We start from the raw sequence: 55,194 nt of genomic DNA, 5'->3' as shown, positions 1-55,194 counted from the left end.
CGGCTGGATCGACGCCCTGCTCGGTGGAGCCCACGGCCGGCACGTTCCGGAGGCATCCGCGGTCAAAGCAGCCCCCGACGGACAACTTGCGGCCGCCATCATCGTCACCGAGCCGGCCCCGGGCAGCGAGGGCGACTGGGACAGCGAGATCGCCGAACTCTTTACCCACCCCGACCATCGCCGGCAGGGTCTGGCGGAGGAACTGCTTGGCCACTGCCTGCACACCCTGCATGCCTTGGGCCGCACCCGGGTGGCGGTCACGGTGGACAGCGGAAATTCGGCGGCGCTGGCGCTCTACCTGTCCAGGGATTTCCGCCGGCTGTCCAACGACGACGGAGACTGAGGGCCCCGCCGGGTTCCTTCCCCGCCGGATGAAGGTGGTGCTAGCTTGTCCGGATGGACGTCCTCGACTGGCTGCTCGATTCCGACCCCGCCATCCGCTGGCAGGCCCTGCGCGACTTGACGGGCGCGGGCGCGGACGAACTGTCCGCCGAGCGGGCCCGCGTCGCTGCGCAGGGGTGGGGCGCCCGCCTGCTCGGGCTGCAGGCCGACGACGGGCAGTGGGACGGCGGCGCGTACTTCCCGGCGCCATTCGATGAATCCGAGCCGGGCCAGCCCTGGACCGCGACGACCTACAGCCTGCTGCTGCTCCGCGAGTTCGGGCTCGACCCCGGCAGCGAGGCAGCGCGCAACGCCGTCGCGCGTGTCCGGCAGAACAGCCGCTGGGAGGAAGCCGGCCAGCCGTTCTTCGAGGGCGAAGTGGAGCCCTGCATCAATGGGATGACCGTCGCGCTCGGTGCCTACTTCGGCGAGGACGTCGATGGCGTCGTGACGCGGTTGCTGGGGGAACAGCTCGACGACGGCGGCTGGAACTGTGAGGCGGAACGCGGGTCCACGCGATCCTCCTTCGACACCACCATCAACGTCCTGGAAGGGCTGCTGGAGTACGGGCATGCAACCGGCGGCACTCCCGAAGTCACCGCGGCGCGGCGGCGCGGCGAGGAATACCTGCTCGAACGCGGCCTCCTCCGCCGCAAGAGCACCGGCGGGTTGATCGACCCGGCGTGGCTGCAGTTCTCCCACCCGGTCCGTTGGCACTACGACGTGCTCCGCGGCCTGGACTACTTCCGGGCCGCCGGGGCTGCCGTGGATGAGCGGACGGCCGAGGCAGTGGGCGTGGTGCGGTCCAAGCGGCAGCCCGACGGGACCTGGCACCTGGAGAACAGCCATCCGGGGCGGATCCACTTTCCGCTGGACGAGGGTGACGGCCGCCCGAGCCGCTGGAACACCCTGCGGGCCATGCGGGTCCTGGACTGGGCCGAACGCTCCTAAGGTGTTTGTAACTTCGATGGAATTATGGCTAAATTTGGATGTAGGTATCGGAGTTTTTTTGGGGGAAGCATGAACAAAGCGCAACGACGCGCTCATATGGAGCCGCCCTGCCCGGCGTGCGGTTCACGGGTGGTTCCGATCTGGAAAGACGTACGTCCCGTGGCGGCGCGCCAGCCGGACTGGCAGGTCAACGCGAGGCAGTGCAGCAGCCAGGGCTGCAGCATGAACGATCCACAGAACTGGTAGCTGGGCGCCAGGGCCCCACTACTGGCCGATGATTTCCTCGGCGTTTTCCTGCACCCAGCCAAAGAGCGGCAGCAGGTGGTCGGTGAGTTCCCGGCCCCGCTGCGTCAGGCTGTAGTCCACCCGCGGCGGAATGGTCGGCCGGGCCTCGCGGTACACCAGGCCGTCGCGCTCCAGCGTCTTCAGCGTCTGCGCCAGCATCTTTTCGCTGATGCCCTCGGCCCGGCGGCGCAATTCGCTCCAGCGCTGCTGCCCGTCGGCCAATGCGATCAGAATCAGCACCCCCCACTTGCTCGTCACGTGGTCGAGCAGGGTCCGGCTTGCGCAACCGGCCGGAAATACGGGGCTCTCCGAACGCTGCGGGGACCGGGATGATTCATAACTAACCGTCACGTATGTACCTTACCTGAAAGTGCGTACTCTCTTCCGGGAAGTTTTGCCGCTGCGGGCCGGTTGTCCACTCCGGAAGAGCAAACACGTGAAAGGAATTTCCCATGAGCATCGTCGTCACCGGCGCCACCGGACAACTTGGCCGCCTTGTAATCGAATCCTTGCTGCAGCGCGGCGTCCCCGCAGGGCAGATCGTCGCCACCGGACGTGCCGTCGAACGGCTGGCGGAGTTCGCCGGCCGGGGCCTCCAGGTTAGGGCCATGGACTACGACGACGCCGCCACGGTCACCGACGCCCTTAAGGGCGCCACGAAGGTGCTGCTGATTTCCGGGAGTGAAGTCGGCCGGCGGGTGCGACAGCACCGCGCTGTGATCGATGCCGCCGTCGCCGAGAGCGTCGGACTGATCGCCTACACCAGCATCGCCAATGCGGACAGCACGGGCATGAAGCTGGCCGCCGAGCACCAGGCGACGGAGGCCCTGCTCGCGCAATCCGGACTCCCCTACGTGCTCCTGCGCAACGGCTGGTACCTGGAGAACTACACCGAGCAGCTTCAGGGGACGCTCGCACAGGGCGTGTTCGCCGGAAGCGCCGGCGACGGCAAGGTTAGCGCCGCGGCGCGCGCCGACTATGCCGAGGCAGCGGCTGCGGCCCTGCTGGCCGAGGACCAGGCCGGGAAAGTCTACGAACTCGGCGGCGACGACGCCTTCTCTATGGCGGAACTGGCCGGCGAGATCGCCGAGGCCAGCGGGCAGCCGATCGCATATCAGGACCTGCCCGCGGCCGACTACGCCGCCATGCTGACAGGATTCGGCGTGCCGTTGGACTTCGCCGATATCCTTGCGGACTCCGACCTGGGGATCGCTCGAGGAGACCTTCACGTCACTACGACTCAGCTACGCACGTTGATCGGCCGGCCCACAACACCCATGTCCGAGGCGGTCCGGTCGGCGGTATCCGCGCTTTAGGGGGCTCCAACCTCCCCTGGCAACCGGGCCGCGGCAGCCATGCCTCCACGGTTCCGGGCCCGACCGCGCTTGCCTTCGCACCGCGCGTCCGAAGATAGTCCGGAACCCGCCCGTGGACTGGAGGCCGCATGAGCGTTCTGAGTGCCGGCCTGCTGCTGTACCGGCGGGGTCCGCAGTCGCGGCTGGAAGTCTGGATCGGACACATGGGCGGGCCGTTCTGGGCGCGGAAGGATGCCGCGGCCTGGTCCATCCCCAAGGGCGAATACACCGAAGACGAAGACGCCCTGGCGGCCGCGCGCCGCGAGTTCGCGGAGGAAATCGGCACCGCCCCGCCCGACGTCGATTACTTCCCGCTGGGCAGCTTCCGGCAGGCTTCGGGCAAGATTGTCACCGTCTTCGCCGCCGAATGTGACTTCCGGCCCGAAAGGATCGTGAGCAACACCTTCTCGCTGGAGTGGCCAAGGGGATCGGGCATCGTCCGCAGCTACCCGGAGATCGACGACGCCGCGTGGTTCAGCGAGTCCGAGGCCCGCACGAAGCTGGTGCGCGGCCAGCTTCCGGTCCTGGACGCGCTCCTGGCGCACCTGCGGGAGGCAGGCTAGCCGCGGCCGCCAGCCACCGGCGTGACAGGATGCTGCATTGAATGTCACAACGGGCGAAGGTAGTGTGACAGAAACTGTCAGTTCACACGACGCTAGCCCGGGAGCAGCCATGCAACATGTAGGACGTCGACTGTCCGCCGTCACCGCGGCACTGGCCCTGAGCGTGGCGGGCGGCGCCGTCGCCGGCCCCGCCTCCGCGGCACCGCGCGAGACTGAAAAGACCGCGACGGCCATCGGCTACGGCGGCGCGGTGAGCACGGTGGACCCGGAGGCCTCGGCCGCCGCGATCGAGGTGCTCCGCAAGGGCGGCAACGCGGCAGACGCCGCCGTCGCCGCAGCCGCGACCCTGGGCGTGACCGAGCCGTACAGCGCCGGCATCGGCGGCGGCGGCTACTTCGTCTACTACGACGCAAAGACCGGCAAGGTCGGCACAGTTGACGGACGCGAGACTGCTCCGGCCGGGATGCCGCACGATGCGTTCATTGACCCGGCGACGGGCCTGCCCTATCGCTTCACCCCCGAGCTCGTCACCAGCGGCGTCGCCGTCGGCGTCCCTGGCACCCCCGCGACCTGGGAACGGGCACTCGAGCGCTGGGGCAGCCTGGGGCTTGGCGAGGCCCTCAAACCGGCCATCAAGGTGGCCACCCGAGGCTTCGTCGTGGACGGAACGTTCCGGCAGCAGACCCTCGACAACAAGGCCCGCTTCGCCGCATTCCCCGCGACCAGCAACCTCTACCTGCCCGGCGGGGACGCTCCCGCCGTCGGCAGCATTTTCCAAAACCACGACCTGGCCGCGACTTACCGGCTCCTCGCGAAGCAGGGCACGCGCGGCTTCTACAGCGGGCCGCTCGCTGCGGAAATCGCGGCCACCGTCCAGGCTCCGGCGAAGGCCGCCGGCACCAAGCTCCCCGTCCCGGCCGGATTCATGACAACGGCGGATCTCGCCGCCTACCGTGCGCTGGACCAGGATCCCACCCACGTGGACTACCGCGGCCTGGACGTCTACGGCATGGCGCCCTCCAGCAGCGGCGGTACCACGGTCGGCGAGGCGCTGAACATCCTGGACCCGTCCAATCTCTCCGGGATGTCCCGGGCCGGCGCCCTGCACCACTACCTGGAAGCCAGTGCCCTGGCGTTCGCCGACCGCGGCAAGTACGTCGGCGACCCGGCGCAGGTCGACGTGCCCACAGCCGCTCTCACCGACCCGCTCTTCGGCAAGGAACGCGCCTGCCGGATCGACCCGCAGCATGCCGCGGCCAAGCCGGTCGCACCGGGAAATGTGTCAGCGTACGACGGCGTGTGCCCGGCCGCCGCAGTGGCCCCCGCGGTCGAGTTGGACACCGAGAACATCTCGACGACGAATCTGACGGTCGCGGACAAGTGGGGCAACGTGGCGGAGTACACCCTCACGATCGAGCAGACCGGCGGATCCGGCATGGTGGTGCCCGGCCGCGGGTTCCTGCTCAACAACGAAATGACCGACTTCTCCACCGTGTACGACCCCAAGGATCCGAACCGGATCGAGCCGGGGAAGCGTCCGCGCTCCTCGATGGCGCCGACCATCATCCTGAAGGACGGGGCGCCGTTCCTCGCGCTCGGCTCCCCCGGCGGATCGACCATCATTACGACAGTGCTGCAGACCATCCTGAACCGGGTGGATCTGGGCATGACGATCTCCGAGGCGATTGCGGCACCGCGTGCGTCACAGCGGAACACGGCCAAGGTCACGGCCGAGCCGTCGTTCATCGCCGCGTACGGCACCGGGCTGGCGCCGTACGGCCATCAGTTCACACCGTCCGGGGATGCGTTCACCTCGGCGGCGGAGATCGGCGCGGCAACCGCGATCGAGTTCGGTCCGGGCGGGCGCCTGGTCGCGGCCGCCGAGCCGGTCCGACGTGGCGGCGGTTCGGCGATGGTGCTCAACCGGTCTCGGTAACGGCGCCTTTCACGTACGCGGCCTGTCCCGCGTGCTGGAGGCAATCGGCGAGAATGCTGACCAGCCGTACCCCGAGCGTGACCGGTGGCTTCCAGCGGGTGTCCACGACGCGGTCGAGCTCCTCGTCGCTGAGGGATTCCAGGAACCCGACCGTCTGCCGGTGGACGGCGTCGTAATAGTCCCGCAGCAACTCAGGCGGGGCCTGAACCGCGTCGACCTGCTCGGACGTGTGCCCGTAGCCGGTGTCCTGGACGGGCAGTGACAGGCCAAAACGTCCGGCGAAGCCCTGCGACGTCCACACCTGCTCCAAGCCGGCGGCGGGGGCGATTTGGGCATCCTCCCCGCGGCTGAGGTGCCAGACCAGCCACGCAATCGGGTTAGCCTGGTCCGCCACCCGCCGGACCAGCAGCTCCGGGTCTATGTCTTCGAGGGTGGCGGCCACGATCTCGTGGATCCTGCCAAACCCGTCAAGCAGCAGTTCGTTGGCCTTCATTGCAGTCCCCTCCCGGCGCACTGTCGCTGAGCCCCCATGCTGGCACGGCCGGAACCGGTTGCGCTATCACTTTTGGTTGTTCCGGGTGCGGCAGAGGGACCATAAGGGAAAGAGCATCTCCTACGCCTTCCGGTGGATCGACTTGTAGCTGAGGTAGGCGTTGAGGCCCTCGACGCCATATTCGGTGCCGAGGCCGGAATCGTGCCGGCCGCCAAAGGGCGCCGCATGGTTGGAGGCGAAGAAGTTGATGCCCACCGAACCGGTGTCCATCCGTTCCGCCACCGCCATCGCCGTCCCGGGGTCGGAGCCGAACACCAGCCCGCCCAGGCCGAACTCGGTGTTGTTGGCCAACGCGACCGCTGCATCGGCGCTGCCTCCCGCGTCGTCGTACTTCAGGATGCAGATGACCGGTCCAAAGATCTCCTCGCGCGAGATCCGCATGTCGGGGGTGACGTCGGCGAACACGGTCGGCTCGACAAAGTAGCCGCCTTCGAGCCCGCCGCCGAGCGACGCGGCGCGGCCGCCGGTCGTGGCACGGGCGCCTTCGGCCAGGCCGGACTCCACGTATTCCAGTACGGTCCGGTACTGGGACTCCGTGGCGCACGGGCCAAACACGGTGTCAGGCTCCAGCGGGTCGCCCTGCTTGGCTGCCGCGATCGTGGCGGTGACCATGTCCACCACTTCCTCGTACCTGCTGGCGGGTGCCAGGATCCGGGTCGAGATGTAGCAGGTCTGCCCGGTGTTGCGCAGGCAGGAGCGGATCAGCACCTTGGACATGGCGTCCAGGTCCGCGTCCGGCAGCACAACCGCACTGGATTTTCCGCCGAGTTCGAGGGTGACAGGGCGCAACAGTTCGCCGCATGCCGCTGCGATCTTTCGGCCCACCGGCGTGGAACCCGTGAACGCCACCTTGTCGACGCCGGGGTGCTTCACCAGCTGATCCCCCAGCCGGCCGGATCCGGTGACAAGGTTGACGACGCCGGCCGGGACACCGGCCGCGGCCACCGCGTCAATGACCACCCGGAGGGACAACGGGGTGGGAGACGCCGGCTTGATCACCACGGTGCAGCCGGCCAACAGCGCCGGGGCCAGCTTGATGACCACGAGGTTGATCGGAAAGTTCCACGGTGCGATCAGGGCGCACACGCCCACCGGATCGCGCCGGACAACAGATTCCCCGCTGCCCTTCGGGAAGGCCCGAACGTCCTCGCGCTCCAGGTACTCGGCCAGGGTGGCGAAGTAGCGGAGGATCCCCGCGGCGTTGGCGGCGGCCCCGGCGGATTCGGATACCGGCGAGCCGTTCTCGCGGGTGTTCGTCAGGGACAGCTCCCCGGCCCGCTTCTCCACTTCCTCGGCGATGCGCAGCAGGTACGCGGCGCGGACCGACGGCGCCAGCCGCGGCCACTCGCCGGCGTCGAAAGCACGGCGTGCGGAGGCGACGGCGGCGTCGACGTCTTCGGCGGTACCGTCCGGCACGGAGCCCCAGGCTTCGCCGGTGGCGGGGTCCGTGACCGGGTTGCGGCCGGTACCGCGTGCCGGGATCCAGGCGCCGTCGATGAAGAGGTCGTCGACGTGGGTGTAGGGCAGTTTGAGCGCGGCGCGGGCGGCCACGGCGGGGGCCTCGTGCGTGGCGGCGGTCATCGGATGACCGCCGTCTTGAGCAGGGCGGTGGAGCGGTCCAGGTCCGCGATGGCCATGTCGAACGCGGCCTGGGTGATGAGCTCGGGCACGATTTCCGAGGTCAGCCGCTCGGTGTAGGTCGCGGGGTCCATCTTGAACCAGGAGGAGGCCAGGGCGATCCCAGCCTGGTCGAAGCGCCACAGCCGGTCGGCGTCGCGCATCAGTGCGTCCTCCAGCGAATAGGCCACCGGGCGGGTGTCATGCCCGTCAATGATCGCGCAGACGCGCTCGATGAATTCGGCGTCGTAGCCCAGGTCCGGTAGCACCCGGCGGCCGACGTCGCAGCCTTGCTTTTCGTGTTCATACCGGATGGCGGCCTTGCGCCAGTCCCCGGCGAAGCCCTCGGAGATGATCCGGGATTCGTCCACGTGGGCCCAGCCGGTGTCGTGCAGCACGGTGGCCACCCGGACCAATTCGGCGTCGGCATCCGGATAGGCCCGGCAGAGCCGCTCCGCGTAGGCGAGCGAGATCGGCAGGTGAATGTCGTTGCCTCGGGTGCGGGTCTCGTGCACTACTGCCCGCCAGAGCCCGTCCAGTTCTCCTAGGGCCGCGGGGGTAGTGGCGATCGGGGCCGTGTCCACCGGTCCCGGCGCCGGAATCGGCCGGACCGGATAAGCGGCGGCGAAGTCCGCGGCCGCGGGGTGGGCAGGGGCGACAGCAGTAGTCCCGGCTGTGGCAGTGCCGGCGTCGGCAACCGGCGTCTTGGGGGTGGTCATAGTGCTCCTTCGGGTGGGGCTGGCCGGAGGCGGCTAGCTGTCCGTGGTGATCGTCTTGAGGGGTGTAGCCGGGTCCGCGGCGGCGTCGGCGGGGATGTTCTGGCCTTTGGCGAGGGCGTTCTTGACCGCCATGAAGTCCAGCGGCGCGTTGACGCAGTCCGCGGCGATGATGCGGCCCTGCCGGTAGTAGAGGACGCTGAACTTGCCCCGTTCCTGGTCCTGCCGCAGCACCGTCTGGTCGTAGCCGCTGCAGAGTCCGGCGATCTGGAGCTTGAGGTCGGCCTGGTTGGACCAGAACCAAGGGATGCCGGCATATTCCTCGCGCCGCCCGGTGAGCGAATAGGCGGCCACCTTGGCGTGCTCGATCGCGTTGTTGACACTCTCGAGCCGGATCCGCTCCCCCGGTTCCGAGCCGGGGACCGGGTTGGGCATGTTGGCACAGTCGCCGATGGCCACCGTGGTCCCGTCCGAGGCCAGCGCGAAGCGGTCCACGACGATCCCGTTGTCCACGGCCAGGCCAAGCTGTTCGGCCAGCTGGGTGTTCGGGATGACGCCGATGCCGACCAGCACGATCTGCGCGGGCAGCACCGTGCCGTCCTGGAGTTCGACGCCGGCGACCCTGCGGCCGTCGCCCGGGGCGTTGTCACCGGCGCCGGCTGCGGTGAAGCGCTTGGCGCTCGTGTTCAGCCGGATGTCCAAGCCCCGGGCACGGTGGGCCTGCAGGAAGTACTCGGCGGTTTCCTCGCCGACGGCGCGGCCCACCAGCCGCGGACCGAATTCGAGCACGGTGACGTTCTTGCCCATCTTTTGCAGGCTGGACGCGGCTTCGAGGCCGATGAATCCGCCGCCGATCACCACCACGTCGGTGGCATCCTCCACCCGGGCCTTGAGCGCCAGGGCGTCGTCGGCGTTGCGCAGGTAGAGGACGCCGTCGAGGTCCCCGCCCTCAATCTCCAGTTTTCGGGCGCGGGCGCCCACGGTGAGGGCGAGCCGCGTGAAGGGGAACTGCCGCCCGGAGGAGGAATGCGCCACCCCGGACCCGTCGGCTTCCTTCTCGATCCGGACGATGTATTCGCCCTTGACCAGCTCCACGTTGTGCTCGGCCCAGTACTCGTTGGAGCGGAAGATCAGGGATTCGCTCTCCACCGTGCCCTGCAGGAACTCCTTGGACAGGGCCGGGCGCTGGTAGGGCCGGTGGTCCTCGTCGCCAAGCAGGGTGATGTGCTCGTCGAAGCCGAGCGCCCGCAGCGACACCGCGAGCTGGACGCCGGACTGGCTGGCGCCGATGATCAGCAGGCCGGTGCGGGTGTGGCTTGCAGTTTCGGGACCGGCTGCGCCGGCCGTTTCGGCGGACGTCTGCTGCGCCGCGGCAACGTGGGTTTCCACGGCTACACCTGGGTTTCCGGGGTGGTGACGAACAGTTCGATCTCGTCCGTCAGGCGCAGCTGGCAGGACAGCCGCGAGTTGTCCTCGCGGTCCACGGCCGTGCCGTAGAGCATCTCGTCCTCCATGTCCTCCATCGGTGGAAGCTCCGCGAGGCAGTCCTCGCGGACAAAGACGTGGCAGGTGGCGCAGGACAGCGAGCCGCCGCATTCGGCCACGATGCCGGGGACGCCGTTGCGCACCGCGGTCTCCATGACGGAATCCCCGGGGTTGCCCTGCACGTCGCGGACGGCGCCATCGGCGTCGGTGAAATGAACCGTTGGCATTGGTCCTCCTTGAGTAGAAAGTCGCTTGGAAAGTTGGAGCCGGCGCTCAGATGAACTGGCGGCCGCCGTCGACCACCATGGTCTGGCCGGTGTAGTAGGAACTGTCCGGGCCGGCCAGGAAAAGCGCCGCACCCACGATGTCTTCCGGCTGGCTGGCCCGCTTGATGGCACCCCGGTCCACGCCGTAGTTCTCGGCGTTCTCCATCAGCCCATAGCTGGCTTCGGTGAGGGTGAAGCCGGGGGCGATCGCGTTGACGGTAATCCCCCGCCGGCCCAGTTCCTTGGCCAGCACCCGGGTCAGGGCCACCACACCGCCTTTCGAGGCGACGTAGTGCAGCCACTGCTCCGAGCCGCTGAAGATCGTGGCGCTGGAGAGGTTGATGACGCGCCCGCCCTCGGGCAGGAACGGGCTCGCCGCCCGGGTGACGAGCCAGGGGCCCTTGAGGTTGACGTTCATCACCAGGTCCCATTCGGCCGGGTCAATGTCCTCGAACGGGCTGCGGGTCACCCCGGCGTACACCGCCGCGTTGTTGAGCACGACGTCGATGCTTCCGCTACCGAAGTCCGCGCAGTCTTTTGCGAGGGCCTCGGTGGAGTCGACGCTGGTGACGTCGGCGTAGAAGGCGGCCGCCTCGGCCCCGGTATCCAGGACCAGTTTGGCTGTTTCCTCAGCGCCCGCCAGGTTCACGTCCGCCACCGCCACGCGGTAGCCGCGGCGGGCGAAGCCGAGCGCGAACGCGCGGCCCAGCCCGCCGGCGGCACCGGTGATCAGGACGGTGCGGGCCGGCTGGTCCGTGCGCCCGTCTTCTGCGGGGTTCATCGTCGCATCAGACATGGCTGTGGCTGTGCGCCCCGGGTCCGGTGACCGCCAGTTCGTCTTCGGCGTCGAGGATCTGCACGGTCCCCTTGGTGCCGTCCACCCGCAGCCGCTGTCCGGTCTTGATCGTGGTGGACGCGGAGCCGGTCCCGGTCACGGCCGGGAGCCCGTATTCCCGGCAGACGATCGCCGCGTGGCTCATCATGCCGCCGATGTCCGTGACCGTTGCCTTGATCTTGCCGAAGATCGGGCCCCAGGACGGTGCCGTGACGGTCGCGACGAGGATTTCGCCCTGCTGCACTTCGGAGAGCTGGTCGGCGTCGGTGACGACGCGGGCCAGGCCCTCGACGACGCCGGGTGAGGCCGCCATGCCGCGCAGGCCGCCGCCCTCCACCGCTTCGCCGGCACCCAGCCACTGCTGGACCTGCTCGGTGGTGATGCCCCAGAGCATCCGGGTGAACGGTTCGGTGATGATTTCCGGCGGGGTGTTCAGCGCGGGCGCCGGCCGCGCCGTCTTCAGTGCGTCTACGATCCCGCGGCGGCGTTCGATCTCCTCCGGCCAGTAGTCCGGGCCGATCGGCTTCGCGCCGACGCCCCAGCCGGTGACGAGGTCGAAGAGCGCGTCGCGGACCTCGTTGCGGCCCAGGTAGAGCAGGTCGTCCGGCTCGGTCCAGAAGCCTTCGCCCTGCATCATGCGGCTGAGCTCGCGGATTTTGCGCCAGAAGACGCCCATGGTCCAGTGCTCGATGTAGAAGTTGTGGTTCTCCACGTACGGGTAGGCGGTCGCGGCGAGCCCGCGCTTGGCGTCGAACAGTGCCTGGTTTTCGCCTTCCAGCAGCTCCCGGTATTCCTCGATGATGCGGTCGCGTTCGAGGATCAGGGCCTCGACCGGGCGCATGATTTCCTGGCCCTCGTCCACGCGGCGGATGTAGTCCGCGATGTAGCCGAGCGGGATTTCCTGGTGTTCGTTCCAGTACTTGTCGTGGCCGTAGAAGCCATTGCCCACGGTGAAGTTGAACCACGGGTCCTTGGCGGCCTCATACTGGGCAATCCAGCGGTCCCCGCCGGGGGCGGCCGCGATCGCAGCGAGGGTGGCCTCGACGTCGTCGGGGTTGCCGAAGCGGGATTGCAGCCCGAGTTCGACGGCGAGCTTGGCGAGCTGCTTGAGCTCGTCATCCGGACGGAACAGCTCCATGTCCACGCCCTGCACCATGGTGGCGATCGACTGGTCCGGGATGTTGGGGAAGACCTGCTTGCAGAAGTTGAAGAAGTCCAGGTAGGCGATGTAGCCGAGGTTGAGGAACTCGAAGTGGTATTGCCAGTTCTGGTAGGCCAGCTGGATGAGCCGGTCGTAGCTTTCCAGCAGCTTCTCGGAGCCGTCCTTGCCCTTGCCGGAGAGGATATCCTCCATCGGGACCACGTCCGGGAGCTTGGGGAAGGAGATGGTTTCCATCTCGTCGATGGTGCCCTTGACCTTGACGTGCCACTGCTTGAGGAGCTGGTCCCAGTTCTGGAAGTAGTGGCCGACGCGCTGCTCGAACAGGGGGACCCGCGCGGCGATCTGGTCCTCGGGGACCGGGATGGGCGACATGTACAGGTAGCCCAGGTGCACCCTGAATTCGATGCCGTTGGCGTTCGGGATCATCAGATGCCGGGCGTTGTACTGGCCCAGGCACTTGACCGCGAATTCGCCGCCGATGGTCTCGAAGGGCTTGAAGACTGTGGGCCAGTGCTGGCTGTCGCAGAACCAGAACTTGGCGTCCTCCTGCTCCTTGAGCTTGTCCTGGAAGACCAGGTAATACGGGTAGATCTTTTCCCAGCCCTCGGCGCCGGCGGGGACCGCGAGCTCGGAGGGTTTGGGGAAGGACTTCAGGGACATGGCGGTCCTTTCAAGGCGGGCTCATCGTTGAGCCGTGGTGGGAGGGCGGAACGGGGGCAACAGCGGGTACTAGGCGGACGCCTTGGGCGTCCAGGCGCTGAATCCGCTGAAGAAGCCTCCAGCGACCACCGGTTGCGGGGCCGTGACGACGGCGGGCTTGGAGGAGTGGACGGTTTCCGGGCGGGACTGCAGCAGGAGCAGGTTCGCGCCGTCCGGCAGGTCCGTGTCAAGGGCCCACTCGATGTCCTGCGGGCACTTGTAGTGTTTCTCCGCGCGCTTGGCCATCAGCGCCACGGCGCTGAGTTCAGCGTCGCTGAGGCTGCGCCGACCGCGGCGTTCGGCGTCGACTTCCCGCTCCACCAGGCGGCCGGCAACGGCGTCCGGGACGAGTTCGGCGTGCTTGTCGCCGAGGTGTTCGGAGATGACGGCCAGGGTGACTTTGTCCAGCATGATGTTGTCCGGGGTGACCTGGCCTGAGACCACCATCTCGCCGACGCCGTAAGAGGAGTCGATGGTGATCTTGGAGCGGTCGCCGTTGGTGGGGTCCATGGTGATCGCGACGCCGGAGACGCGGGCGTTGACCATCTTCTGCACCACGACGGCCATCGAGAGGCCCTCGTTGGGGATGCTGTTCTTCAGCCGGTAAATGATGGCGCGGGAGGTGAACAGCGATGCCCAGCACTGCCGGATGTGATCGGTGACGGCCTTGACGCCGTGCAGCCAGAGATAGGTGTCCTGCTGACCGGCGAAGGAGGCGTCCGGGAGGTCCTCGGCGGTGGCGCTGGAGCGCACGGCCACCGGCACGGGCGCCTCGAAGCGTGACATCAGGGCCTCGTAGGCGCCGACGGTGAGCTCGCGCAGCGCTTGCGGCACCGGACGGGAGCAGATGTCCTCGCGGATGGCGGCCGAGACCTTATCCACCTGGCCCATGTCCTCGGGGTCGAGATCGGCCAGGAGCTGGTGAATATGCCGGGTGATGCCGGCTTCCTGCATAAAGGCGTCAAACTGCGCGGTGGTGACCACGAAGCCTGGCGGGACGGGCATGCCGGCGGAAGTCATGGTGACCAGGGACGCGCCCTTGCCGCCAAGGTTGTCGAGCTTCGGTTCGATGCCGCCGTCGAAGAACTGGATGTACTCGTTGCTTTGCATTTTCCTTAGGCCTTCCAGCTGACGGGGACGGTCTCGGGGACGCGGAAGGACAGGTTTTCGCGGAAGGTGATGGCTTCCGGGTTCTCCAGCTGCAGTTCCGGGGCGAGCCGGGCCACTTCCTCAAGGGCAATCTTGGCCTGGAGCTTGGCGAGCATGTTGCCCAGGCAGTAGTGGATGCCGAACCCGAAGGAGAGGTGCTCGCGGGCGTTGGGACGGCTGATGTCGAAGTCCTCGCCGGCGTCGAACTTGTTCTCGTCACGGTTGGCAGAACCCATCAGGAGCAGCAGCTGCGCGCCTTCCTCGATGGGGACGCCGCCGACTTCGGTGTCTGTGAGCGCCTTGCGCCGCCAGCCGACGATCGAGCCGGCGTAGCGGAGCACCTCGTCGATTGCGGCGGGGATCTTCTTGGGGTCCTCGACCAGCTGCTTCCACTGGCCGGGGCGGGCCAGGAGCTCGCGGAGGGCGTTGGAGATCAGCGTGGTGGTGGTCTCGTGGCCGGCGAAAAGCAGGCTGTACAGGACCGAGGCGATCTCATGGTCGGAGATCTCGGCACCCTCCTGCTGCGCCTTCACCAGGTCCGCGGTGAGGTTGTCGCCGCCCTCCTCATGGGCCACCTTGACCAGGCGGAGGCATTCCTGCCAGTACTCCACCAGGTTGTGGGCGTGCGGAATCTGTTCCTCGTCGCTGAGGTCGCCCCAGGTCATCGCCGCGCGGGAATCGCTCCAGCGCTTGAAGGTGTCCACCTGGGAGACATCCGCGCCGATCAGGGTGAGGATGGTGATGGTGGGGACGTCGTAGGCGAGATCCTTGACCATGTCGCCGCGGTGTTCCGGGTGGGCCAGCATCTTCTCCAGCAGGTCGACGACGTTCTGCCGGATGAACGGTTCCAGCGCCTTGTAGCGGCGCGGCGTGAAGGCTTTCTGGACCACGGCGCGGATGCGGGTGTGCTCCGGCGGGCGCCGCGCCGACAGGCCCGAGTAGGCGGTGAACCCGCCCTCTTCCATGATCTTCTTCGCCGCAGCGCCGCGCTCGCGGACCGGGGCCTGGGCATTTTCGCTGGAGAAGGTCTCCCAGTCCTCAAAGACGGCCTTGATGTCGTCATAGCGGGAGACGACGTAGAGGCCCACCCGCTCGTCGAACATCACGGGCTGCTCGGCCCGGAGTTCAGCATAGGCGGGAAACGGATCCTTCATCTGGAACGGCTCATAGCCGTGGTGCCCTGCGGGGGCTTCGGCGCCGTGTCCAAAGGGACAGCGGCCGGCCGTTTCCGTCGAGGGTGACATCTAAGCTCCTAGGTTTTCGGTCCCGCCGGCAGCGCCAGTGCATGCCGGGGTTCTTATCTCCCAGTGTGGCCCCGGTCACTCCCCGCGGATAGCGTGTGCTTCCACTGGGTGGAAAGGACTTGTTCCAGGGCCGGGCCCGGCCGTTCCCCCTGGACAGCGTCGGGCCGGGGGTGCGGGGGGCGGCCCGCGGTGCGGGGGCACTTCGACGCGGCCACGCCGCCAACACAGCGGCCGACGTCGAAGATTGCCGTCAGAGTGCTTGCCGTCAAAGTGCCCCCGGACGGACCCTCCGGCGCCGGGAGCAGACAGCACTCGGGGCGTGCCCGGCTCAGTCCGTGCCGGCGACGTGGCTGCCCAGCAGCGTCTCCAGCGGGATCCTCGCGGTGGCACGCTCAATCTGGGCTGCGATGCCCCGCAGGACGGGCAGGTGCCGGGTCATTGTGGCGGCCTGGCTGGTGGGAAGCACCAGGCCGATGGAGGCGCCGATCCTGCCGGTGTGGAAGACCGGGACCGCGATCGAACAGGAGCCCAGCCGCACTTCCTCCAGCGTGGTGGCGTACCCCTGCTCCCGGATCTGGACCAGTTCCGCGGCCAGCTTTTTGGGGTCCACATGGGTGTGGGCGGTGTGCCGCTCCAGCTGCCGGTTCAGGTACGCGTCCCGGACCCAGTCCTGCTCGTAAGCCAGGATCACCTTGCCGACGGCGGTCGCGTGCATGGGCAGCCGGCCGCCGACCCGGGAGGCCCGCGGCACCCGTTTTGAACCGTAAACGCGGTCGATGTAGAGCACCTCGTGGCCGGCCCGGACCGCAAGGTGCGCGGTTTCCCCCGTGAGCGAGAACAAATCCTGCACGTAGGGCCTGGCCGCGTCACGCAGCTGCCTCCCCGTGTTCTGCGCCAGCTCCCACAGCCGGATGCCCAGCTGGTAGCGCCCGTTCGGTTCCCGGGACAGGAATCCCCACGCGGTGAGTTCGGTGACCAGCCGGTGGGCAGTACTCAGCGGCAGCCCGGATTTCTCGGCGATCCCGGTCAGGCTGAGGGCACCACGGGATGTTTCGAAGGCTTCCAGGATGGCGAGGACCTTCGAGGTAACGGTCCTGCCGGGTTCGCTGCTGCCGCCAGCCATCCTGACCTCCTTGTCGAGGGCTCATCCCGCCCTTCTGTTCAAAAAGCTCCAGTCCCTTTTCGAGCAACATCCTGCGGGTCATCTGCTTCTGAACTTCTCGGATGCTTGCTACTCCCCAGATTAGTGCCGTCAGGCTACCCCGCCGCCGCGTCCGCACCGGCCGGCAGGGCGACCGGCGCGCTCCAGCCCGGTTTTCGGCTGAAACAACAACGCCGGGTCGGAGACACGCCGGAGTGTTCCGCGCGTCGGAGCTAACAACCGGGCAGGAGCGCGGCCTCGGCTCCCGGCCCGGATCGGATAGCCGCGGTTGTGCTAGATTTCGGCCCATGACCTCGCACCCGCCAAGCCACCATGCCGACGCGCCCGCCGCCGCCGCTATCGGGCTGTTGGCGAGGCAGGGCTATGACGCAACGTCCGTAGAAGACCTTGCGGACGCCGCGGGCATGAGCCGCAGCACCTTCTTTCGGAAGTTCGGCTCCAAGGAGGATGTGGTCTTCGCGGACCACGAGCGGATCCTGCGGCAGGTGACGGACAGCCTGGCGGAAACGATGCAGGAACCACTGGCAGCGATCGGGGACGCGGCGCTGCTGGTTTTCAACCACCACTTGCGGAACGGGGAAACGTCCCGGGCGCGTTATGAACTGATGCAGGCCGTCCCCGCGCTGCGGGACCGGGAGCTGGTCACCTCGCACCGGTACGAGAGGGCGTTCCTCCAGCACCTGCTGGACAAGCTGCCCGACGCCGAGCACCGCGAGTACAAGGCCGTCTCCTTCGCCGCGGCCGTCGTCGCGGTCCACAACGCCTTCCTCCGGCGCTGGCTTCGCAGCGGGGCGGCCCAGGAAACCGAGTCGGCCGCCCGGGACAGGGCAACGGCGCTCGCGAACGAGCTTCAGGCCCTCTCCGAGATCTTCCGGCCGGTCTTACTGGGCTCCGGACCGGCGCACCCGGCCCCCGCCGTCGTCGTGACTGTCCTCGCGGCAGGCGCAGACAAGGACGCGATAGTGCAGGCCGTCCGCGATGCCCTGCCCTAGGCTCGACACGCCACTTCTGGCACTGAGTTTCTTGACGTGAGACTCCGTTTCAATGCATCCTTAGTCGGTGTGGCCTGAACCACACTACGCGGGGCGGAGAAACCCCGCGCCCCAGACAGAGGACTTACCCATGACGACGACGTCGCCCGGTTCCGGGCTCACCGCCACAGCGGCCACGGACGAATTTCCGCTCGGCACGGTCGAACCCGACTACGTGCTCACCGAAGCCCTGGGCACGGATCCCGCCTCCGTGTTCGCCATGATCGGCGACGAGGACCGCGGCTACTGGGAACGTGCCCGCAACTTCGTCCAGGCTGAGGTACTTCCAGTCATAGACAGTTACTGGGAGCGCGCCGAGTATCCGCTGCACCTCCTACGCCGCCTCGGCGAGCTGGACCTGCTGCGCGACGGCGTCCCCGTGGAAGGGTTCCCCGCGATGACCAGCATGGCCGCCGGCCTGGTGAACATGGAGATCAGCCGAGGCGACGGCTCCGTGGCGACCATGATCGCGGTCCAGGGCGGGCTCGCCCTGCGGTCCGTAGCGGAGTGCGGGTCTGCCGAGCAGAAGGAACGCTGGCTGCCGGCGATCGCCGCCGGCACGGAATACGCCGCGTTTGCGCTGACGGAACCGACCCACGGCTCGGATTCGGTGGCCCTTGAATCCACGGCCACCAGCACGGAGGGCGGCTTCCTTCTCAACGGCGAAAAGAAATGGATCGGCAACGGCTCCGTCGGCGGCGTCAGCGTGGTGTGGGCCAGGGGTGAGGACGGCCAGGTTCACGGCTATCTGGTACCGCAGGACTCCCCCGGCTACTCCGCTACAAGGATCGAAGGCAAGCTGGCCTTGCGTGCCATCTGGCAGGCCCACATCCGGCTCGAAAACGTCTTCGTCCCGCAGGAGAACGTGCTGCCGGGGGCGCGGACCTTCAAGGACACGGCCCGCGTCCTGCTGGCGACCCGGCTCGGCGTCGCCTGGTCCGCCGTCGGACATGCCACCGCCTGCTACGAAACCGCGGTTCAGTACGCCACGCAGCGCGTGCAGTTCGGCCGGCCGCTGGCTGCTTCCCAGATCGTGCAGGAAAGACTGGCCCGGATGCTCAGCGAACTGGCCACCATGCAGCTGATGGTCGTCCAGATGACCCGCCTCGACGAAGAAGGGTCGCTCACCCCCGAGCAAGCCTCACTGGCCAAATACACCTGCACCCGCACAGCCCGCGGCATTGCCTCCAACGCCCGGGATCTCCTCGGCGGCAACGGCATCCTGCTGGCCAACCGCGTCGCCCGGCATTTGGCCGATATCGAAGCCATCCACACCTACGAGGGCACCGAGACCATGCAGGCGCTCATCATCGGCCGCGGAATCACCGGCACCTCAGCCTTCGCCTGACCAACGTTGTTCCTCCGAAAGGACTTCCCATGAACCAGAATGCCAACATCCCCGTCATCCTCGGCGGCGCCCGGACACCTTTCGGTCGCTTCCGCGGCGGCCTGACACCCTTCTCGTCCAGCGAGCTGGGCGCCCACGCCATCCGCGCCGCGCTGGAGCGCACCGGTGTCTCCCCGGAACAGGTCGGCGCGGTCATCGTCGGACAGGTCATCCAGGCCGGAGCAGGCCAGGGCCCAGCGCGCCAGGCCAGCCTGGCCGCCGGCATCGGCTGGGACGTGCCCACCGTGACAATTAACAAGCTCTGCCTCTCCGGGCTCACGGCCGTCATCGACGCCGCCAGGATGATCCGGGCCGGGGAGGCCGACTTCATCGTCGCCGCAGGCCAGGAATCCATGACCAACGCCCCGCACCTGGTCCCGGGGCTGCGCGCAGGTGTCGTCATCGGTGACGCACCCATGCTCGACTCCCTGAACCACGACGGCCTGCAGGACCCGGTCAGTGGCAAGCTGATGGGCGAAGCCACCGACGCAGGAAACGCCGAGCGGGGCATCAGCCGGGCCGAGCAGGACGCCGTCGCGGCCCGCTCCCACCAGCGCGCCGAGGCGGCACGCGCCGCCGGGGTGCTTGCGGAGGAAATTGCGCCCATCCAGGTGCCGCAGCGCAAGGGGCCCGCCCTGACGCTGGAACACGACGAGGGAATCCGGCCGGAGACCACCGCCGAATCCCTGGCCCAGCTCCGGCCCGCCTTCTCGAAAGACGAAGCGGCAACCATCACCGCCGGTTCGGCCTCGCCGCTTTCCGATGGCGCCGCCGCGCTGGTGATTGCCAGCAAGGCCGCGGCCATCGCCGCCGGCCTGGACTGGATCGCCGAAATCGGCGCCCACGGCCAGACCGCGGGACCGGACGGATCCCTGCACTCCCAGCCGGCCCGTGCCATTGAACGCGCCTTGTCTCAGGAGGGGCTCACCGCCGGGGACCTCGACCTGGTCGAAATCAACGAAGCCTTCGCCTCGGTCCTCATCCAGTCAGCCAACGACCTCGGCATCGAGACCGACGTCGTCAACGCCGACGGCGGTGCAATCGCCCTCGGCCACCCGGTGGGGGCTTCGGGCGCCCGCCTGGTCCTGCACCAGGCGCTGGCGCTGAAGCGCCGCGGCGGAGGCACCGGCGTCGTCGCCCTCTGCGGCGGCGGCGGCCAGGGCGATGCCCTGATCCTCAAAGCTTAATCAACCCTACGAAGAAGCAGGCCATGACCAACACCACCACCGGCGACGGCTTCGCCACCATTTCCGTTGCGGCGATCCTGGCGGAATCCGCCAAGCGGACGCCGGACAGCGTCGCCCTCATCGTCGGTGTCGACGAAACCAGCTACGGAGATCTGTGGCGTGAGACGCGCGCCTACGCCGGGGCGCTCCGGGCGCGCGGCGTCGGCCCGGGAGACGCCGTCGCCGTCCTGATCCCCAACGTCCCGGATTTCGCCCGCGTCTACTACGCCGTCCTGTCGCTGGGAGCCATTGTGGTTCCGGTGCACGCCCTGCTCAAGGCACGCGAAATCGAATACGTCCTCCAGGACAGCGGCGCCAGAATGTTGATCTGCGCCGCCGCGCTGCTCGAGGAAGGTGCCGCCGGCGCCGCCAGCACCGGCGTCGATGTCCTGACGGTCATGGCGCCCGACGACGACGGACTGCCGCGGCTCGAGGCCGAGGCCGCCGCGGCCGAGCCCATCCGCAGCTACGTCCCGTGCCGTCCCTCGGACACCGCCACCATCCTCTATACCTCCGGCACCACCGGCAAACCGAAGGGCGCCCTGGGCACGCACTTCGCCCTGGTGGAACAGACGTCCGTGATCCTGACCAGCGTCATGGACTTCAAGCGGGGCGACGTTCTCTTCGGCGGCCTGCCGCTCTTCCACACCTTCGGCCAGACGGTTGTCCTCAACGCCGGTCTCCGCGCGGGTGCCACGATCGTGATGATGCCCCGCTTCAGCGGCGAGGGCGCCCTGGCGCTGCTGGACCGGCACAAGGTCAATATCTTTGTCGGGGTACCGACGATGTACGTGGCGCTTCTGGAAGCGGCCAAGACGACGGCGGCCCGCCCGGCCGCTCTCCGTTACGGCGTCTCGGGCGGGGCGTCGTTGCCGCTTGCGGTGATGGACAAGTTCCGCGACGTCTTTGGGGTGGAGATCCACGAAGGGTACGGCCTGACCGAAACGTCCCCCGTCGCCGCGTTCAACCACGTAGGCACGGCACCGAGGCCCGGCACCATCGGGATCCCGATCTGGGGCGTCGACATTGAAATCGCGCGCGCCGAAACTGTCGAAAGCATCGAACTGCTGCCGACCGGCGAACTCGGCGAGCTCGTCGTCCGCGGCCACCTGCTGATGAAGGGGTACTTGAACCGACCCGAGGCCACCGCCGAGGCCGTCGTGGACGGCTGGTTCCGGACCGGGGATCTTGGCACCAAGGACGAGGATGGCTACCTCACCATCGTGGACCGCAAGAAGGACATGATCATCCGGAACGGCTACAACGTCTACCCCCGTGAGGTCGAGGAAATTCTCCTCTCCCACCCCCAGGTTGTCAGCGCCGCCGTCTATGGAATCCCGCACGATGTCCACGGCCAGGAAATTGCGGCCGCGATCGTGCTCGATGCGGGGGCCGCCACCACCGAGACCGAGCTGATCGACTTCGCAAGCGCCCAGCTGGCTGCATACAAGTATCCGCGCGTCATCAGGCTGCTCACGGAACTCCCGCTCGGCCCCAGCGGGAAGATCCTCAAGCGAAGCCTGGCCGCCGAGTCCCCCGGGGCCTGAGGCCCGTTGCGGCGACGGCGGGCAGGCCGGGTGGCATTGACGCTTATCGATATACTGACGGTAAGTGTCTTACTCAAGTCGGCGCGCCCCCGCCGGGGACCGTCCCGGTGTGAGCCAGCCAAGGAGAACTTCATGTCTGCTGCCCGAAGCCTTGAGCCGGCCGGACGCTGCGGCGGCTCGACAAGCTGCTGTGAGGTTCTGGCGTGAAATTTCTCGAGAATGCTCCGCGGTTCGTCTTCTTCACCGGCAAGGGTGGCGTAGGGAAAACGTCCATAGCGTGCGCAACAGCGCTAAGCCTCGCGAGGACCGGCCAGAGGGTCTTGTTGGTCAGCACCGACCCGGCCTCCAACGTCGGGCAGGTCTTCGGCCTGAGCATCGGGAACACGGTCACCCCCATCCCGGGCGCGCCGGGTCTCTCTGCCTTGGAAATTGACCCGGAGCAGGCCGTCGCGGCCTACCGGGAACGGATCCTCGCGCCCGTCCGGGGGCTCCTGCCCCAGTCGGAACTGGCCGGCATCGCCGAGAGCCTCTCAGGTTCGTGCACCACGGAGATCGCCTCCTTCGACGAGTTCACCAACCTACTCGCCGACGACAGCTCCTACGGGGAATATGACCACATCATCTTCGATACCGCCCCGACGGGCCACACGCTCCGCCTGCTGCAACTGCCCGGCTCGTGGACCGATTTCCTGGCGGCCGGCAAGGGCGACCCGTCCTGCCTGGGCCCGCTGTCAGGACTCGAGAAGCACAAACAGGTGTACGCCACGGCAGTCCGGGCCCTCACCGATCCGACGAGGACCCGGCTTGTCCTGGTCACGCGTGCGCAGACTTCGTCCCTGAGCGAGATCGAGCGGACATATCTCGAACTCAACCAGATCGGAATCGGGGGCGGTTACGTCGTCGTCAACGGCCTCCTGCCGGAAGCCGCAGGCGAGGAGGAACTGGCGCGGGCCCTGAGGGCCCGCGAGTCCGCAGCCCTGGCCGCCATACCGGACGCGGTCGCCGGGCTGCCCCGCGATGTCCTGGAGCTGAAGCCGGGCAACATGGTCGGCATTCCGGCACTTGAGTCCCTGTTCGTGGCCACTTCCGACGCCGGAATCACGGCGGATGCGGCCCGGGTGACGGAAGTCCACGACGCCCCGCTGGCCGCCCTGGTGAACGAGTTGGAATCCGACGGCCACGGCCTCGTGCTGTGCATGGGCAAGGGCGGAGTCGGGAAGACCACCGTCGCTGCCGCCATCGCCGTCGCGCTGGCCAAAAGGGGCCATGTGGTCCACCTCACCACGACCGACCCCGCAGCCCATCTGACCGAAACACTCCACGGTTCCGTGAAGGGCCTGACGGTCTCGCGCATCGATCCGGAGGCGGCCATCCAGGAGTACCGCAGCCACGTCATGGCGACCAAAGGCCGGACCCTGGACGAGGAAGGACGTGCGGCGCTGGCCGAGGACCTGCTGTCCCCGTGCACCGACGAGGTGGCCGTGTTCCGCCAGTTCTCCCGGGTGGTGCAGGAGTCCCGCCGGCACTTTGTTGTCATCGACACCGCGCCCACCGGCCACACCCTGCTGCTCCTGGACGCCACGGGCTCCTACCACCGCGAAATTGCCCGCCAGGTCGGCGACACCATGGGGTTTGTAACGCCGCTCATGCGGTTACAGGACCCGGCACAGACCAAGGTTGTTCTCGTCACCCTGGCCGAACCGACGCCGGTGCTCGAAGCAGAGGAACTGCAGGCTGACCTGGAAAGGGCAGGGATTCATCCCTGGGCCTGGGTGGTCAACAACTCGATCGCCGCCGCGCACCCGGAAACGCCGTTCCTGCAGGCCCGCGCCGCGAGCGAAGTCGAACAGATTTCCAAGGTGAGGACCCTGACGGGCCGGGTAGCCCTCATTCCGTTGCTGCCCGACGAGCCCATCGGCGAAGACAAACTATCGGCCCTGACCGCCCTCAGCTCCCTGCCCGCCTGAGCTGGATCCGGGCCCGGCCTTCGCCGCAGCCCGGCTAGCCCGCCGGGCCGCGGTCCAGCAGCGCCTCGAGGTCCCGGGCCGTGGCATCCAGCCTGGCGATCGTGTCCCGCTGGATCGACCGCAGGTACTCGGCATCTGACTCGCCGTCCTGTACCCAGTCCTCATCTCCCGGTGCATCCATGGCCCGGCGCGTGTCGGCGGTCGCGATCCTGACGTTGTCCAGCATCGCGCGCAAGCGGTCCTCAGTGCTGGGGGTCTCGGTCTTCATGTGTCCTCCTTGCCTTTGGTCCTGTTGCCAGGTCCCAGGGACTACCTTCCCCGTCGGCGCGTCGGCAGCACAAGAACTAAAAGACCCGGGTGCGCCGTTCAATCAGGACGGTGTCCTGCCACTGACCCGCGGCGGGACCATAAGCCATCCGGGCAATCTTTTCCCGCCGGCCGACCACCCTGAATCCGTGGGCAAGGTGCAGGTTCAGGCTCTGCTCGTTTTCAGGGAAGACGCTCGCCTGGATGGTCCAGATGCCGTCCCGTTCCGTCGAAGCGATCAAGGACCGGAGGAGGACGGATCCAATCCGCCTGCCGCGTGCCGCCTCGGATACGTAAATGGAATGTTCCACCACGCCGGAGTAAACCGGGCGGCCGGATACGGCGGAGACGGCCGCCCAGCCGAGGATTCCGGCGTCGGGCGCCTCCGCCACCAGGCGGTGGGACGCAAGCCGCGAACCGTCAAAACGGGACCAGTCCGGCGCCTCGGCCTCGAACGTCGCCTGCCCGGTCGCGATTCCCTCGCTGTAGATCCGCCGGACGTCGGGCCAGTCCGATTCCCGCATCGGCCGGACAGTGACGTCGGGCGCGGCGGCCGCGCTCACAGGGAAGCCAGCAGGCCGGCCGTCTGCTCAAGGGCCCCGGGAACCAGCGAGTAATAAGCCCAGGTGCCGCGCTTCTCACGGTGCAGCAGGCCGGCGTCGACCAGAATCTTAAGGTGGTGCGACACGGTGGGCTGGCCCAGGTCAAGCGGTTCGGTGAGATCGCAGACGCACGCTTCCCCGTCGCCGGTGCCCTTGACGATGGAGAGCAGCCGGAGCCTGTTGGGGTCCGACAGGGCCTTGAAGACGAGGGCCTTTCGCTGGGCATCCTCTGCACTCAGGACCGGCTGGCCGGACGGTGCACAGCAGGCCTCGTCAAGGGCCGGTTCAAGGGTTTGCAGAGAGTTCATGCCTCTATTATGCACACTGATTGACATTCATCGATATAGTTGGCAATACTTCATATCGACAAGCATCAATTTATCGTAGCGCTGCACAGATAGCCCTGCACCAAAACGGCCGCGCCAGCGGGGCCACAAGCAGAACCGCGCCAGCGCAGCATAGGAGTTCCGTGAGCATCCAGACCGACCAGTCGCCCGCCCCTGAAGATGAGGCTGCCGTCGCCGGCAAACTCTCCACCGTGGACCGTTTCCTCCCGGTGTGGATCATTGCCGCCATGGTCCTCGGACTGCTTCTGGGCAGCTTCATCCCGGGCCTGAACACGGCGCTGGAGGCGGTCAAGGTCGGCGAAGTATCGCTGCCGATCGCCGTCGGCCTGCTGGTGATGATGTACCCGGTGCTCGCGAAGGTCCGCTACGACCAGACGCACCGCTTCATCGGCGACCGCAAACTGATGATTACCTCACTGGTCCTGAACTGGGTGCTGGCCCCGGCGTTCATGTTCGCCCTGGCCTGGCTCTTCATCCCGGACCTGCCCGAGTACCGCACCGGGCTGATCATTGTCGGCCTGGCCCGCTGCATCGCGATGGTCATGATCTGGAACGACCTTGCCTGCGGCGACCGGGAAGCCGCCGCCGTGCTGGTAGCCATCAACTCCGTCTTCCAGGTCATCGCCTTCGGCGCGCTGGGCTGGTTCTACCTTCAGCTCCTGCCGTCCTTGCTTGGGCTGCCGACCACCAGCGCGGACTTCTCCTTCTGGTCCATCACCGCCTCCGTGCTGGTGTTCCTGGGGGTCCCGTTGCTGGCCGGCTTCCTGACCCGCACCATCGGCGAGAAAGCCAAGGGCCGCGACTGGTATGAAGGCACCTTGCTCCCCCGGCTCGGCCCGTGGGCGCTGTACGGTCTGCTTTTCACCATCACCTTGCTCTTCGCCCTGCAGGGCGGGACCATCACGTCCCGGCCCGTGGACGTCGCCCGGATCGCCTTGCCGCTGCTGGTCTACTTCCTGGTCGTGTTCGGCGCCGGGATGCTGGTCGGCAAGCGGCTGGACCTCGGCTACGCGAAGACCACCACGTTGGCGTTCACGGCTGCCGGCAACAACTTCGAACTCGCCATCGCCGTGGCGATCGGTACCTTCGGCGTCACCTCGGGACAAGCCCTGGCCGGCGTCGTCGGGCCCTTGATCGAAGTCCCAGTCCTCGTTGCACTGGTTTACGTGGCCCTCTGGGCCCGCAAGCGCTACTTTAGCCCCCACCCCCTTTCCGCCTAACCCCACAAACTTCAGGAGAACACCATGAGCACCGACACCGCCAAGAAGCCCTCCGTCCTTTTCGTTTGCGTCCACAATGCCGGCCGCTCCCAGATGGCCGCCGCCTTCCTCACCACCCTCGGCAAAGGCCGGATCGAGGTCCGCTCCGCCGGCTCGCAGCCCGCGGAGAAGGTGAACCCCGCCGCCGTCGAAGCCATGGCCGAACTCGGCATCGACATGTCCGCCGAGATCCCCAAGGTCCTCACCACCGAGGCCGTGAAAGAGTCCGACGTCGTCATCACCATGGGCTGCGGCGACACCTGCCCGATCTTCCCCGGCAAGCGCTACGAGGACTGGGAACTCGAGGATCCGGCGGGCCAGGGCGTCGACGCCGTCCGGCCCATCCGCGACGAAATCAAGTCCCGCATCGAGGGCCTCATCGCTTCCCTCACCCCCGCCGCCAAGTAGCCCCAACCGGAAGAAACAGAGGAAACCATGGCTGTAACCACAACCCTTCCCGTAGCTGTCATCGGAGCCGGGCCGATCGGCCTCGCCGCGGCAGCCCACCTGCTCGAGCGAGGCCTCGAGCCGCTCATTCTTGAGGCCGGCCCGACCCCGGCAGCCGCCATCGAGCAGTGGCGCCACATCCGGCTGTTCTCGCCGTGGCAGTACAACACCGACGCCGCCGCCGTCCGCCTGCTTGCCGCTACCGGCTGGGTAGCTCCTGAGCCGACGGCGCTGCCCACCGGCGGCGACCTCATCGACCGGTACCTCACCCCGCTGGCTTCACTCCCGGCGATCGCGTCCCGCCTGCACACCGGCGCCCACGTCGTCGCGGTAACCCGTCTGGGAATGGACAAGACCCACAGCCGGAACCGTGACACCACCCCCTTCGTGGTCCGGGTTGAACACGCCGACGGCGAAGTCCGCGACTACCGGGCCGCCGCTGTCATTGACGCCTCCGGCACCTGGTCCATCCGCAACCCGCTCGGAACCTCGGGATTGCCCGCCGTCGGCGAAGCCGCCGCTGCCGGCCACATCTCCTCTCCCCTGCCGGACGTGCTGGCACGCGACCGTGGGGCTTTTGCCGGCCGCACCGCCGTCGTGGTCGGCGCGGGACACTCCGCCGCCAACACCCTGATCTACCTCTCCGAGCTCGCAAGCGAGGAGCCCGGGACGAAGATCGTCTGGGCGATCCGCGGCGCTTCGGCAGCCAAGGTCTACGGCGGCGGCGACGCCGACGGTCTCGCCGCCCGCGGCCAGCTCGGCAGCCGGCTCCGCGCCCTGGTGGAGGACGGCACCGTTGAGCTGCACACCGGCTTTGGTATCGCGGGCCTCGCCGCGGACGACGCCGCCGTCACCCTGACCGCCGCCGACGGCCGCACCCTCGTCGCCGACGTCGTCGTTCCGGCCACCGGGTTCCGCCCGAACCTCGACATGCTCCGGGAACTCCGGCTGGAGCTGGACCCCGGCGTCGAGGCACCGCGGGAACTCGGCCCGCTGATCGACCCCGAGTTCCACTCCTGCGGCACCGTGGAACCGCACGGCGCCAAGATGCTGGCCCACCCGGAGCAGGATTTCTACATCGTGGGCATGAAGTCCTACGGCCGGGCGCCGACTTTCCTGCTGGCCACCGGCTACGAACAGGTCCGCTCCGTCGCGGCCGCCCTGGCCGGGGACCGTGAAGCCGCCGACACCGTCCAGCTCGAACTGCCGGAGACCGGGGTCTGCTCCTCGGACATCGGCACCAGTTGCGACGTCCCGGCCGCGGCAACGGGTTTCGTGGCGGAAACCTCCGGCGGCTGCTGCGGGGCGCCCGAGCCCGTACTCGTCGGGTTCCCCACCGGCCTGGCGCACGGCCGCTCCGGCGATAGCTGACCACCCGACCGGGACCTCCCGTTGCCAACGCACGCTCCCACCCGGACCCTCGTCGCGGAGGGCGCACCGCGTGGCGGCCTCGCCGCACTGTGCATCACCCAGACGACCGGGTGGGGCGTGCTCTATTACGCGCTAATCGCCGCGGTCCGGCCCATCAGCGGGGACACCGGCTGGGATCCCGCCGCGGTCACGGGAGCCTTTTCCGCAGGACTGCTGGTCTCCGCGGTGGCCGGCATCTTTGTGGGCAGGATCCTTGACCGAACCGGACCGCGCGCGTTGATGGTTGGCGGGTCCCTGATTGGCACAGTGGCTATGCTTCTCGTGGCTGCGGCGCCGAGCCTGCCGGTGTTTCTTGCCGCGTGGCTGCTTGCCGGTACCGCGCAAGCCGCAGTGCTGTATCAGCCGGCATTCACAGTGATCAGCCGCTGGTACGGACCCGCACGCATCAGGCCCCTGACCGTCTTGACCCTCGTGGCCGGATTCGCGTCCACGATCTTCGCCCCTGCCACCGCCGCCCTGACCGCCCTATTCGGCTGGCGGGCCGCCTTTGTCATCCTCGCCGGGAGCATGGCGATCATCACGGTTCCGCTGCATGCCCGATTCCTCAACCACAGCTGGTCCCCGGCGGCCGCCAACACGAACGCCGGGGACCGCCGTGCGCTGGCGCGGGATGTCCGGCGAAGCCCGGAATTCCTCGGCCTGCAGGCCCTCATGGCCCTCCTGTGCCTCGGGCTCTACACCGTGACCCTGAACATCATCCCGCTGTTGCTGGAAAAGGGCGCCGACTACGCCACGGCCGCTCTGGGCCTTGGCCTGGTGGGCGGCGGGCAGGTGGCTGGCCGGCTGTTGTTCGCCGCCATCCCGGCCGGCGCCCGGCTGCCCGGCATCACCGGCACGGCGGCGGGTGCCATCCTCCTCCTGGCGGCGCTGCCCGGCCCGGTGCCGGTACTGATCGCGGCCGGGATGGTCGCCGGCGCGGTCCGCGGGTGCCAGACCCTGCTGCAGGCCACGATCGTGGGGGACCGCTGGGGCACCCGGAGCCTGGGCACGCTGCAGGGGATCTTCTCGGCCCCGCTGACAGCAGTTACCGCCATCGCTCCGGCGGCGGGACCCATGCTGGCGGCCGGACTGGGCACGTACACGGGCATGACGTACGCCATGGCCGGTGCGGCCGGCACGGCAGCCGTCCTCGCCGCCGTCGTGAGCCAGCGCAAAGTCCGGCCGCACGCAATCAGCTGAGAAGCGTCGGGGTCCGGTCCCGCCTTCAGGCGCCATACTGAGGCCATGGGCCCGGAATCCCTCCGTACCGCGATCCGGGACCGCGGGCCCCTCGGAGGGCCGGGGAACTGAGGCAAGGGAGCGCAGACCATGGATCCGACGAAAGACGGGATCACAACCGGGTACCGCCACGCCATCCACGACCTCGCCGCCTGGCTGGGGAGCGCCACGCCCGCGGAACTTCGCCGGAAGAGCGCCGGCACCCGGTGGACCAACGAGGAACTCCTGTTCCACATGGTGTTCGGCTACATGGTCGTCCGTGCCCTGCTTCCCCTCGTCCGGGTGGTCAGCCGGCTCCCCAGGCCGGCAGCCACTGCCTTCGCCACAGCACTGAACGCCGCCACGGGACCCTTCGATGTGGTGAACTACTGGGGCTCGCGCGCCGCCGCCCTCGTCTACAACAGGCGCCGGATGGCCAGGAAACTTGAAAAAACTGTCACCGCGCTGATACGGCAACTGGAACGTGAGAACCCTGCCTCGCTCGCCAGGACCATGCCGTTTCCGGACCGGTGGGACCCGTTCTTCAAGCCGGTCATGACCCTCAACGACATCTACGCCTACCCCACCCTTCACTTCGATTTCCACGCCAGGCAACTGAGCCTCCGCCCGCCGGACAGAGCAGGGAAGCGCTGACGGCGTGGGCCGACCCAACCCGTCCCGGACCGAGGCGTGAGGCCACGATCCCCCGCATCGTGTGCGACGCTGGTTGCATGGACCTCGAGGTGTCGCCCGCGCTCACGATTCCCTCGTCCGAACTCCGCTGGCGGTTCTCGCGTTCCTCCGGGCCGGGAGGCCAGCACGTCAACACTTCGGACAGCCGCGTTGAACTCTCCTGGAACATCGCCGCCTCGGCAGCGCTCACGGACGACCAACGCGTGCTGCTGCTCGAACGGCTCGGACGACGGCGCCTCATCGGCGGGGTGGTGACCGTGACCGCATCGGAGCAACGGTCCCAGTTGCGCAATCGCGAGATCGCGCTGGCGAAGCTGTCCGAGCTCGTGGCTGCCGGCCTTGCCCCGGAAGCTGCTCCCCGCCGGCCGACCAAACCCACGCGGGGCTCGAACCGCCGCCGCCTCGCCGCAAAGGAACAACGGGCAGCGACAAAACGCCAGCGAAGGCGGCCTTCGGCGGAGTAGCGCGGCAGGCCGTCCGCAGCCGGCGCCCCCTGTCGCCGCAGGCGGGCATTGGCTAAAATCAGGGTCCCCGGTCAATCGACCCGGGACCCCGGCGGTTCGGCCCGGCCGAAAGCCCGCCGGGCTGAGCAGAGAGGCCAGCCATGGACTTCGCCCCGGCCAATGAGCATCCTCTGGATCCCTTCCCTTATTACCAACGCATGCGGGAAGCAGCGCCCGTCTTTCACGACGAGCAGTCGGGCAGCTGGCATGTCTTCCGGTACGACGACGTGCAGCGGGTGCTCTCCGAACACGCCACGTTTTCCTCGCGGATGCGTGGCGACGATCCTTCCGAGGCAGGACACCTGTTCGAGTCCAGCCTCATCACCACCGACCCTCCCCGGCACCGGCAGTTGCGCTCCCTGGTGACGCAGGCGTTCACGCCGAAAGCCGTGGACGCGCTTGCACCCCGCATCACGCAGCTCACCACCGAACTCCTCGACGGGATCGCTTCACTCGGGACGGCGGACCTGATCCAGGCACTGGCGGTTCCGCTGCCGGTGATCGTGATCTCGGAACTGATGGGCGTGCCCGCCGAAGACCGTGACCGGTTCAAGCAGTGGTCCGACGTTATTGTCAGCCAAACGCGGACCGGCGCGATGAATGAGGACCACCGGGCCACCAATCTTGAGATGACGGCGTACTTCCTGGACCTGATCGAACAGCGTCGCAGCCGGCCCGGCAATGATTTGATCAGCAACCTGCTCTCCGCCGAGATCGACGGGCAGAAACTTAGCGTGGTCGAACTGCTGGGTTTCTGCAGTCTGCTGCTGGTCGCCGGCAATGAAACAACCACCAACCTGATCGGCAACGCCGTGCTCTGCTTCACTGAAGCGCCCGGCACCATCGATCGGCTGCTGCAGGAACCGGCGCTGCTCCCCCAGGCCATAGAAGAGGTACTCCGCTTTCGGTCGCCGGTGCAGTCCATGTACCGGATTGCTGTCGCCGACACCACCCTCGGCGAAGTTCAGATTCCGGCCGGCGCCCCGCTCGTGGCCTGGATCGGTTCCGCGAACCGCGACGAGCGGCAATTCCAGCGGGCGGCCGAATTCGACGTCGACCGGGGCCAGCTCCGGCATCTGGCGTTCGGCCACGGCGTTCACTTTTGTCTCGGCGCCCCGCTGGCCAGGTTGGAGGCAAGGATCGCGCTGGAGGGCATCCTGTCCCGGCTGCCCGGCCTGACGCTGGCCCCGGGAGCGAGCCTGGAACGGATGGACAGCAGCATCGTCTATGGGCTGAAGGCGCTGCCGGCCAGCTGGCAGGCAGCCTGAACGCAGGGGCGTGCAGTTCCGGGGTGCAAGGCCTAGCCTTTATCCCGGCTTTCGAACTCCTCGTCCATCTCGAAACCCCGGAACTCTGTCTCCGGGTTCGGCTCGCCCTCAGCCACCACCTCGTGGTCCAGTTGACGCTGGATTTGGCTGTCCAGGATCTGCAGTTCCTGGTCGGACACCTTGTCCAAGTGCTCCGGAAATGGTTCTTCCGGGGTCAAGTGAAGATCTTCTGCTGCCATGCCCACTCCACTTCTACGTCGAAATCCGGACCCGTTCCCTGGTAGGGGCGGCGGCGGATAGGGACAAGTATAGACGCGACCCGGCTCCGCTTGTCGCTCATGAGTACACCCCATCCACGCACTCGACATCTGCGCCGACCCCTGATGCGCACCCTGCTGGGCCGGAGCATACTGGGGGCATGAGTGAGCGTGACGACTTCCTTGCCTGGGTCAAGACCGCGCTGTACCAAGCGGAACTGGCGCTCCACAATGGCGACTCTGCTCCCCGCCGGGCGCTCTGGTCCCGCAACGAACCTGTGAGCGTCCTAGGGGCATGGCGCAACGCGCTCGGGCAGCATCAACTGGATGAGCTGTTCGCGGGGCTCGCGGAGAGCTTTTCCGACTGCACGTCCTACGCCTTCGAACTTCAGGCGTATGACGTGGTGGGCGACATGGCCTACACCGCCGGTTTGGAACACACCTCTGCCTCCGTCGACGGTGAGCCGCGGACCTACACCCTGCGGGCCACCCAGGTGTACCGACGCGAAGATGGCGAGTGGAAAGTCGCGCATCGGCATGGCGACACCGTGAGCGGGGACTAACCCCGCCCTATCTAGCCTGGGGATACGATTCCAGCTCGTACGGGTCGTCGTAGACGGACCAGCGGATCGGTGGCCTGAGATCGAGGTTGCCGGCCTCCAAAAGCCCGTTGTGAATGTCCTGGCGCCCGTGCTTCTGATAATCGCCCCAGGCTTTCAGGATCTTTACCCGGTCCTTGACCACGGCTGCGAGGTACTTGGACTCGTCCCCGCCCTGGGCCGGAGGGCGTTCGGCCTTACGGGCTGCGGCCAGGATGCCGCCGAAAGACTCGTCGTCGTCCCCGGGACCATGGTTGACCGAGACGTCGTAGTAGATCGCAAGCCCCAGCGGCCCGACGCCGTCCCGGACGGCCTCTTCAAAGGCCGGCTGCCAGTACACCCGGTCCCGTTCCTCCTGCTGGGCCAACTGGAAGGCCGGGTCACTCGCGGCCCTCTTCCAGTCGGCCGTGAAGCCAGGATCGAGTAGTCGATGACTCAAGGCAGGGCGTTCCTTGTAGGGCGCTTCCATGATCTGCTCCAACTGCGGCAGGTAGCGCGCCAGCGGATTCCCCGGGGCGGCATTTTCGTAGGCACGGACCAGCTCGAGCATATCGCCGGTGCCACTGCACCAGCCCACCAGCCCACCGGTGTAGCCACGTCCGTCGTCGATGTCCTCGATGTAGCCGAAGGAAGTGGTCCAGTCAGGAGTGGAGTTCTCGGCGGTGGAGGTGAGCTGGAGCGCTATCTCCTTGTACACCGGGTTGGCGATATCGGCCCGGGGTTGGGTCTCGGTATTTACCTGCTGGTCTTTTCGTCCCCAAAGTCGCTCAAACATCAGACCTCCCGAAGTTGTCTTGGCGCCGAGCCTAGCAGCCGGCCAGCCGGCGTAACAGGGCCTGTCCGGCCCTGTGCAACGTGGCCAAGACCCGCCTTTGCTGTTCCATTCGGGCGGCACGTGTTTTGGGTATCGTCCACGCCTTGCGGCGGTCCGCCGCGTTTGTAGACTGAACCGGGATCCACCTATTCGGTTGGCAGGGTACGGGAGTGAACATGGCTACTTTTCGGGAACTTCACCACGGCGCGACGCCGCTCTTGCTGCCCAATGCGTGGGACGTCGGATCCGCCTTGGCCTTTGCGACAGCGGGATTCCCGGCCATCGGCACCACCAGCTTTGGCATTGCGGCAAGTGCCGGCCTCCCGGACGGAGGCGGGTCCAGCAAGGCGGCAACCTCCGCCCTGGCTGCCCAACTGTGCCGCCTGCCGGTCCACATCACGGCGGACATCGAGGACGGTTACTCCGACGACCCCGCCGAGGTTGCCGAATTCGTGGCTCAACTGGCGGCCCATGGCGTGGCCGGGGTCAACTTGGAGGACAGCACGGCCGGACACCTTGTCGATCCAGCAGCCTTTGCCGAGAAGGTTGCCGCCGTCAAACAACGCAGCCCGGCCGTGTTCATCAACGCCCGGGTAGACAACATCTGGTTCGGCGAAGAAGCCACAGTGGATGCCGTGCTGCTCCGTGCCGGTCTTTACGCCGACGCCGGGGCGGACGGGATCTTCGTGCCCGGGCTGGCGGTCCCGGAGGACATCCGGGCCGTCACCGCCGGCATTGCGCTGCCGGTCAACGTGCTGGCACATCCCTCGCTGACTGTTGCCGAGCTGGGTGAGCTGGGGGTCCGGCGGGTGAGTTCCGGCTCCCTGCCCTACCGCGCAGCGGTCGACGCGGCGGTCAACGTGGCCAGCGCCCTGCGCGATGGCAAGAAGCTCCCACCCGCTACCCCTTATTGGGAGATGCAATCGCGCCTGGTGTCATTTAGCCAACGCCTCACGGATTGAGGGCGACGGGCAGCTGATTGCCGCCGTGGTCATCGCTCGGCGCGCGATCCGGGCTTCTGCCCGGTACCGGCGTAGTAAGCAGCAGCCATGTCCTGCTTGGAGCGGCCCTGGGACGCGACCCGTTCGAGGCGCGCGGCGGACGCCTCGACACCGTCGAGCCGAAGACCCTGTTCGCGGGCGGCGTCGATGATGAGGCGGGCGTCTTTCAGCGACGTATCGACCGCAAAAGACGCCGGTTCCAGCCGGTCATCGAGAATGAGTCCGGCCTTGGTGCGCAGGAAGGGCAGATCGAGGCCGCCGCCGTCGATCAAGTTGAAGAATTGCTGCGGGTCGACCCCGAGCGCCTCGGCCAGGGCAAGGATCTCACCGGCGGCATTCGAGGCGGCGATGACCCAGCTGTTCACGACGAGCTTCAGCCGCGTTGCAGAGCCCGCGGCCGGGTCCTGACCAGTCCAGACCGTGCGCGCCCCGATGGCGTCCAGTACGGGTGCCACGCGCTCGCGCACAGCTTCCGGTCCCGCCGCGATCACCAGGAGCTGGCCGGCCTCGGCAGGCTCGCGGGTGCCGGAAACGGGCGCTTCGACCAAGTCGAGACTGGCCTCGTTGGCCAGGTCCGCAAGGGCTGCGACGTCGTGCACACCGACAGTCGTGGACTGCACCCAGGCGGTGCCCCGCCGGACTCCCGCAGCTGCCTGTCGGATCACGTCGGTCACGGCTGCAGCGTCAAAGAGCATGGTCACCACAACGTCCGCGCCGGCAACAGCCTGCGCCGGGGACACGGCGACCTGGGCTCCGGCGTCGGCGAGCGGGGCGGTCTTGGCCTGGTCGCGGTTCCACACGAGGACCTCGTGCCCGGCCCGCAGCAGGTTGCGGGCCATCGCTGCCCCCATGATGCCGGTGCCCAGCACCGCCACCGTGCGTTTCGTGTCCATCCTGTGGTCCTCTCGATCGTTGTACAAGCGGCCTTAGCGATCCGCGTCGGTGTAACGCCCCTGGCCGCCCCAAGCAGACATCCTACCGATCACGGTGTGGACGTCGGCGTAGCTGCCCGGGCGTCCCGCGGGCGCGGTCTTCCCTTTGGTCAGGACATCGACGTCGGTGTAACTGCCGGGCAACGGCTTGTTCGCCGACGCAGGGCGCTGAAGCGTGTTGGTGTCGGTGTAAGCGGCCTTCCTGGCCTGATCACGCAGGGGCTGGGGAACAGTTAAAGTACTCAAGAAAATCTCCATTAGTTAGGCGGGCGTCCAAAGAAGCCACGCTCGATGACTGCCGCCTCCGGGCTTGACCGGAGCTCCGCGGCTAACACCCACTCTTCGCCGCCTCGCGATAGGTTTCAAAGAGGGATAGTGCATCGTCTAATAGGGGATGTTTATTACAGCTGGTCAGCAGGCTGATTCTCCAGGAATGTGAGATCGGCCGCACGGGCCACCGCGGTCAGCGCCCGGGCAAGGACGGTTTCCGGCTCGCGGGAGAGGGTGACAAGGCCTACTTCCGCCTGCCGCTCCGGCCCCACCAAACGGAGGGCGCGCACGCCACGCGGGAGTTCAAACACGTGCAACCACGCCGCCGGGACAATCGTTGACCACTGCCCGGCCTTCATCTGGGCCAGCAGCAAAGCGACCGAGTCCGTTTCAAGCCGCGGCGCGGCAGTCAGGCCCACGTCCCGGAGAGCATCATCCACCTGCCGGCGTCCCTGCATCGACCGGTCCAACAGGCACAGGGGCAGTCCTGCCGCGTCGGACCAGCCGACCGTGCTGCCCCCGAAGGCTCCCCGCTCGTCCGCTGTGAGCAGCACGTGCTTTTCGAAGTACAACCTGGTCACCCGGAAGCCATCCGGTACCGGGCCGCCTACGTAGGTGATCCCGGCGTCGATCTCAAAATCTGCCAGCAGCCGCAGGACGTCCTCGGACCTGAGATCGGACGCGACATGCACATTGGCCAAAGGATGCGCCGCGCAGAAGGCGGCGGTCAGCACGGACACGGCTGGTGACGCGGTCGGAATCGCGCCAATCCGCAGCTGCCCGGTCACGCCGGACCGCATGGCACTGATCTGTTCGGTCAGAGCCTTACGGTCCGCCAGAATGCGCCGCGCCCACACCACGATCTGTTCACCCTCGGCCGTCAGTCCCTCGAACCTATTGCCCCGACGGATCAGCGGAACGTCCAACTCAACTTCAAGTTTCCTAATCCCCTCCGACAAGGCCGGTTGGGAAACCGAGCAACTCTCGGCCGCCCGTGCGAAATGCCGCTCCCGGGCCAGGGCGACCATGTATTCAAGTTGGCTGAAGATCATAGCCTCCGGTCTACCGCACGAAGACACCGAATTCACCACCCCGGCTTCTGGAACCTCTGGTTTTCGCGTATATCGGAATGTATCGTTGAGTATCGTTCGCGATCCACTAAGGAGACCAGCATGCGTAATTCATACCCGGCCGGCGGATTTGGCACGCCAAACATCGACGGCATGTGGCAGGCGGTTGAGGAACTGCGTTCAAGGTTTGAGAAGCGCTCGGGCACCCGCGCGGGACGCGGCGAGGTCCGGTCCGCGGTGCTGGCCCTGCTCGCCGAACGGCCGATGCACGGCTATCAGATCATCCGCGAAATCGAGGAGCGCAGCGGCGGCAGCTGGAAGCCGAGTGCCGGCTCCGTCTACCCCACGCTGCAGCTGCTGTCCGACGAGGGGCTCATCCGCGCCGAGGAGTCCAACGGGCGCAAGATCTACTCGCTGACCGAGGCAGGCCGGGAGGTCGTAGCGGGTGCGGATCCGTCGGAGCCCTGGGAGTCGTCGGGGCCGGCCGCCGGCCCCGGATTCACGGCACTGCCCAAGGCCGGCGTCGAGCTGGCGCAAGCCGCAGCCCAGGTCGGTCGCACCGGTTCCCCGGAGCAAGTGAAGCAGGCCGTTTCGGTGCTCGACGAGGCACGTCGCCGACTGTATTCGATCCTCGCCCAGGACTGACGCGGGTGACGTCGGTTCGTCGGACCCGGGCAGATCCGGCACCCGACTTCGGGGACACCCGCGCCCGCTACCGCCGCATCCTGCGCTTCGCGGCGTGGCAGCTCGCGGTGACCTGGTGGTTTGAGTTGTTTCTCCCCCGCCTCGGGCTGGGCAGAATTGCCGAGCGCACCAGGGCGAGGAGGATGCGGCGCTTCGCGCAGCACTTCCACGTGCTCGCGGTGGAGCTGGGCGGCCTGATGATCAAGGTCGGTCAGTTCCTCTCATCCAGGCTCGACGTGCTTCCGCCGGAGATCACCCGGGAACTCGAGGGACTTCAGGATGAGGTGCCTCCCGTGCCGTTCTCCGCAATCCGTTTACTGGCCGAGGCGGAGCTGGGCGCGCCGCTGGACCAGGTTTTCGCCTCAGTCGAGGAGACGCCGATTGCCGCGGCGTCCCTCGGGCAGGCGCACCGTGCACAACTCCTTCCCTCCCATGGCGCCGACGCCGGTCTCAAAACCGTCGTGTTGAAGGTGCAGCGCCCTGGTATCGATGCGATTGTCGACGTCGACCTGGCGGCACTGCGCAAAGTGGGCGGCTGGCTCAGCCGCGTGCGACTCGTGTCCGATCGTGCGGACATGCCGGCCCTGGTCGAGGAGTTTGCGCAGATTAGTCTCGAGGAAATCGACTACCTGCACGAGGCAGCGAATGCAGAGCGCTTTGCGGCTGATTTCGCCGACGACGACCGCGTAGGGGTGCCCGATGTTGCGTGGGAGTGGAGCACCCGCCGCGTGCTCGTGCTGGAAGATGTCGCGGCGATCAAGATCACTGACGCGGACGCACTTTTGGCGGCGGGCATCGATCCGGCGCAGGTTGCCCCGATTTTTGCCTCGGTCATGTTCGACCAGCTGTTCACCCGCGGGTTCTTCCATGCCGATCCGCACCCCGGCAACATCTTTGTCACCCCGGTTGCCGATTCAGCTGCTCCCTCTGCAGGGCGCCCGTGGAAGCTGACGTTCATCGACTTCGGCATGATGGGCGAGGTTCCGCCCAGCACTCGGAGCGGCCTGCGGAAGCTTCTGATCGCGGCCGCCTCGCGTGACGGCAAGGGCCTGGTGGGCGCGATCAGCGACGTGGGTGTGTTGGTGCCTTCGGCCGACAAGGCCGAGCTCGAACGGGCGATGACGCACCTCTTCGCCCGGTTTGGCGGGATGGGCTTCGCCGAGCTTCGCGAGGTTGACCAGCGGGTGTTCCTTGATTTTGCGGTGGAATTCCGCGATCTGGTTCGCTCGCTGCCGTTCCAGTTGCCGGAGAATTTCCTGCTCATCATCCGGGCGATGTCACTGACCTCGGGCGTGTGCAGCTCGCTGGACGCCCGGTTCAATCTCTGGGACGCGGTCGAGCCCTATGCGGCGCAGCTGCTCCGCGACGAGCGGGGCAACATCGTCCAGGATGTGGCCCAGCAGGCGCTCGACGCCGCCGGGGTCGCCCTGCGTCTGCCGAAACGCCTCGACGGGCTCATCAGCCTAATCGAGGACGGTTCGCTATCGGTGGCCAATCCGCGCCTCGAACGGCAGCTGGCCCGGCTGGACCGCACGGCGCAGCGAGCTGCATCGGCGCTGATCTTCGGTGCCCTGCTCATCGCAGGTGCCGTGGTCCGGGCGGACGACGCGGTGCTCGGCAACGTTTTGATGATTGCGTCGGCAGTTCCGCTGCTCCACGGGTTGTGGACGGGGCGCCGCGGCCTCTAAGTACAGTGCCACGGGCAATGATCGCCCTTTCTCGGGCACACCCGTCCGCATCAGCCGGGCCAGGCGGGCCCTGTTCCCGCACTCGGCACCGTCAGCCGTTGCCCTTGGAGGTCACTCCGCGGCGGCTTGTTCCTGGCCGCCCAGATCGCTAATCGAACTCCGCTCCCCTGCCGAAGCCGAACGGAGGAACAGCTCACGGGAGGCGACTTCAATGCCCAAGGCAGTCGCGGCAATATCCTCCAGGGCATCCTGAATCCACATCACGGCCGTCTCGTTAGCCCTTTCCCCGACTTCGGCGTGGGGTTGGTTCGCCCGAAGCGCGGAGTATCGGGCTACTTTCTCCTTGAGCACCCGGGTGAGGTCTTCGATCTCAGCCAGCAGTTGTTCCCGCGAAGTCAGTGGATCACTGGCCCAGGGGCCTCCACTCGCGGACGACGTCAGCGCGTTAAGGCCCGCTTACCGCTCCTCCCACAAAGAACTGGCACGCTCAACGGCCGACAGCTTCTGAAGAGTCGGGGCCGGCGGCTCCCAGACTTGTTCTACTTCAATCCCTAGGGCGAGCCGTTGATCGTCGTCTTCCGGGCCCCCGGGGTACAGACCTTCTGTGATGGTCAAGGAACGGTGGAATGGATGTACTGATCCAGGCCTATAGTTGGGGTTGCCTAGCATGAGGGGGACTCCTCCGATTAGTACGCCGAATGATGGCGCTACCGGGGTCCGGGGCAACAGCACTACTTTATCGGAATTTCAGTCCAGCCGGTAGGTGCCCCCGCAAGGACCACGCAGCTGTGACAACAGACGGCCGGGCCGCGCCGCCCACCGGCACTCGGTCCCGCGGGCATAAACTAAAACAAACATCGACGGGGTTCTTCCGCAATTGATGGCACTAAGACCGGACCGAGGAGGCGCGACCCATGTCCAGCATTTTTTGCCCGACGATGGCGTCGCTGTCGCCTCCTCCGGCTGAAAACTTTGCCGTTACGGATTCGACTGATGCGGTCGCCCACCATGGGTGACGGACCGGATCCCATGGCAGCGGGACTTGACGCCGGCTTGTGCAGGGGGTTCCTCACGTCATTGCCCATTTCCGGGGCCGCGGTCTCAGTATTCGCCGGACTGGCACCTGAAACCATGGTGTGCGCCAGCAACGCAGTCTCGGCGAGGGTCGAAGAGCTGCAGTTTGACCTTGGGGAAGGGCCGCGCTGGGAAGCCCTGCGGACCCGCAGCCCCGTGCTTGTGCCGGACGTGCGCAGGGGCCCGCATACCGCCTGGCCTGTCTTTGCAAAGTCCCTGTTGGAGCTGGATGTTGCGGCCCTGTTCGTCTTCCCCCTCGCACTTGGCGCCATGGACATAGGCGTGGTGGAGCTTTACAGTTCCAAGCCCGGTCCGCTGAGCCCGGCAGGGCACTCCACGGCCCTGCAACTCGCCGACGCCGCAACGTGGCGGCTACTGCGCCAGCTCCTGACCCTTGCGCCAGAAGGCGGCGCCGATGACCCGCCGGATGGCTCTCCCCTCTCCCGCCGCGAGGTCCATCAGGCCACGGGGATGATTCTGGCGCAGGCCGGGACGACAGCACGGGACGCCCTCCTCCTGATGCGGGCGCATGCCTTCGCCAATGGGCGTACGGTGCGGGAGGTTGCCCGGGACGTGGTCAACAGGACCCTGGACTTCACGCCGGAGGGCACCTGACATGGGCGCATACAGTAGAATTCCGATATGGCGATGATGAGCCGCGCTGGCCGCGTAAGTGCCGCTTTCGTCAAGATTGCGGACACACTTGTGGCGGACTACGACGTCTTCGATCTGCTCCACACCCTCGTCGATGAGTCGGTGGGCATCCTCGACGCCGCCGCTGCGGGGTTGGTGCTGGTCGATCCAGCCGGCGATCTCCAGGTCATGGCTTCGACGAGCGAGGAAAGCCAACTCGTGGAAGTCCTGCAGCTTGAGGCAGGTACTGGCCCGTGCGTTGACTGCTACCGGACCGGAGCCGTCGTAGCAATCGACGATATAGCGACGCAGGGTGACCGCTGGCCGCTGTTCCAGTCCTCCGCTTTGTCCCAGGGGTTCCGGTCCCTGCATGCCGTCCCGATGCGGCTGCGCAACCGTACCATCGGCGCCCTGAACCTCTTCGGCCACGAGGCTGGTCCGCTTCCCGCCGACGACGCAGCCATTGCCCAAGCCTTCGCTGACGTCGCAACCATCACACTGCTGCAGGAACGTGCCGCGAGGGAAACCGCCCTTATCAACGAACAGTTGCAGCGCGCGCTGAACAGCCGCATCCTGATCGAGCAAGCCAAGGGCGTCATCGCCCACACCTCAAATGTCGATATGAACGCGGCCTTCGCGCTCTTACGCGGTTACGCCCGTGCCCACAACCGGACGCTCTACGAAACCGCGGACATGATCATCAACCGAAAAGTTAGCCTCTAACCACCGGTGTCTTTGTCTTCGGTTCCAGGGCCCCGGTAGCTGATCCAGCCGCCATACGGGCCAACCGGGAGCTCCGCCGCGTACGGCGTCCCAGGGTGAAGGTGGCACCATGTAACCATGACTCCCGTTCACGGTTTTTCCGGCTTCTTCCGGCGTCCCCAGCCCATCAAGCCCCAGGACGGCGAGGAATCGGTGTGGGATTACCCGCGGCCGCCACGGGTCGAGCCGCGATCGGAACGGGTCATCGTTCGTCTTGGGGGCCAGGTCATCGCCGATACCACCGATGCAGTGCGCGTCCTGGAGACGAGTCATCCGCCTGTCTACTACTTGCCACTGAACTCCTTCCCTGCCGGGGTACTCGTCCCGGTAGAAGGCACCAGCTTTTGCGAGTTCAAGGGCGAAGCGCACTACTTCGATATCGTCGCCGGCGGCGTCGTCGTTCGCCGTGGCGGGTGGACCTATCCGGAACCCACCCCGGGGTTCGAGGCGCTCGCCACCCGGGTGGCCCTCTACCCGGCTCAGATGGACTCCTGCGAGGTCGACGGCGAACACGTGACCTCCCAGGACGGCGACTTCTACGGAGGGTGGATCACCAAGCAGATCGTTGGCCCGTTCAAGGGTGGCCCGGGCACCGCCGGATGGTGAGGACACCGCCGTCGGGCTGACAGGACGGCAGGCCTTCGCTGCCCGGGACTTCCGGGGCCACCTCCCCGCGCCGGAGGCCGCCCGGAATTACCGGGCCGCGCGGCGCGTGAAGATCATGTGGACAACTCCGGCTGGAGAAGGGGTCGCTTCGATGTCGAAGCGTTGCTCAAGGTCTTCGAGTCCGTCCCAGAGCCGCTCGCCACGTCCCAGCACGATCGGCACGAGGACGATGTGCATGTGGTCGATCAGATCGGCCTCGAGGAACTGTCGGACCGTGCTGACGCCGCCACCGATCCGGACGTCGAGGTCGCCGGCCAAGGCGCGGGCCTGCTTGAGCGCGGAGACGGGGTCGGCGTCGACGAAATGGAAGGTTGTCCCGCCTTCCATTTCGAGTACCGGCCGGGGATGGTGTGTTAGTACAACGACGGGGGTGTGGAAGACAGGGTTATCACCCCACCACCCCTTCCATTCCTCATCCTGCCAGGGACCCCGTTGCGGGCCGAACTTGTTGCGCCCCATGATCTCCGCGCCGATCCCGGGCTTCCACGCGCTGGCGAACGCCTCGTCCACGCCGAACGACCCCTCCGATTCCCCGTGGAAGCCCATCTCACGGAACGTGCGCGTCTCGAAGGCCCACTCCATCAGCCGTGAGCCAGCGTGACCGAAAGGAGCGTCGAGTCGCTGCCCCTCGCCGGTGCCGAAGCCGTCGAGTGAGACCGAGAAGTTATGCACGCGGACTAGGGACATGTCATCTCCTGAGGTGCTTGTCGTTTGCAGTCACCTTATGGTGATCGAACCCAACGACTCAAGAGGTGCCCGTCTTCGCGGCATAGGCGGTGGCTTCGGCCCGCACCTGGCGCAGGTAGGGATCGGACTGGTTGTAGGAGTAGATGGCGTCGGTCCACCCCTGCGCGGTTGAGAGGTCACGGCCGTGGGCGCACAGATAGCTCGCCGCGCTGAGGGCGGCGTCGTCGATATTGAACGGGTCCGCTGTTCCGTCCCCGTTCCCGTCCCGCCCAACCAGCTCCCAGGTTGAGGGAATGAACTGCATGGGTCCGACGGCGTGGTCCCAGCGGGAGTCACCGTCCAGTTCACCGGCGTCGGTGTCAGCGATGGCGGCGAATCCGGATCCGTTGAGGCTCGGGCCCACAATTGGGCCGCTCGCCTCCCCTGCGGAGTTAAGGCTGCCGCCGCCGTAGGTTCCGTGCGCGGATTCGACGAAGCCTACGGCGGCTACGGTGTTCCAGCCGATCCCGCACGCCGGAGCGGCAGCGTTGGCCGTGGTTGCCGCAGCGACGTAGGCCCGCAGAGCGCGGGCAGGGATCCCGGTCTGCGCGGCGGCCCGGAGGAGCCACTGTGCATCCGGGTTCCTGGTTACGTTCACAGCGGTGGTGATGCCGGCGGGGAACGGATCGAGCTTCGCAACCGCCCGCGGCGGCGGAGCAAGGAGCCCACGGGCGTCGACGCCGGGCTGCCGGACTGCCCAGAACGAGAATGCGGCGATGGCGCACACCGCGAGCAGGCTGAAAACCAAAAGGCGTTTTAGACGGAGCACGGACTAATCAAACCATCCAGCTCCGTGATTGCCTTCCTTCACATGGCCGCATTCATGTGGAGCCCGGGCAGCAGCTCCGGGTGGGCCGGGACGAAGAGCGCGAACACGATCAGTGAGACTCCAATGATCCGGCTGAGGGCGGGGCCGTATTTCCACGTCTTCTCTAGGAAGATAACGACCGTGAGCACCGCCATCCATGCCAGGTTCATCACGCCAACAGCAATCAGCACCACCATGAGGCCCCAGCAGCAGCCCACGCAATAGACCCCGTGGTACATGCCGACGCGGACGTCACGCAACCGGCCCCGATACCCGGAGACGTGCAATAGGAATGCTATGGGCGACCGGCAGTGCCTGAGACAGAAATCCTTCAGCGGGGTCAGCTGGTAGGCGCCGGCCGCCGCGAGCACTCCAGCCCCCACCCAGGGTGCGACGTCCGCGGCGTTCTCAGCCAGCAGCGCGGAGAGCTCCGCGGCCCCGTAGGCAACGATTCCGAATCCGATCCACGTCAAGAGATAACCGCCAATCAGGGCAGTTGTCCGGACGGCCCGGACCCCGCGGCTGCGGACGGCACGGATGGACCTGAGGTACGTCGAAGTGAGGGGCGCCAACGCCGGCAACATCATGGCAGCCATCATCAGTGTCCACACGCCCAGGAAACCCCAGAGCCCCAGTCCCATGGTCCCCGGGCCTGCGGACATGTCGGCCAGGCCTGAGACCGTGACGTACCACGCCAGCCCGGCGCCCCCGATCAAGGCCAACTCTGCGGCATGGTGCGTGGCAGCCAGGCCGCTCCTGCCCGGCACTACGCGGACCAGGCGAAGGGGGCGGAGTAGGAGTTCTTGCCGGCGTTATCCCAGGTCATCCCAAACACGTCAACGCGGGCGGTGCTCGACCTACCGACTGCCAGGGTATCTGCCGGGAATCCGACCCCGCTGATTTTGACTCCCAGGCCTGAGGGATCCAAGGGAGACACGAAGTCCTCGACCACCATGTCAACGGCACTGCCGATCCCGACGCGGTGGACACGCCCGTCGTCGGCGTAGGCCATGGTGAGGGACTCCATGCCTGCCATTTCACCGATCAAGGGGGCGAGGCCCGCCATCGGTCCCCCGAGCTGGCCGCCGAAGACTGCGCCGAGCGCTTCGGCCTGCTCGGTCGAGGCGGCGGCATCCATCAGGACTCCGAGTTTCCAGCCGCCCTCACTCATCAGGGCGGGAGTATCGGCTACGACGCAGACGGTCAGGCCGCCGACGTCGACGCCGTTCACGTCGCCCGTTTCGATGTGGAAGGCCAGTGCCACATTGCAGCGTTCGTTGTCCGCCGGTGCGGTCAGCCCCGAAGTGGTGCAGGGGCAGGCCATATCGCAGTTGCAATTCTCAAAATACGTGCCCTCGACATGCCACGGCATTTGGGGCTCCTTTCGAAGAGGCACCCCCCACAAGAAAGTCTCCTCGCGGCCCGGACCGGTGTCAACGGAACGCGGCGACTCCTGCAGCGCGGCCCATCCGGGCCCCATTGGAAGGCTGCCGTCGGGGCTGCCGCCATCCCTGACCGGGTCGGGATTTCGTCGACCTAGGCGCGCTCCGCCAGCCGTTTGATCGAGCCGATCGCCTCCGACCACATGCCCCGCATGTCGTCGGCCCACTCGTCGGGCACCTCGAGTTCGACGACGAGAGTTGTCACCCCGCCCGTCTCGCTGAACGAGTAGCTCTCGTGCAGCCCGACAGCGGGGCCTTCGTGACTTTCGACGTCGTTCTGGACATCGCCGATATAGCGGATCGACACGAACTCGTGGGGCCGATTCTCCACGATGGTACCGATGAGACCGCTCGCCGTGCCGTCGTCGTTCGGGCCGACGAAGCGGATCTCGTCGCCCTCGTTCCAGCCGCCCTCATAGGTCGATCCGTCGTGAAAGGCTCCCGTCCATTCGCGGTAGGTGTCGAGGTCGAGCATGACGTTCCAGACGTGCTGCGCGGGAGCGGCGACCTCGACGCTGAATCGAAGATTCTCCATGCGCGATTGTAGAACCGAAGCGCCCTGGCAGCGCAACCACCTGCAGCGTCGGTCCCCGCGGCCGCGGGGCGCACCGGGCGAAGCACGGTCACCCCGCGATACCAACCACGAAGGACCGTGCTGATCCTGGCTGTCCTACGCTTCACACTCGACGCAGTACGAGTGGCCGTTCTTCTCGCGCGCAAGCTGGGAGCGATGCCGCACCAGGAAACAGGAGTAACAGGTGAACTCGTCCTCAGCCTGGGGGATGACTTCGACGATGAGTTCCTCGGCGACGAACTCCCCGCCGGGGGTGATGGCATCATCCAGAGCGTCTGACTCATCCAACTCCCGGACGACACTGCGGGCATCCTGGGCATTGGCGGACTTCAGCGCTTCCAAGGAGCGGTCCTGGGATTCCTTGACGTCGGAACGTACTTCGTCGTAATCGGTTGCCACTTTGTCTATTCTCTTTTCTCGCGCGCTGGTCTGACGCATGTGCAACGTACACCATGCCCGCGGAATTCCCCGCCTCGAGGTACGCCGACGTCGTTGCCGTTGACTCACGCGCCCACGGCGGAGTCGCGGGGCTGATGCGACTCGTGTGACCCACGACTTTGCCGACCGGGCCCGGGATCAACCGGACTCCGTGTCCGAGTATGAAAACGGCGCCCGGGGTTGCCCCGGAGGTTCCACAGTGAGGTCGTTCACGGCGCAGGAAAGCATGTCGCGTTCCCTGGACGGCAGAGTTCCGCTCCCCTCGATATAGGCGAGCACGGGGTCCAGCGCGTCGTTGCCTCCAACGCCCAGATAGTGCACCCAGAGCCGGACGGGGTCAATCGCCAGTTCATGGATAACCTTGGCTGTCAGCTCCTGCTGTGCATGTTCATGCATGACCGTCCCTCGAAACCCCGGGTTGCTCCTTGTTCAGGAGGGATTCGCAGCCGGGAACGGGATCGGATGGGTCAGGGCACGTGCCTATTGGTGTGCTGTCACTCCCGGGACGGGCGGCCGTTGAGAATCTCGTGGATGTAGCTGTCCAGTGCCGGATCATCGGCTTTGTCATCGCCCAGTTCCAGCAGTCGGTCTGCCACTCCGGCCAGTTTGACGTTTCTGTTGTTGCTGTAAGTCATCAGGAGTTTGAATGCCTCATCGGAACTGATGCGGAGGCGGCCCATGAGGATACCGGCCGCGGTCGCTATGGTCGTTCGGGTTGCCATTGCGCCTTGGACTGCTTCACGCGCGGCCAGCGCCGTCTCGGCTTGTATGGTCGAGGTGAGATCCAGCATTACTCCCGATACGGACGCGAGCTTCCCTGCGTCGTCAAGTCGGGCTTCGCCCGCAGTAAGCACACGGTGTTCGCGTAAGCGAGCGTCGATAACTCGGTGGTAGATGGCCACGTGCCCGCCGTGGGCGAAGAGTTCGGCGTTCACCGCCTGGATCCGAGGCAGATCGTCCGGGTGTTTGTGAGCCAAGGTCAAGGCAAGCGTCGGTGCCACTTCCCCGCGGCGGTAGCCGTGGATGGTGTACATCTCGTCCGACCACGTCATGTTGCCGGTCGGCCCGTCCAGGACAAACGTCCCCGCCAGGATAGTTGCCGGTCCCGCGACGCTGGCATACGCTGGCCCCAAATCTTCCACCATCAGACCCCCGTACTGCAGTGCAAGCAGCCCTCATGACCTCATGAGATAGTACCGCGGCCGGCGGGTGCGCACTATTGCCGGTGGTAGAACAAGCGGTGACGCAAACGGCTTGCGCCGTCGGGGTGAGAAGCCTCAGCGGGACGGACTGAGCGGTGACGACATGTAGTCGACCCGGACCGGACTCGGCCGATTTCCCTCGAATCTTCAGCATGAGTCGCCGTTGGCCGCTCATTCCTTCAACGGATCTCCGCAAGCTCCAGGCGTCGCTTACCGCATGTGTGCACCTGGCCGACTCGTCGGCAGGGCAGAACTGCTCGACTTGGTAGGCCGCAGAATCCAACGAAACCGGGCCCGGCCAGCGAAGAACATGCCCGGCCAAGGTCTAGAGAGCAGCCCCCGCGAGGTAGGCGGTAGACCGCTCTGCGATCCGAAGGGCGCCAAGGGACCAACGCGGCGGGTTATTGACATGCCGTAGTCCGCTAAATAGCCTGTTGTGGAGCGCCCCGATGAATCCCCCAATATCATCGGGGCGCTCTTGTGTCCTGACCCATGCGCAGGCTTACCGGCGCAGGCTCGTAGACGCCTTTTCGCTAAACCGTGACAAAGGACCGAACGGGCCGCGCCCTGGCGAGTCTCAGCCGGCCCGCCCCCAATGCGCGCTATCGCTGCAGGCCGGATACTGCTAGGCGAGGCCCGTTCGGAGTTCTTGGGGCTAAGTCATAGCTACCGCGCCCGCCTTGTCGAAGGCCGCAACTCCGGTCCCGTACTGGCCGCAGAGTTCACCATGGCGACTGCGTCACGATGCAATCACTCGGTTTCGCGCACCGAAATAGGTTGCCCGTTATAGCAGAGCTCGCACTAGAAAGGAAGAAGTGGTTTCGGGGCAAAGGCGTAGTCCTTGAACGGTTCCTTACGGCCTCTGCCTGACCATGTCCAGATTAACCATATATCAGATGATTTGGGAAGCCCCTGGGTCGGGCTTCTGCTCGGGTATTGAAACCCGACCCCTCTAATCGTCGAAGTGGGTAGTGACCCGCTGTTCGCCGGAAATGGAGTCGATGACCTGAGCCGCCAAGTCCTTGAGCTTGATATTGGGCGAATTCGAGGCCCGGACCAAGATCTTGAAAGCCTCCGCCTTCGTGCGGCGGTTTTGCGCCATGACCGCGCCGATGGCGATGTCGATCGTTGTCCTTGAACGCATCGCGGCTGTCAGGTCCTCCTTGGACTCCCGCAGTTGCGCCACGACCAGGGCAAGCCGCAGGGACCGGGACGCTAGCGCAACGAAGGCATGGACTGTCAACGTCGCCAGCGCTGAATCCCACGCGCCGGCTTGCGTAAAGGTTCAGACCTCAAGAACAGCTTATTCCGGATACTGGCATCAGCCGCATAATCTGCCCGAAGCGAAGCTAACACCCAACTATGGCTGAACGAACGCAGCCGCCCGTCTTCGGACAATCCTCCAGGGCTGAAGAGGGCCGCCGGAATACCACGTAGGGGCGAACTCTTTAACACGTTTACCGGTACTCGCCCAGCCGCGCGGGCTGAATAGCCGGGGGGAATTGCATGACTTCAACGCTATTCCCTAGGGCGAAATCTGATGGCATCGCCGAATTTGATTCCGCCGGCTGGTCTGTATTTCGGGCAGATTCTCGTCTACGTTCAAAACCAGTCGAAGTTGATACATCTGTTCTGCGCAGGTTCGCGCCCGGTGCCGCACCCTTGCTGCTTGGGATTCGCTGCCAGAGAGCGCACCTATGGACGGGAGTCGGCCTTGGTGCTAAATCTGATGTTTGCTGCTGGAAGTCCCCTTGCGTTTGAGCGGTCTCTCTCATTCCCGGCCTGACTGCAATGCCGGGAGGGACAATCCATCATCAATCGGGAGCCAGGCGAGGATTGGCCTGGTTCTATCGCGGCCAGCACTTTCTGGCGGCCCGAACGTTCAGGAGGACCACAATGGTTGACCGGATTGCCGAAATTTGGGGCGCGAGGACGCCTTACCCCAGGGATGGGCTCTGGCCTGTCAGGGTGGACCAGGCGCTGGGCGAGGGTGTCACCGAGGACGACGTCGACCGCTGGGTCCAGTCCGCCTGCGTGCTCTGCAGCAACGGCTGCGCGTGCGACATCGCCGTGAAGGACGGTGCCATGGTCGGTATCCGCGGCCGCGCTGGAGACCTGGTCAACCACGGCCGGCTGGGGCCGAAGGGCTTGTTCGCCAGCTGGCAGGGCGTCTCCCACCGCGACCGCCTAAAGCGGCCCTTGATCCGCGAAAACGGCCGACTGGTCGAATGCGATTGGGACACGGCGATGAACCGCATCACCGAGCGGAGCCAGCAGCTGCTGCAGGAACGCGGACCGCTCAGCCACGGTTTCTATACCAGTGGCCAGCTGTTCCTTGAGGAGTATTACGCCCTGGCCATGATCGGGAAGGCCGGTATCGGAACCCCGCATATGGACGGCAACACCCGGCTGTGCACCGCGACCGCGGCGGCGGCCTTGAAGGAGTCCTTCGGAGCCGACGGACAGCCCGGGACCTACACCGACATCGACAGCTGCGACGCGATCTTCCTTTACGGACACAACATGGCCGAGACGCAGACCGTCCTGTGGTCACGCGTGCTGGACCGCATCGCCGGGCCGGACCGGCCCAAGGTCGTCTGCGTTGATCCGCGCGAAACGGAGGTCGCCCGCCACGCGGACGTCCACCTCGCCGTCCGGCCCGGCACCAACCTCGCCCTCATGAACGCCCTTGTCCACGAGATCCTTGCGCACGGCTGGCTCGATAAGGATTTCGTAAACGAGCACACAGTCGGGCTGGAGGAACTGAAGGCCACCGTCGAACCTTGGACGGCAGAAGCGGCGGCAGCCGTATGTGACGTGAGCGCCGCGGACATCAGGGAGGCCGCCCGCATCTTCGGCACTTCGGCCCGGGTGCTTTCCACCGTCCTGCAGGGCTTTTACCAGTCCGCGCAAGCCACCGCCGCCTCCTGCCAGGTCAACAACCTCCACCTGCTCCGCGGGCTGCTGGGGCGGCCCGGCTGCGGGATCCTGCAGATGAACGGCCAGCCCACCGCGCAGAACAACCGCGAATGCGGCGCCGACGGGGACCTCCCCGGCTTCCGGAACTGGGAAAACCCCGAGCACATCCGGGAACTGGCCGAGCTCTGGGACGTGGACCCCTTGGTCATCCCGCACTGGGCACCACCGACGCATGCGATGCAGATCTTCCGCTACGCCGAGCAGGGCTCAATCGAGTTCCTCTGGATTTCGGCAACCAACCCGGCGGTCTCCATGCCGGACCTGCCCCGGATCCGCGGCATCCTGGCCAAACCCGAGCTGTTCGTGGTGGTGCAGGACCTGTACCTGACCGAAACGGCGCAGGCCGCCGACGTCGTCCTGCCCGCCGCGGCTTGGGGCGAAAAGACGGGGACCTTCACGAACGTCAACCGCATCGTCCACCTCTCGGACAAGGCCGTCGAACCGCCCGGTGAAGCGCGCAGCGACCTGGACATCTTCCTGGACTACTCCCGCCGGATGGGGTTCACCACCCTGCAGCGCGAACCGCTGCTTCCGTGGGCCGGCCCGGAGGACGGCTTCGAGGCGTGGAAGGAATGCTCCCGTGGCCGGCCCTGCGACTACACCGGCATCAGCTACGACCGGCTTCGCGGCGGCAGCGGCATCCCTTGGCCGTGCAATGACGAGAACCCGGACGGCCGGGAGCGGCTCTACGCGGACGGCGTCTTCCCCACGGACCCGGACTACTGCGAAAGCTACGGGCATGACCTCTTGACCGGCGCCACCGTGGGCGCCGAGTCGTTCCGCGCCAGCATCCCGCGCGGCCGGGCCATCCTGAAAACCGCCGACTACTCCCCTCCGCACGAGGAACCGGACGGGCAGTACCCGCTGCGCTACACCACGGGCCGCACCGCCTACCACTTCCACACCCGGACCAAGACCGGACGGTCCCGTCCGCTTACCCAAGCCGCCCCCAGCGCCTGGGTGGAACTGGGCCCGGACGACGCCGAGCGGCTGGGGATCCGGGAAGGCGATCTCGTCCGGGTGACGTCGCGGCGTGGCCGGATCGAAGTCCCGGCCCGGGTCAGCGACATCCGACGAGGCACCGTCTTCGCACCGTTCCACTACGGATACTGGGACGGGGACGGCTCCCCCGGGGAACACCCCACAGCCGCAAACGAACTCACCCTCACCGAGTGGGATCCGGTCTCGAAGCAGCCGGTCTTCAAGAACGCAGCCGTGAAGGTGGAAAAGATCGGTGACGGTACCGGCCCAGCACCGGCACCGACCACGACGGCGTCCCGTCCCGCCTCGGCGTCGGGACAGCGGGCGCCCCGGCCCACGGCCGGCGGCACGGACGCCGAAGCCACGGAGCTGCTCGGCGCCGCGACGCCGCCACGTTTCCCGGAGGCGATCAACCCGGGCGCTGGCGTCCGCAGCGGGAAGGACGAACAACCATGAACCTGAACATCTACCTGGGCCTGCTTCGCCAGGCCGAAGCTACGCTGGCCGAATCCTTCCGCCAGGTGGCGGCGGGCCACGGTGCGGAACCGGACGTCCATTTCCTCTGCCATACCTTGGCCCAGCAGTGCGAGGAGCACAGCCGCCTGCTGCTCCCCGCGGCGCAGCGGTACGGCGAGGTCCTACACGAGGACGAACCGGAGCGCCTCCATGCCGAGGGGCTTTCCACAACACGCAAGGGACCGGTGGGCCTGCTCCGCGACCTTCAGGACCTTTACCTGCTGGCCAGCCTCGTCGATGTCACCTGGACCATGGTGAAACAAGCTGGCTCCGCCCTCCGCGACCGCGAGCTCCTCGACGTCGTTGCCCGGTGCGACAGCGAGACCTCCGTGCAGCTGCGCTGGCTGCAGACCCGCATGAAACAAGCGGCACCGCAGGCCCTGGTGGTGGCGCGCTAGCCGTTCCGAAGCGAGCGAAAGGTGAAATGGACCCCATGAGACAGCCACTGCTGAAGCGGCTTGCAACAAGCCGAAGCACATTGGGGCCGGCCACCTATGCCGCGGTGTTGTCCCTCATCGTTCTGGCTCTGACCGGAGCAGTCGGAGCAGGTCTGCACCTGCCCTGGCTGTTTCCCAGCCTAGGACCGACGGTAATGCTGTTCTTCGAATCGCCCGAACAGCCCGCGGCTCGGCCCGACTGGGCGTCAAGGACGATGTCCCGGTCGTGGAAACGGGGACTGTGACACCGTAGATTCCGATGCCCGCGGCAGCCGGGGCTGCGTCTTCGGCACCCCCGTGTGCGTCACCGGCATCCGGACCAGGTACGGCATTGGACATCCTGCCCCGAGCTTTCAGTTTCACGACGGCGTGCCGCGGGATCCGAAAATTGCTGACCTTAGATCGGTGATGGGACAAACCCGCTATGCCGAGTCCCGATCACCGGGGTCATCGGATTCGGTTCGCCAGGGTTGTATCCCCTGCAAGATCCCCTATGCTGTGGACAGAGACGAGGATCACAATGATCGATCGACGTGTGGCAGAGGAAATCCTCAACAAGGCCGCGCAGGCGGTGTCGGAGACGTCGTTTGGTGAGTTCAATGCCCGTTACCTAGCGGTGAATCTGGAGCTGACCCCCGTCCTCGAACTCGCAGCGTTAACTCAGGATCAGGAAGTCCGCCGTCTCAATGGCAGGGCCTCGGTTCTTCCGTGCGCGGGGCCGAGTTGGCGATATGCGTTGGTGCAGACCCCGGCCCAGTACCTGGACCACGGCGACAACTATGACAGAACGGCCGAAGGCCTGACGATCAATCGAAGCACTCTGCGGCACCGCTTGAATTCCATCCGGCAGATCACCTGTTTCGACCTTACCGACCCCCTAGACCCGGCTGACCCTGCACGCGTGCACGCCGAGAGTGACGTCCTTTTTCTGGACCCTGAACCATTGGAGGCCGGGCGTGCCGGAACATTCGGACGACATTAACCCCAACAGTGCCCGTACGCTGGGCGTGCTCGCCGAACCGGAGGTCACTGCTGAGTTTGCCGAGCGCAACGGCCGCGAAGTGTGCCAGCTTCTCAATCTCGCCGATGAGTGCCACGAGTGGTCGGTGGACATCGAGTACCAAGATTTCACGGCCGGCGATGGGTTGGCGCCGATGCTGGGCTCCTTGGCGAAGTACCGTGCCCTCACCTCATGGGATGTCATGGTGTGCCTGACCGATCTTCCGATTCGTTTCGAGGGCCGGACCGTGGTCGCGGAAGTTGCGCTTGGAGAGCCGATTTCCCTGGTTTCCTTGCCCGCGCTCGGCGCCGTCAACATCGACCGCCGGGTCCGCACCGCCGTCGCCGATCTGGGCTGGGCGATGCACCGCCGCTTCGATCCCGATGATGACGCCGTGGAATTTGGGCCGCCCTCGCTGCACCAATCCAGGCACATTGAAACCGCCGTTCCTGACGAGGGGCCGATCGGGTTCCGCTATGTCTCGGCAACCCGGCTCGGTCGGGGACGGTTGCTGGCGGGCATGCTGCGGGCGAACCGTCCTTGGCGGTTGGTCTTCGGACTGAGAAGCGCCATGGCCGCCGCGATCGCGACAGGGGCCTTTGCGCTTGTCACAAATACGATCTGGCAACTCGCAGACCTGCTGGGCGCACCGAGGCTGACGTTGTTGATGGCCCTTTCGGTCAGTTCCATGGTGTTCTGGATAATCACCCAACACGATCTTTGGGAAAGCCCCCGGCGAGACGGAGCCCTCGAACGGTACAAGGCTTCCTTGTACAACACTTCTACAGTGTGGTCGTTGATGATCGGCGTCGTGATCAGCTACGTCCTGCTGTTCGTCGCCGTGCTGCTGGCCGCGGCCTTCACTATCGACGACTCCCTGTTGGCACAGACCCTCCAACATCCGGTGACTTTTTGGGACTTCGTGGAAGTCGCCTGGATGACGACATCGGCGGCGCTCATCGGTGGGGCGTTGGGCTCAGGCTTCGAGTCAAAGGACGACATTCTTCGGGCCGCGTACGGCCAACGCGAACGTCATCGCCGCCAGGCGGTCGACGAAGACGAATAGTGTGGACCCTCAAGGCGGATTTCCGGCATTGCCGGATCTAGGACCGGATACACGCTGATGTGGCCCAGCGATCCGGAGTCTCCTACCAAACGGCTCTCGGGTCTTGAATAACGTTTCGGAGGTCAGCGCTGCAACGCGCGTGCGGGTACGCAAATCAGCAAGGACTTGGGGTACCGCCGCAACTGGGCGGCCACCGCGGTAGAATTTACCGGCGATCGACCACCCGTACAATACGAGCATTCTTGCTGTTGCAGCGACGTGGCACATTGAATCTCTGTTCGGCTGGAAGGTTCCAAGCCCATGGAAAACATATCTCGCGGCAACGTCGTTGCCGGCGGTCCGGACGCGTCACCGCACGGCCAGATCAGACGCTACAGTGTTCCCCCCGGGCTGAAGCCCGAGGAAAAATTCGAGCATTGGCGGAGCTGGTACGGCAGCGCCATTGATGCTCCTGTTCGGCTGGAAAAAACCGAAAGGCTCGTGCGTCCAGGTTTCAATCCAACCGCCATGAGCCTCGATTGCCCCGGGTTCAGCCTTGTTGACGTCACGAATGAACCCGCTAGTTGCTATTGGAACGGGGAGACACGGCCGAGCGACTGGCTCGTGTATTTCAGGACTTCGTGCGACAAGTTCAGCTTCTCGGGACGCTCCGAGGCCGTCTCTCCCGGTACGGTCAGGTTCTTTGATCTTTCCTTGCCGGGCAACTTCCATGCGCCGGCAGGCTTAAGCGCGGTGCGGGTCCATTTCGATCGAGGCCTGCTGGGCGTGGACGACAGATCAGTCAAACGGCTGCAGGGACTGGGCGACATCAGGGCAAACCCCCTAATACGTGGGCTGATTCTTCCAGCCCTGTCCGGCTGGCAGCGGACAGCCATAGCGCAGGAGATGCAGCATCTCCAACCGGTCGTCCGGTCGATGATGACGGCCCTGGTCAGCTCCTTGCTCGAAACCACGGCCGATCCCGGCGATCTAAGACTGGCCCGCATCGCAACGATCAAGAAATTC

58 protein-coding genes (1 of these 58 only partly in view) are annotated in these 55,194 nt (G+C 66.6%); 29 read left to right on the top strand and 29 right to left on the bottom strand.

Features of this window, described 5'->3' with window-relative positions; genetic code table 11:
- Both AC1DBD_RS12585 and AC1DBD_RS12580 read left to right on the top strand, forming a co-directional pair.
- Window positions 1-343 carry the 3' portion of an N-acetyltransferase family protein gene (locus AC1DBD_RS12585; RefSeq protein ID WP_476982242.1) on the top strand. The gene continues 161 nt to the left of window position 1, outside the view, so 343 of the gene's 504 nt are visible here — the last part of the coding sequence; its start codon lies off the left edge, out of view; its stop codon occupies window positions 341-343.
- Between the two features lie 53 nt (window positions 344-396).
- Window positions 397-1,332, top strand: coding sequence for a prenyltransferase/squalene oxidase repeat-containing protein (locus AC1DBD_RS12580; protein ID WP_476982241.1), 936 nt, complete (start codon window positions 397-399; stop codon window positions 1,330-1,332).
- Between the two features lie 92 nt (window positions 1,333-1,424).
- Here AC1DBD_RS12580 and AC1DBD_RS12575 read toward each other — a convergent pair whose 3' ends face one another.
- Both AC1DBD_RS12575 and AC1DBD_RS12570 read right to left on the bottom strand, forming a co-directional pair.
- The gene (locus AC1DBD_RS12575; RefSeq protein WP_441418624.1) at window positions 1,425-1,556 is read right to left on the bottom strand and encodes a hypothetical protein; all 132 of its coding nucleotides are present in this window, start codon (window positions 1,554-1,556) and stop codon (window positions 1,425-1,427) included.
- A gap of 40 nt (window positions 1,557-1,596) precedes the next feature.
- Complete coding sequence (locus tag AC1DBD_RS12570; RefSeq protein ID WP_476982240.1) at window positions 1,597-1,968, bottom strand: winged helix-turn-helix transcriptional regulator; 372 nt, start codon at window positions 1,966-1,968, stop codon at window positions 1,597-1,599.
- Between the two features lie 101 nt (window positions 1,969-2,069).
- On the opposite strand from AC1DBD_RS12570, the gene AC1DBD_RS12565 reads away from it, so the two are divergent.
- From AC1DBD_RS12565 to ggt, 3 genes are all read left to right on the top strand, one after another.
- Complete coding sequence (locus tag AC1DBD_RS12565) at window positions 2,070-2,933, top strand: SDR family oxidoreductase (protein WP_476982239.1); 864 nt, start codon at window positions 2,070-2,072, stop codon at window positions 2,931-2,933.
- Between the two features lie 128 nt (window positions 2,934-3,061).
- On the top strand, window positions 3,062-3,535 hold the full coding sequence (locus AC1DBD_RS12560) for an NUDIX hydrolase (protein WP_476982238.1): 474 nt from the start codon (window positions 3,062-3,064) through the stop codon (window positions 3,533-3,535).
- A 109-nt stretch (window positions 3,536-3,644) separates the two neighbouring features.
- Window positions 3,645-5,471 (top strand): gamma-glutamyltransferase, encoded by a 1,827-nt coding sequence (ggt, locus tag AC1DBD_RS12555; protein ID WP_476982237.1) that lies wholly within the window; start codon window positions 3,645-3,647, stop codon window positions 5,469-5,471.
- On the opposite strand, the gene AC1DBD_RS12550 is transcribed toward ggt, so the two are convergent.
- The 10 genes from AC1DBD_RS12550 to AC1DBD_RS12505 all read right to left on the bottom strand — a co-directional run bounded on the left by AC1DBD_RS12550 (window position 5,455) and on the right by AC1DBD_RS12505 (window position 16,320).
- Window positions 5,455-5,964 carry a mycothiol transferase gene (locus tag AC1DBD_RS12550; RefSeq protein WP_476982236.1) on the bottom strand — a complete coding sequence of 170 codons (510 nt, stop codon included), beginning with the start codon at window positions 5,962-5,964 and terminating at the stop codon, window positions 5,455-5,457. The two genes, ggt and AC1DBD_RS12550, sit on opposite strands and share 17 nt — an antisense overlap.
- 120 nt (window positions 5,965-6,084) lie before the next feature.
- Window positions 6,085-7,605, bottom strand: coding sequence for an aldehyde dehydrogenase family protein (locus tag AC1DBD_RS12545; RefSeq protein WP_476982235.1), 1,521 nt, complete (start codon window positions 7,603-7,605; stop codon window positions 6,085-6,087).
- Window positions 7,602-8,360, bottom strand: coding sequence for an HD domain-containing protein (locus AC1DBD_RS12540; protein WP_476982234.1), 759 nt, complete (start codon window positions 8,358-8,360; stop codon window positions 7,602-7,604). The genes AC1DBD_RS12545 and AC1DBD_RS12540 overlap by 4 nt, the downstream gene beginning before the upstream one ends.
- A gap of 33 nt (window positions 8,361-8,393) precedes the next feature.
- Window positions 8,394-9,656: an NAD(P)/FAD-dependent oxidoreductase gene (locus tag AC1DBD_RS12535; RefSeq protein ID WP_441418748.1), complete on the bottom strand. Its 1,263-nt coding sequence runs from the start codon at window positions 9,654-9,656 to the stop codon at window positions 8,394-8,396.
- Between the two features lie 92 nt (window positions 9,657-9,748).
- Window positions 9,749-10,069: a 2Fe-2S iron-sulfur cluster-binding protein gene (locus AC1DBD_RS12530; protein ID WP_441418616.1), complete on the bottom strand. Its 321-nt coding sequence runs from the start codon at window positions 10,067-10,069 to the stop codon at window positions 9,749-9,751.
- A gap of 46 nt (window positions 10,070-10,115) precedes the next feature.
- Window positions 10,116-10,889 carry an SDR family NAD(P)-dependent oxidoreductase gene (locus AC1DBD_RS12525; RefSeq protein ID WP_441418615.1) on the bottom strand — a complete coding sequence of 258 codons (774 nt, stop codon included), beginning with the start codon at window positions 10,887-10,889 and terminating at the stop codon, window positions 10,116-10,118.
- Window positions 10,890-10,896: 7 nt separating this feature from the next.
- A complete protein-coding gene (locus tag AC1DBD_RS12520) occupies window positions 10,897-12,765 on the bottom strand; it encodes a PEP-utilizing enzyme (RefSeq protein WP_476982233.1) in 1,869 nt (622 codons plus the stop codon).
- A gap of 69 nt (window positions 12,766-12,834) precedes the next feature.
- The gene (locus tag AC1DBD_RS12515) at window positions 12,835-13,914 is read right to left on the bottom strand and encodes a PEP/pyruvate-binding domain-containing protein (RefSeq protein WP_476982232.1); all 1,080 of its coding nucleotides are present in this window, start codon (window positions 13,912-13,914) and stop codon (window positions 12,835-12,837) included.
- 5 nt (window positions 13,915-13,919) lie between these two features.
- Window positions 13,920-15,197: a cytochrome P450 gene (locus AC1DBD_RS12510; protein WP_476982231.1), complete on the bottom strand. Its 1,278-nt coding sequence runs from the start codon at window positions 15,195-15,197 to the stop codon at window positions 13,920-13,922.
- Between the two features lie 328 nt (window positions 15,198-15,525).
- Window positions 15,526-16,320: an IclR family transcriptional regulator gene (locus AC1DBD_RS12505; protein ID WP_441418611.1), complete on the bottom strand. Its 795-nt coding sequence runs from the start codon at window positions 16,318-16,320 to the stop codon at window positions 15,526-15,528.
- 326 nt (window positions 16,321-16,646) lie between these two features.
- Here AC1DBD_RS12505 and AC1DBD_RS12500 point away from each other — a divergent pair, with 326 nt between their 5' ends.
- From AC1DBD_RS12500 to arsA, 5 genes are all read left to right on the top strand, one after another.
- Window positions 16,647-17,351: a TetR/AcrR family transcriptional regulator gene (locus AC1DBD_RS12500; protein WP_441418610.1), complete on the top strand. Its 705-nt coding sequence runs from the start codon at window positions 16,647-16,649 to the stop codon at window positions 17,349-17,351.
- A gap of 130 nt (window positions 17,352-17,481) precedes the next feature.
- Entirely contained in the window at window positions 17,482-18,738 is a 1,257-nt protein-coding gene (locus tag AC1DBD_RS12495) for an acyl-CoA dehydrogenase family protein (RefSeq protein ID WP_476982230.1), read from the top strand.
- 29 nt (window positions 18,739-18,767) lie between these two features.
- Complete coding sequence (locus tag AC1DBD_RS12490; RefSeq protein WP_476909443.1) at window positions 18,768-19,964, top strand: acetyl-CoA C-acetyltransferase; 1,197 nt, start codon at window positions 18,768-18,770, stop codon at window positions 19,962-19,964.
- 23 nt (window positions 19,965-19,987) lie between these two features.
- Window positions 19,988-21,550: a long-chain-fatty-acid--CoA ligase gene (locus tag AC1DBD_RS12485; RefSeq protein WP_476982229.1), complete on the top strand. Its 1,563-nt coding sequence runs from the start codon at window positions 19,988-19,990 to the stop codon at window positions 21,548-21,550.
- A 203-nt stretch (window positions 21,551-21,753) separates the two neighbouring features.
- On the top strand, window positions 21,754-23,517 hold the full coding sequence (arsA, locus tag AC1DBD_RS12480; RefSeq protein ID WP_476982228.1) for an arsenical pump-driving ATPase: 1,764 nt from the start codon (window positions 21,754-21,756) through the stop codon (window positions 23,515-23,517).
- 34 nt (window positions 23,518-23,551) lie between these two features.
- Here arsA and AC1DBD_RS12475 read toward each other — a convergent pair whose 3' ends face one another.
- From AC1DBD_RS12475 to AC1DBD_RS12465, 3 genes are all read right to left on the bottom strand, one after another.
- Window positions 23,552-23,785: a hypothetical protein gene (locus AC1DBD_RS12475; RefSeq protein WP_476982227.1), complete on the bottom strand. Its 234-nt coding sequence runs from the start codon at window positions 23,783-23,785 to the stop codon at window positions 23,552-23,554.
- A gap of 76 nt (window positions 23,786-23,861) precedes the next feature.
- Window positions 23,862-24,386, bottom strand: a complete 525-nt coding sequence (locus tag AC1DBD_RS12470; RefSeq protein WP_476916663.1) for an N-acetyltransferase family protein — start codon at window positions 24,384-24,386, stop codon at window positions 23,862-23,864.
- A complete protein-coding gene (locus AC1DBD_RS12465; protein ID WP_175322642.1) occupies window positions 24,383-24,733 on the bottom strand; it encodes an ArsR/SmtB family transcription factor in 351 nt (116 codons plus the stop codon). The genes AC1DBD_RS12470 and AC1DBD_RS12465 overlap by 4 nt, the downstream gene beginning before the upstream one ends.
- 167 nt (window positions 24,734-24,900) lie before the next feature.
- On the opposite strand from AC1DBD_RS12465, the gene arsB reads away from it, so the two are divergent.
- The 7 genes from arsB (at window position 24,901) to AC1DBD_RS12430 (ending at window position 31,570) form a co-directional block, all read left to right on the top strand.
- On the top strand, window positions 24,901-25,992 hold the full coding sequence (gene arsB / locus AC1DBD_RS12460; protein WP_476982299.1) for an ACR3 family arsenite efflux transporter: 1,092 nt from the start codon (window positions 24,901-24,903) through the stop codon (window positions 25,990-25,992).
- 24 nt (window positions 25,993-26,016) lie between these two features.
- Complete coding sequence (locus AC1DBD_RS12455; RefSeq protein WP_476982226.1) at window positions 26,017-26,439, top strand: arsenate reductase ArsC; 423 nt, start codon at window positions 26,017-26,019, stop codon at window positions 26,437-26,439.
- A gap of 27 nt (window positions 26,440-26,466) precedes the next feature.
- Window positions 26,467-27,849, top strand: a complete 1,383-nt coding sequence (locus AC1DBD_RS12450) for an FAD-dependent oxidoreductase (RefSeq protein WP_476982225.1) — start codon at window positions 26,467-26,469, stop codon at window positions 27,847-27,849.
- A gap of 21 nt (window positions 27,850-27,870) precedes the next feature.
- Window positions 27,871-29,088: an MFS transporter gene (locus AC1DBD_RS12445; RefSeq protein ID WP_476982224.1), complete on the top strand. Its 1,218-nt coding sequence runs from the start codon at window positions 27,871-27,873 to the stop codon at window positions 29,086-29,088.
- A gap of 129 nt (window positions 29,089-29,217) precedes the next feature.
- Window positions 29,218-29,760: a DinB family protein gene (locus AC1DBD_RS12440; RefSeq protein WP_476982223.1), complete on the top strand. Its 543-nt coding sequence runs from the start codon at window positions 29,218-29,220 to the stop codon at window positions 29,758-29,760.
- A 77-nt stretch (window positions 29,761-29,837) separates the two neighbouring features.
- Window positions 29,838-30,263 (top strand): alternative ribosome rescue aminoacyl-tRNA hydrolase ArfB, encoded by a 426-nt coding sequence (gene arfB / locus AC1DBD_RS12435; protein WP_476892626.1) that lies wholly within the window; start codon window positions 29,838-29,840, stop codon window positions 30,261-30,263.
- A 197-nt stretch (window positions 30,264-30,460) separates the two neighbouring features.
- Entirely contained in the window at window positions 30,461-31,570 is a 1,110-nt protein-coding gene (locus AC1DBD_RS12430) for a cytochrome P450 (RefSeq protein ID WP_476982222.1), read from the top strand.
- Between the two features lie 32 nt (window positions 31,571-31,602).
- Here the strand turns inward: AC1DBD_RS12430 and AC1DBD_RS12425 are convergent, their stop codons facing one another.
- Window positions 31,603-31,809: a hypothetical protein gene (locus AC1DBD_RS12425; protein WP_441418597.1), complete on the bottom strand. Its 207-nt coding sequence runs from the start codon at window positions 31,807-31,809 to the stop codon at window positions 31,603-31,605.
- Between the two features lie 179 nt (window positions 31,810-31,988).
- Here AC1DBD_RS12425 and AC1DBD_RS12420 point away from each other — a divergent pair, with 179 nt between their 5' ends.
- Window positions 31,989-32,390: a nuclear transport factor 2 family protein gene (locus AC1DBD_RS12420; protein ID WP_476982221.1), complete on the top strand. Its 402-nt coding sequence runs from the start codon at window positions 31,989-31,991 to the stop codon at window positions 32,388-32,390.
- A gap of 7 nt (window positions 32,391-32,397) precedes the next feature.
- Here AC1DBD_RS12420 and AC1DBD_RS12415 read toward each other — a convergent pair whose 3' ends face one another.
- Window positions 32,398-33,201, bottom strand: coding sequence for a chitosanase (locus AC1DBD_RS12415; RefSeq protein WP_476982220.1), 804 nt, complete (start codon window positions 33,199-33,201; stop codon window positions 32,398-32,400).
- Window positions 33,202-33,416: 215 nt separating this feature from the next.
- On the opposite strand from AC1DBD_RS12415, the gene AC1DBD_RS12410 reads away from it, so the two are divergent.
- Window positions 33,417-34,202, top strand: coding sequence for an isocitrate lyase/PEP mutase family protein (locus AC1DBD_RS12410; protein ID WP_476982219.1), 786 nt, complete (start codon window positions 33,417-33,419; stop codon window positions 34,200-34,202).
- Window positions 34,203-34,231: 29 nt separating this feature from the next.
- Here the strand turns inward: AC1DBD_RS12410 and AC1DBD_RS12405 are convergent, their stop codons facing one another.
- From AC1DBD_RS12405 to AC1DBD_RS12395, 3 genes are all read right to left on the bottom strand, one after another.
- The gene (locus AC1DBD_RS12405) at window positions 34,232-35,134 is read right to left on the bottom strand and encodes an NAD(P)-dependent oxidoreductase (RefSeq protein ID WP_441418593.1); all 903 of its coding nucleotides are present in this window, start codon (window positions 35,132-35,134) and stop codon (window positions 34,232-34,234) included.
- Between the two features lie 33 nt (window positions 35,135-35,167).
- Window positions 35,168-35,419, bottom strand: coding sequence for a hypothetical protein (locus tag AC1DBD_RS12400; protein WP_441418592.1), 252 nt, complete (start codon window positions 35,417-35,419; stop codon window positions 35,168-35,170).
- 155 nt (window positions 35,420-35,574) lie between these two features.
- Window positions 35,575-36,495 carry a LysR family transcriptional regulator gene (locus AC1DBD_RS12395; RefSeq protein WP_441418591.1) on the bottom strand — a complete coding sequence of 307 codons (921 nt, stop codon included), beginning with the start codon at window positions 36,493-36,495 and terminating at the stop codon, window positions 35,575-35,577.
- Window positions 36,496-36,615: 120 nt separating this feature from the next.
- Between AC1DBD_RS12395 and AC1DBD_RS12390 the strand changes: the two genes are divergently transcribed.
- The 5 genes from AC1DBD_RS12390 to AC1DBD_RS12370 all read left to right on the top strand — a co-directional run bounded on the left by AC1DBD_RS12390 (window position 36,616) and on the right by AC1DBD_RS12370 (window position 41,960).
- Window positions 36,616-37,158, top strand: coding sequence for a PadR family transcriptional regulator (locus AC1DBD_RS12390; RefSeq protein ID WP_476982218.1), 543 nt, complete (start codon window positions 36,616-36,618; stop codon window positions 37,156-37,158).
- Window positions 37,159-37,163: 5 nt separating this feature from the next.
- A complete protein-coding gene (locus AC1DBD_RS12385) occupies window positions 37,164-38,885 on the top strand; it encodes an ABC1 kinase family protein (RefSeq protein WP_476982217.1) in 1,722 nt (573 codons plus the stop codon).
- A gap of 993 nt (window positions 38,886-39,878) precedes the next feature.
- Complete coding sequence (locus tag AC1DBD_RS12380) at window positions 39,879-40,574, top strand: GAF and ANTAR domain-containing protein (protein ID WP_476982216.1); 696 nt, start codon at window positions 39,879-39,881, stop codon at window positions 40,572-40,574.
- Window positions 40,575-40,601: 27 nt separating this feature from the next.
- Complete coding sequence (locus tag AC1DBD_RS12375) at window positions 40,602-41,315, top strand: GAF and ANTAR domain-containing protein (protein WP_476982215.1); 714 nt, start codon at window positions 40,602-40,604, stop codon at window positions 41,313-41,315.
- 117 nt (window positions 41,316-41,432) lie between these two features.
- The gene (locus AC1DBD_RS12370; protein WP_476909462.1) at window positions 41,433-41,960 is read left to right on the top strand and encodes a DUF427 domain-containing protein; all 528 of its coding nucleotides are present in this window, start codon (window positions 41,433-41,435) and stop codon (window positions 41,958-41,960) included.
- A gap of 87 nt (window positions 41,961-42,047) precedes the next feature.
- Here the strand turns inward: AC1DBD_RS12370 and AC1DBD_RS12365 are convergent, their stop codons facing one another.
- The 9 genes from AC1DBD_RS12365 to AC1DBD_RS12325 all read right to left on the bottom strand — a co-directional run bounded on the left by AC1DBD_RS12365 (window position 42,048) and on the right by AC1DBD_RS12325 (window position 48,453).
- Window positions 42,048-42,707 (bottom strand): dihydrofolate reductase family protein, encoded by a 660-nt coding sequence (locus AC1DBD_RS12365; protein ID WP_441418584.1) that lies wholly within the window; start codon window positions 42,705-42,707, stop codon window positions 42,048-42,050.
- A 58-nt stretch (window positions 42,708-42,765) separates the two neighbouring features.
- Window positions 42,766-43,515 carry a lytic transglycosylase domain-containing protein gene (locus tag AC1DBD_RS12360; RefSeq protein ID WP_476892639.1) on the bottom strand — a complete coding sequence of 250 codons (750 nt, stop codon included), beginning with the start codon at window positions 43,513-43,515 and terminating at the stop codon, window positions 42,766-42,768.
- 38 nt (window positions 43,516-43,553) lie between these two features.
- A complete protein-coding gene (locus AC1DBD_RS12355) occupies window positions 43,554-44,321 on the bottom strand; it encodes a DUF2182 domain-containing protein (RefSeq protein ID WP_476916654.1) in 768 nt (255 codons plus the stop codon).
- A complete protein-coding gene (locus AC1DBD_RS12350) occupies window positions 44,321-44,926 on the bottom strand; it encodes a DUF1326 domain-containing protein (protein ID WP_441418581.1) in 606 nt (201 codons plus the stop codon). Before AC1DBD_RS12350 ends, AC1DBD_RS12355 begins: the two co-directional genes overlap by 1 nt.
- Before the next feature lie 164 nt (window positions 44,927-45,090).
- Window positions 45,091-45,531 (bottom strand): SRPBCC family protein, encoded by a 441-nt coding sequence (locus AC1DBD_RS12345; protein WP_476926129.1) that lies wholly within the window; start codon window positions 45,529-45,531, stop codon window positions 45,091-45,093.
- 135 nt (window positions 45,532-45,666) lie between these two features.
- On the bottom strand, window positions 45,667-45,969 hold the full coding sequence (locus AC1DBD_RS12340; RefSeq protein WP_476909464.1) for a DUF4193 domain-containing protein: 303 nt from the start codon (window positions 45,967-45,969) through the stop codon (window positions 45,667-45,669).
- Between the two features lie 177 nt (window positions 45,970-46,146).
- Window positions 46,147-46,404 (bottom strand): hypothetical protein, encoded by a 258-nt coding sequence (locus AC1DBD_RS12335; RefSeq protein ID WP_476916651.1) that lies wholly within the window; start codon window positions 46,402-46,404, stop codon window positions 46,147-46,149.
- 98 nt (window positions 46,405-46,502) lie between these two features.
- On the bottom strand, window positions 46,503-47,153 hold the full coding sequence (locus AC1DBD_RS12330) for a PAS and ANTAR domain-containing protein (RefSeq protein ID WP_476982214.1): 651 nt from the start codon (window positions 47,151-47,153) through the stop codon (window positions 46,503-46,505).
- 1,009 nt (window positions 47,154-48,162) lie between these two features.
- Window positions 48,163-48,453 (bottom strand): ANTAR domain-containing protein, encoded by a 291-nt coding sequence (locus AC1DBD_RS12325; RefSeq protein ID WP_476982213.1) that lies wholly within the window; start codon window positions 48,451-48,453, stop codon window positions 48,163-48,165.
- Between the two features lie 653 nt (window positions 48,454-49,106).
- Here AC1DBD_RS12325 and AC1DBD_RS12320 point away from each other — a divergent pair.
- The 5 genes from AC1DBD_RS12320 to AC1DBD_RS12300 form a co-directional block, all read left to right on the top strand.
- Window positions 49,107-51,626 (top strand): molybdopterin oxidoreductase family protein, encoded by a 2,520-nt coding sequence (locus tag AC1DBD_RS12320; protein ID WP_476982212.1) that lies wholly within the window; start codon window positions 49,107-49,109, stop codon window positions 51,624-51,626.
- Complete coding sequence (locus AC1DBD_RS12315; RefSeq protein WP_476982211.1) at window positions 51,623-52,084, top strand: hypothetical protein; 462 nt, start codon at window positions 51,623-51,625, stop codon at window positions 52,082-52,084. The genes AC1DBD_RS12320 and AC1DBD_RS12315 overlap by 4 nt, the downstream gene beginning before the upstream one ends.
- Window positions 52,085-52,643: 559 nt before the next feature.
- Entirely contained in the window at window positions 52,644-53,105 is a 462-nt protein-coding gene (locus AC1DBD_RS12310) for a helix-turn-helix domain-containing protein (protein WP_476982210.1), read from the top strand.
- Window positions 53,080-54,189, top strand: a complete 1,110-nt coding sequence (locus AC1DBD_RS12305) for a hypothetical protein (protein ID WP_476982209.1) — start codon at window positions 53,080-53,082, stop codon at window positions 54,187-54,189. Before AC1DBD_RS12310 ends, AC1DBD_RS12305 begins: the two co-directional genes overlap by 26 nt.
- 300 nt (window positions 54,190-54,489) lie before the next feature.
- Window positions 54,490-55,194, top strand: a 705-nt coding sequence (locus AC1DBD_RS12300) for an AraC family transcriptional regulator (RefSeq protein WP_476982208.1), incomplete at its 3' end; no start/stop codon positions are given.

It is taken from the genome of Arthrobacter sp. 10T419 (assembly GCF_056394105.1).
The sequence above is the reverse complement of the archived record's forward strand: the minus strand, read 5'-3'. Positions and strand labels throughout refer to the sequence as shown.

Bases quoted from the DNA above. Each gene is read 5' to 3' on its own strand.
- AC1DBD_RS12540 (WP_476982234.1), bottom strand. From the start codon at position 8,360: ATGACCACCCCCAAGACGCCGGTTGCCGACGCCGGCACTGCCACAGCC.
- AC1DBD_RS12420 (WP_476982221.1), top strand. From the start codon at position 31,989: ATGAGTGAGCGTGACGACTTCCTTGCCTGGGTCAAGACCGCGCTGTAC.
- AC1DBD_RS12380 (WP_476982216.1), top strand. From the start codon at position 39,879: ATGCGGTCGCCCACCATGGGTGACGGACCGGATCCCATGGCAGCGGGA.
- AC1DBD_RS12550 (WP_476982236.1), bottom strand. From the start codon at position 5,964: ATGAAGGCCAACGAACTGCTGCTTGACGGGTTTGGCAGGATCCACGAG.
- AC1DBD_RS12370 (WP_476909462.1), top strand. From the start codon at position 41,433: ATGACTCCCGTTCACGGTTTTTCCGGCTTCTTCCGGCGTCCCCAGCCC.
- AC1DBD_RS12405 (WP_441418593.1), bottom strand. From the start codon at position 35,134: ATGGACACGAAACGCACGGTGGCGGTGCTGGGCACCGGCATCATGGGG.
- AC1DBD_RS12350 (WP_441418581.1), bottom strand. From the start codon at position 44,926: ATGCCGTGGCATGTCGAGGGCACGTATTTTGAGAATTGCAACTGCGAT.
- AC1DBD_RS12410 (WP_476982219.1), top strand. From the start codon at position 33,417: ATGGCTACTTTTCGGGAACTTCACCACGGCGCGACGCCGCTCTTGCTG.
- AC1DBD_RS12505 (WP_441418611.1), bottom strand. From the start codon at position 16,320: ATGGCTGGCGGCAGCAGCGAACCCGGCAGGACCGTTACCTCGAAGGTC.
- AC1DBD_RS12495 (WP_476982230.1), top strand. From the start codon at position 17,482: ATGACGACGACGTCGCCCGGTTCCGGGCTCACCGCCACAGCGGCCACG.
- AC1DBD_RS12430 (WP_476982222.1), top strand. From the start codon at position 30,461: ATGCGGGAAGCAGCGCCCGTCTTTCACGACGAGCAGTCGGGCAGCTGG.
- AC1DBD_RS12530 (WP_441418616.1), bottom strand. From the start codon at position 10,069: ATGCCAACGGTTCATTTCACCGACGCCGATGGCGCCGTCCGCGACGTG.
- AC1DBD_RS12315 (WP_476982211.1), top strand. From the start codon at position 51,623: ATGAACCTGAACATCTACCTGGGCCTGCTTCGCCAGGCCGAAGCTACG.
- AC1DBD_RS12580 (WP_476982241.1), top strand. From the start codon at position 397: ATGGACGTCCTCGACTGGCTGCTCGATTCCGACCCCGCCATCCGCTGG.
- AC1DBD_RS12450 (WP_476982225.1), top strand. From the start codon at position 26,467: ATGGCTGTAACCACAACCCTTCCCGTAGCTGTCATCGGAGCCGGGCCG.
- AC1DBD_RS12455 (WP_476982226.1), top strand. From the start codon at position 26,017: ATGAGCACCGACACCGCCAAGAAGCCCTCCGTCCTTTTCGTTTGCGTC.
- AC1DBD_RS12475 (WP_476982227.1), bottom strand. From the start codon at position 23,785: ATGAAGACCGAGACCCCCAGCACTGAGGACCGCTTGCGCGCGATGCTG.
- ggt (WP_476982237.1), top strand. From the start codon at position 3,645: ATGCAACATGTAGGACGTCGACTGTCCGCCGTCACCGCGGCACTGGCC.
- AC1DBD_RS12335 (WP_476916651.1), bottom strand. From the start codon at position 46,404: ATGCATGAACATGCACAGCAGGAGCTGACAGCCAAGGTTATCCATGAA.
- AC1DBD_RS12510 (WP_476982231.1), bottom strand. From the start codon at position 15,197: ATGTCACCCTCGACGGAAACGGCCGGCCGCTGTCCCTTTGGACACGGC.
- AC1DBD_RS12500 (WP_441418610.1), top strand. From the start codon at position 16,647: ATGACCTCGCACCCGCCAAGCCACCATGCCGACGCGCCCGCCGCCGCC.
- AC1DBD_RS12345 (WP_476926129.1), bottom strand. From the start codon at position 45,531: ATGGAGAATCTTCGATTCAGCGTCGAGGTCGCCGCTCCCGCGCAGCAC.
- AC1DBD_RS12520 (WP_476982233.1), bottom strand. From the start codon at position 12,765: ATGTCCCTGAAGTCCTTCCCCAAACCCTCCGAGCTCGCGGTCCCCGCC.
- AC1DBD_RS12390 (WP_476982218.1), top strand. From the start codon at position 36,616: ATGCGTAATTCATACCCGGCCGGCGGATTTGGCACGCCAAACATCGAC.
- AC1DBD_RS12465 (WP_175322642.1), bottom strand. From the start codon at position 24,733: ATGAACTCTCTGCAAACCCTTGAACCGGCCCTTGACGAGGCCTGCTGT.
- AC1DBD_RS12415 (WP_476982220.1), bottom strand. From the start codon at position 33,201: ATGTTTGAGCGACTTTGGGGACGAAAAGACCAGCAGGTAAATACCGAG.
- AC1DBD_RS12395 (WP_441418591.1), bottom strand. From the start codon at position 36,495: ATGATCTTCAGCCAACTTGAATACATGGTCGCCCTGGCCCGGGAGCGG.
- AC1DBD_RS12425 (WP_441418597.1), bottom strand. From the start codon at position 31,809: ATGGCAGCAGAAGATCTTCACTTGACCCCGGAAGAACCATTTCCGGAG.
- AC1DBD_RS12525 (WP_441418615.1), bottom strand. From the start codon at position 10,889: ATGAACCCCGCAGAAGACGGGCGCACGGACCAGCCGGCCCGCACCGTC.
- AC1DBD_RS12310 (WP_476982210.1), top strand. From the start codon at position 52,644: ATGATCGATCGACGTGTGGCAGAGGAAATCCTCAACAAGGCCGCGCAG.
- AC1DBD_RS12485 (WP_476982229.1), top strand. From the start codon at position 19,988: ATGACCAACACCACCACCGGCGACGGCTTCGCCACCATTTCCGTTGCG.
- AC1DBD_RS12440 (WP_476982223.1), top strand. From the start codon at position 29,218: ATGGATCCGACGAAAGACGGGATCACAACCGGGTACCGCCACGCCATC.
- arfB (WP_476892626.1), top strand. From the start codon at position 29,838: ATGGACCTCGAGGTGTCGCCCGCGCTCACGATTCCCTCGTCCGAACTC.
- AC1DBD_RS12515 (WP_476982232.1), bottom strand. From the start codon at position 13,914: ATGCAAAGCAACGAGTACATCCAGTTCTTCGACGGCGGCATCGAACCG.
- AC1DBD_RS12375 (WP_476982215.1), top strand. From the start codon at position 40,602: ATGGCGATGATGAGCCGCGCTGGCCGCGTAAGTGCCGCTTTCGTCAAG.
- AC1DBD_RS12330 (WP_476982214.1), bottom strand. From the start codon at position 47,153: ATGGTGGAAGATTTGGGGCCAGCGTATGCCAGCGTCGCGGGACCGGCA.
- AC1DBD_RS12565 (WP_476982239.1), top strand. From the start codon at position 2,070: ATGAGCATCGTCGTCACCGGCGCCACCGGACAACTTGGCCGCCTTGTA.
- AC1DBD_RS12490 (WP_476909443.1), top strand. From the start codon at position 18,768: ATGAACCAGAATGCCAACATCCCCGTCATCCTCGGCGGCGCCCGGACA.
- AC1DBD_RS12560 (WP_476982238.1), top strand. From the start codon at position 3,062: ATGAGCGTTCTGAGTGCCGGCCTGCTGCTGTACCGGCGGGGTCCGCAG.
- AC1DBD_RS12545 (WP_476982235.1), bottom strand. From the start codon at position 7,605: ATGACCGCCGCCACGCACGAGGCCCCCGCCGTGGCCGCCCGCGCCGCG.
- AC1DBD_RS12575 (WP_441418624.1), bottom strand. From the start codon at position 1,556: ATGCTGCAGCCCTGGCTGCTGCACTGCCTCGCGTTGACCTGCCAGTCC.
- AC1DBD_RS12365 (WP_441418584.1), bottom strand. From the start codon at position 42,707: ATGTCCCTAGTCCGCGTGCATAACTTCTCGGTCTCACTCGACGGCTTC.
- AC1DBD_RS12320 (WP_476982212.1), top strand. From the start codon at position 49,107: ATGGTTGACCGGATTGCCGAAATTTGGGGCGCGAGGACGCCTTACCCC.